We start from the raw sequence: 57671 nt of genomic DNA, 5'->3' as shown, positions 1-57671 counted from the left end.
ATCTGGGCAACAACCTAAAGGCCTTCGTTTCCCAACGTCTGGTGCACACCCTCGATGGCCAGCGCCGGGCGGCGGTGGAGGTCATGCTGGGCACGCCAACCATTGGCGATCTGATCCGGCGCAATGAGTTGGGTGAACTCAAGAACATCATTGAGAAGTCTGCGGAGCAGGGCATGCAGACGTTCGATGGCGAACTTTACAAGTTGGTTATGGAGGGAGTGGTCAGTGAGAACGAGGCGTTGAAACATGCGGACTCCGTTAATAATTTGAGGCTGCGGCTGAAACTAAATGCCGAGTCGACAGTGCCTCGGGAACTACCGGCTGGGGGGTGGGGGTTGGTTGAGTGATAATGTTTTTAATGTATTAAGGGTGTGGGTTTAGTGTGGTCTTGATGTTTTTTGTAATGCTGGCTAATAAGTTGCTGGTTGATGGTTTTCTATTTTTGATTAGAGTTCCGTTTTGTTCAAAACAATATCGGAGCTTGAACGGGGTCATAATATGAAAATCAGAAATACTTTGGATAAATCTGCTGCTTCCGCTGCTGGAAATTACTTGTTGTGTACGGCAGCTGATGAAGTAGATCGCCGGGAATTAATTGGTGAGCTTAAGGCTATCATTGGTAGCCGGAGAGGCCGGCCCGATAATGAGGTCATTGATTTCAGCAACCGTATTTTCCCGCTGATGGCGGAATCATCGCTTGGTTATGTACACGAGCCTGTCTGTAAAATGCTGAACGACATGCTTCGTTTGGAACAGGTTAAAGCTGTATTTGCCCGGGAGAAAGTACGTTTATCCTACCCGCCATTTGTCACCAGCAGTGGCTGTTTGGAGGTCATGGGACCTCATGGCAGGTTGGATGTTGCTCAACACTTCCACTCCGATCCGGTTGTCGGGCCCCAGTTGCGCAACCTGGTCGCCGCTGCAAAAGAGACAGGCGGAGAAGTGAGGTCGGGTGGTGGTTATGCAGTCCCGTCTCAATGGATGCGCTTTCACGGACTAAAAGTACCAGAGAATGTGGAAGAGGTTGAAAATCTGCTGACCTTTCTGGAGTGGCAATGGCCCGCGTCTGATCGCCTCGGTAATTACTGGGAGCAACTCACGGGTCATGACGGTGAGTCAGTTGTACTGACTACCTCCCAGTACGCGGAGATTCGCGCACTGACCGCCCAATTTGTGCCCAAGGGTCAGAGCTTGCTCGACACGTTATATAACAATGTCCAGCCAACGCTTTCCGGTCATGTTGACTGGCAGAATGCGAATGAAACAATAGCGAAATTAGTGAGCCATACTTTTTCTCAAGAGCTGGCAAAAAAATACCTTGGTGCTTTGGGTTGGTATGGTTCGGGCGACGGCGAAACTATAAACGAGAACGATCTGGCGCAACTGCTCGTCACGGCGATTCTTCTTGAACTCAATCCCCTTTTTGGTGTGAATGAGGAACGAAATAGTTTCGGCACATATGATGTTTATGAGCCGATGAGCTCTGTTGATAGACCACTGTTTATTGTTCGTGAGGATGTGGAACGACACCTCGTGAGTAACCAGCGAGTTTCCAGCGGGGTGGCACCCTTGGCGTCGCATTTGCTGTTGGCCGGTATTGCTCCCGGTTTTTTGGTCAAGAGCCTGCCTAGGGGACTCCTCGCAGGTTCGATAGGCTGGGTGACTTTTTGTCAGGCGGTGGCGTTAGTCGAGCGGAACTCCACAGGGGCTTCACGCTTCATGACTTATGAGCAAGTCATGTGGTTCGCCAGTATGGATTCGATCAGTTCGTCACTGGCACAGTTGCAGGGCGTGTTAGCTATCGAATCAATTATTGACTGGGCTTTAATCAACGAGGTCATTACGCATGAGGCGCTGACGGCATCTGCCGAGGAGGCTGCTGAAAGTGCCATGTCCGCTTATCAACTCTATGTGAAGGACTTGGCTGAGGGGGTCAAGGTATTCTCTACTCCACTGCCGAGCCGAAAAGAGATTGCATTGACGGCACTGAAAGAGGCAGCGCCCGGGTGTGATTTTTTAGAGCAGCGGGTGCTCAGACACTACAGTGATAGGCTCTCGCACTCCTACAAGATGTCCATGCTCGATCTGCATGTGGAAGGTGAACTGACAAGTGCAGAATGGGACTGGCGCGAAGACGGGAGACTTTATGATCGCTATCCGTTGCTGCAGGGGGTGAGCCCTAATCAGCCCAGGTTTGAAGCGCAGGTACTCGAGCATCACGGCAACCTCCATCGGGTAATGGCAGCCAGTATCAAATTGGCAATGTCGCATATGCTGAGCGCAGATCTTGAAATTTTCGAGACTCATGCAGTCACCTTTTTCACCGTTCGATCATCGGTCAGTGAGCTTGTCGGTCAATCTTCAGGCCAGACCGGCCTCGTGGGAGTCAATACTACTGCGCCTAAACCCAAGGAGAGCCAAGCGAAAAAAGATGAGGCAACCGGGCGATATGGCATTGTTATGTGTGTCTCCCACGGTAATAACCAAATTCTTTGCTATGAAATGTTCACCTTGCAAGGTATCTGCCGGGTCAATACTCACTTGGGTAATATAATTCAACAAACCGGGATAATGAGCATGCCTTCCCGACTGGAATTCAAGGGAAGCATGACGGATCTTTCGCCGGCACTTCCTGTGTTTCATCCTCGGATCGACCTCAGGAGCTATACCCATGGGACCGAGCCTGGCACGGGAATCATAAGCGACGCGGTTATAGAAAAACTGGGCACTCTTGCGGCGCCGACCTCCAGACCCGAGCAAAAACGCAGCGCTTATCAACACTTCGCTAACTCGCACATCACCAATATTGCGCAGTTCATTGTCACTAATCGTCCTTTAGCGACGGTTAATGAACTCACCGAGGCAGCGACCGTACTCACTGAGCGAGAACAAAATATCGTTACCAGGGATAAGGTGGCGACCTCTGTTGTTGATCTGGTCGTACCGTTCAAGAAATGCATCGAGGATATTGCCTCCGGAGAAAGAAACCGGGTAGTCGACGGGGTGTTTGGTTGCATTATGGACGGTATCGGCATTTTCTTTACCGCATTGGGTGTTACGACCAAAATCTTGAGCATTGCGTCCAGGACTGTTTCCCTAACGTCAAAAGTCGTCAGTTTTGCAAGGTTCGGTTTGAAACTGACGGTGTCGGTTTTTAATCCGATCGATGGTTTGCCTACCGCAGCGTACCGAAGCTCGAAAGCGGTTTTAAAAAGTGGGTTGCAGTTGGGACGTGAGGGTGCCCAATTGGTAGAGGCGGCAACATCCCAGTTGCGTAGACTGACAGGCAAAGCCAAGTCTGTGGATCTGCTCCAGTCGGCGAACTTGCCCCATCTTGGACAAGGTACGTGGCGCCCTCGCGGCAGTACGGTCGACGTGTTAAGCGTGTGTGCTGTCAGTCAAAAAAACCACTGGTATGCCGTCAATCGATACGGTAAACCTTGGGGCAAACGACTGGCCGACTTCGATTTCAAGCAAGCGTTTTCTCTACCCGACTTCAGCAGGGCACTGCCTGCTGGTTATAGCCGCCAGATTATTCAACAGAGCTTGCCAATTGCGCGCCAGAAGATCGATAACGCACTCTCGGTACTGACGACGCCGTCCCTCAATCATGAAACCGACCTCGCAATCGGCCTGTTTCTGGGAAGCACGCCTCAGGCTCGTGACGACTTGCTCAACTTCTTGGAAATCCTCAGAACAGACTTCAACGGCACCTCCGCAAGTAATTTTATTTTGGACAGTGCAAAAGATAACGTGAATATCGTTCAGGTAAATCCATTTGACTACAGTAAATGGAAACAGGAAATCATGACGGGGACGGCAGATCATCAGTTCCTGACCATCAATACTCAAAACTTGAATGATCGTTTTAGATTGGCAGGTTTTAAATACAGTGAGATTGCCGATGATCTGATTCACGAAATGTTCCGCGCCGGGTCTACCACGACCGACGTGGTCTCCGCCAAAGCGGCGAAACAGGGTCGCCGAGGGTTAGACGTGGCGCCCTTGTTGAACCTTGCTGCAGGTCGTCTTCCAAGACCGACCAGCGGCGCGACTGTTCACTATCATCAACGCGGAAAAGCACTTATCAATGCTGACTCTTTTGCGCTGACAACAGCATTGCTCAGCCAGCGGGAAACTGACAAGCCTGAGTACTTGAAGAACATCGGCATTATAAATGCGGCCATTGAAGACAGTGCAGGCGGCCCGATTCATGGTGAGGTGTTGGTGAATTTTAATACCCACTGAAGTTTGTGCCGATGCCTCAGGTCGTCCTGTGGCATCGGCAGTCAATGCTCTGTCTGGAGCGTTCAATCGTTCAGCTCTGGCCGATCCCGAAACTGCTCCAGCGCCTCGGGATTGGCCAGTGCATCGGTGTTTTTCACCGGTAATCCATGCACTACATTCCTCACCGCCAGCTCAACTACTTTGCCGCTGATGGTTCGCGGTATATCCGTCACTGCAACAATCTTCGCCGGCACGTGCCGAGGCGTGGTGTTGGCGCGGATGACCTGGCGAATCTCCTGCTCAAGGTTGTCGTCCAGCATCACGCTGTCACGCAGGCGCACGAACAACACCACGCGCACGTCATCCTGCCATTGCTGACCGATGGCGACCGAGTCCAGTACCTGATGGACTTTTTCCACCTGACGGTAGATTTCTGCTGTGCCGATGCGCACGCCGCCGGGGTTGAGTACCGCGTCAGAGCGCCCGTGGATCAACCAACTGCCGTTGGGCCGTTGTTCGGCATAGTCGCCCTGAGCCCAGACGTCAGGAAACTGGCTGAAATACGATGCGCGGAGTTTTTCCTGGTGTGGGTCATTCCACAGGCCGATCGGCATGGCCGGGAAGTGCCGGGTGCAAACCAGTTCACCTTTTTCGCCGATCACCGGTTGCCCGGACTCATTCCAGACTTCAACGGCCATGCCCAGACCCTTGCCCTGCATCTCGCCACGACGGACCGGCAGGACCGGATTGCCGGCGATGAAGCAGGAAACGATGTCGGTGCCGCCGGACATCGACGACAGGCACAGTTCGCTTTTGATCTCGCGGTAAACATACTCGTAGCTTTGCGGTGACAGTGCCGAACCGGTCGACAGCAGGGCTTTCAGACTGCTCAAGTCATGGCTGAGGCGTGGCTGGATCTCATTGCTTTCAAGGGTCGCGAGGTATTTGGGGCTGGTGCCGAAGACGCTGATGGCTTCGCTGTCGATCAGGTCGATCAAGCGTTGCGGACCGGGATGGAAAGGCGAGCCGTCGTACAGCACCACGCTGCTGCCGACCGCCAATGCCGAGACCAGCCAGTTCCACATCATCCAGCCACAGGTGGTGTAGTAGAACAGTCGGTCGTCAGGTCCGAGGTCGACGTGCAAACCGTGTTCCTTGACGTGTTGCAGCAGCACACCGCCGACGCTGTGGATGATGCATTTCGGCACGCCGGTCGTGCCGCTGGAGTAGAGAATGTACAGCGGATGAGCGAAGGGCACCGCGACGAACTCGGGCTCGCCGCCCGGACGGTAAAAACTGTCCCACAACGCGACCCTAGCTTGAGTTTTGTAGTCTTCAATGCGGGCTTGTGGTCGGGCGTATGGGACGATGATCAGTTGCTGCAGCGATGGCAGGCGCTCAAGAATTTCGTTGACCTTGGTGGTCTGATCGATCTCTTTGCCGGCATAGCGATAGCCAGCGCAGGTGATCAGCACTTTCGGTTCGATCTGACCGAAGCGGTCAACCACCCCGTGTGTGCCGAAATCGGGTGACGAACAGGACCAGATCGCGCCCAGGCTGGTGGTCGCGAGCATGCCCACCAGTGTTTGCCAGGTGTTCGGCATGCATGCCGCGACTCGATCACCCAGGCCGACGCCCGCGGCTCTCAGGCTTTTTTGCAGACCGGCGACGTGCTCGGCCAGCTCAAAGTAGCTCAGGGTTTCGCGCTGGCCGTTTTCGGCGATGGCAATCACGGCGGTTGCGTCATCGCGACGACGCAGCAGGTGTTCGGCAAAGTTCAGCGTGGCGTCGGGAAACCATTCGGCGCTGGGCATCTGCGGGCCTTCACGCAGCACCGTGCTCGGTGGCTGGTGAAACGTGATCTCGAAAAAATCGACGATGGTCTGCCAGAAATCTTCGCGCTGATCGATGCTCCATTGATGCAACGCCGGGTAGTCGGCGAGTGCAAGGTTGTGCCGCTGATTGCTGAAGCGCCGGAAGGCATCCATGCGGGTTTTGCCGATGCGCTCGGCGCTGGGTTTCCACAATACTTCTGACATGGTTCGCCTCTTGTTTTTCTTATTACACGCTCACTGCCTCTTGTGGCGAGGGAGCTTGCTCCCGCTGGTCCGCGAAGCGGGCCCAAACTGGCTGGCGCGTTCCTCCAATGGCAACGCGTTCATCATTTTACGACTGCTGCGCAGCCGAGCGGGAGCAAGCTCCCTCGCCACAGATGCTAACTAGCCTTCTACTGTGCCAACCACCCACCATCAATATTCCACGCCGCGCCACGCACCTGGCTGCCGGCTTCACTGCATAGAAACAGCACCAGTTCGCCCAGTTGCGAAGGGGTCACAAATTCCAGCGACGGTTGCTTCTCGGCCAGTAAATCATGTTGCGCCTGCTGTGGGTCGACCCCGGCGGCGGCGCGGTCGTCGATCTGCTTCTGCACCAGGGGAGTCAACACCCAGCCTGGGCAAATGGCGTTGCAGGTGACGTTGCTGGTAGCGGTTTCCAGGCCGACCACTTTGGTCAGGCCGATCACCCCGTGCTTGGCGGCGACGTAGGCGGCTTTGCCGACCGAACCGACCTGGCCGTGCACCGAGGCGATGTTGACGATCCGCCCCCAACCTTTGGTGCGCATGCCTGGCAGGCTCAAACGGGTGCTGTGAAACACCGAGGACAGGTTGATCGCAATGATCGAATCCCAGCGTTCCACGGGGAAGTCTTCCACCGCAGACACGTGCTGGATGCCAGCGTTGTTCACCAGAATATCGACGCCGCCGAACTCGCGTTCGGCGTAGGCGATCATCTCGGCAATTTGTGCGGGGTCGCTGACGTCGGCCGGGTGATGGCCGACCTTGCCGCCGAACTGTTGCACCTCGGTGATGACCTTGGAAGCATCGCCGAAACCATTGAGGATCAGGTTGGCGCCGGCCTTGGCCAGGCTCAGTGCGATGCCCAGACCGATGCCGCTGGTGGAGCCGGTGACCAGTGCGGTTTTGCCCGAAAGAGTTGTCATGAATGCCTCACACAATGCCGGTGGCGTAGAAAGTACCGATGACTACGAAGACCGCCAGGGTCTTGATCAGCGTAATACAGAAAATGTCTTTATAGGCTTCACGGTGGGTCAAGCCCGTCACCGCGAGCAAGGTAATGACCGCGCCGTTGTGCGGCAGGGTGTCCATGCCGCCACTGGCCATGGCGGCGACCCGGTGCAGCACTTCCAGCGGAATGTTCGCCGCGTGGGCCGCCGCGATGAAGTCATTGGCCATCGCCGCCAGGGCGATGCTCATGCCGCCCGAGGCCGAGCCGGTGATGCCGGCCAGCAGGGTCACGGTGATCGCTTCATTGATCAGCGGGTTAGGGATGCTTCTGAGCCAGTCGGCCAGTACCAGGAAGCCGGGCAAGGACGCGATGACCGCGCCAAAGCCGTATTCCGACGCGGTGTTCATGGCCGCCAGCAAGGCGCCACTGACTGCGCTTCTGCTGCCCTCGGCGAGCTTGCCGCGGATCGCCTGAAAGCCGAACACCAGCACCATGATGATGCCCACCAGCAACGCGGCCTGGACCGCCCAGATCGCGGTGAGTTTGGCGATTTCGGTGGTCACCGGCGCGGCCATGCCCGGCAGGCTCAGGCTGTGGGTCTTGCCGTACCACAGTGGAATCCAGTGGGTGAATAGCAGGTTCATGATGCCCACCAGCAACAGCGGCGAGAGGGCGATCCATGGGTTGGGTAGCTTCACGTCTGCGGCGGTTTCCGGCTCGTTGCGCAGTACCGAGCCATAGCCTTCACCGCTGCGCTGGGCCTTGTTGCGCTGGCGCTGGAGGAACAGCATGCCGGCGCAGAATACGAAAATCGCGCCGATCAAACCCAACCAGGGCGCGGCCCAGGCCGTGGTGTTGAAGAAGGTGCTGGGGATGATGTTCTGGATTTGCGGGGTGCCGGGCAGGGCGTCCATGGTGAAAGAAAACGCGCCGAGGGCGATGGTCGCCGGGATCAGCCGTTTCGGGATATTGCTCTGACGGAACATCTCCGCCGCAAACGGGTACACCGCGAACACGACGACGAACAGCGACACGCCACCGTAGGTGAGCAGGGCGCACACCAGCACGATCACCAGCATCGCCTGGCGAGTACCGAGCAGACGAATTGCTGCGGCGACGATCGAGCGCGAGAAACCCGACAACTCAATCAGCTTGCCGAACACGGCGCCGAGCAGGAACACCGGGAAGTACAGTTTGATGAAGCCGACCATCTTCTCCATGAATACGCCGGTGAAGGCGGGCGCAACGGCAGAAGGGTCAGTGAGCAGGACCGCGCCAAGGGCGGCAATCGGAGCGAAGAGAATGACGCTGTAGCCACGGTAAGCAGCCAGCATCAGCAGCGCGAGGGCTGCCAAGGCAATGATCACACTCATGGTGTGTCTCCTGAATTGTTATTTTTGTGGGGTGGAGCGGGTGTGGGAGGGGCTATAGCGAGTTTTGTGCCAAATTATTAAGTGATTGAAAAATAAGAATATTTTTATCTGTGGAGAAGAATTTCAAAATATTTGTCTCTATTTTGAGATTGTGCTGTTCGGACTGACGCCATCGCGGGCAAGCCTTGCTCCTACAGATTTCGGGTGTGCGCATCATGCGCGATCGGCACAAAACCTGTAGGAGCAAGGCTTGCCCGCGATGGCCGCGACGCGATTTCACGACGTGTCTATCAATAGAGATCAATGTCTCGTTATTGAGACTCGGCAATCCCCAACGCCACCATTTTCTTGTACAGCGTCGAACGCCCAAGCCCCAGCCGTGTCGCCGCTTCGATAACCTTGCCGCCACACTCCGCGAGTGTGCTTTCAATCAGCTGTCGGTCGAAGCGTTCGCGCGCAGCACTGAAGGTCTCATTGGCAATGGTTTCTATGGCCAAGGGAGCGGAGCGCTGTACCGGAACAAAATTGCCAATCGCCGCGCGAATCTCGGTAGCGTTCAGGATCAGGTCATCACTGAGCAGCGCGGCCCGTTCCAGCACGTTGCGCAGTTCGCGAATGTTCCCCGGCCAGGCGTGTTGGCCGAGCAACTCCAGGGCCTGACTGTCGAGTTCATGCTGACTGCGCAGTTCTTCCAGAATTGCTTCGCTCAGGGCCGGCAGGTCGTCGAGGCGCTCGCGCAGGGGCGGCACCTGGATCGGCAACACGTTGAGGCGGTAATACAGGTCAGCACGAAACTCGCCGCGTTTGATCGCCGCTTCAAGGTCGGTGGAGGTCGCGGCGATCACCCGCACGTCGCTCTGGATCACCTCGTTGGAGCCGACCGGTTCGAATTCTTTTTCCTGCAACACCCGCAGAAGTTTGCTTTGCAACGGCAGCGGCATGTCGCCGATCTCGTCAAGAAACAAGGTGCCGCCCTGAGCGATCTGCAACTTGCCGGAGCGACCCTTGCGATCTGCGCCGGTGAAGGCGCCGGGTGCGGTACCGAAAAATTCGGCTTCGAGCAGCGCTTCGGGGATCGCCGCGCTGTTGATACTGACAAAGGCTTTGTGTGCCCGTGGCGAGGCACCGTGAATCGCCTGGGCCAGCAGCTCTTTGCCGGTGCCGGTTTCACCCAGCAACAAAACCGGGGATTCGGTGCTGGCGCTGCGCCGGGCGCGGCGTTTGACTTCAAGGCTGGCAGCGCTGGTGCCAATGAAGTGCGCGAAGGTGTACTTGGCTTGACGAGCGCGCAGCAGCGAACGGGTCGAGGCCAGCTCTTCCTGCATGCTCAGGTAACGCTTGAGCATCGGTGACAGGCTGCGCAACTCATCGAACAGCGCGAACCCGATGGCACCAATCACCGCGCCGGCGTCATCGTGAATCGGTAGGCGCATGACCACCAACGGCTCTTTGGGCGTGTCCTGCATGTCCAGCAGGATCGGTCGACCCGTACGGACTACCTCGCGCAACAGGCTGCCGGGGATCACACTTTCGCAAGCCTTGCCGATCGCCACTTCGGCCGATGCCAGGCCGAAGCGTTTGGCATAGCGCTCGTTCATCCAGACAATGTTCGCGTCGCGGTCGACGATCACCGTGCCTTCGCTGGATTGCTCGATGATCTCGAACAATGAGCGGATCGCCAGCATGCGCACACGTTGGTAGTCCTTGAGGCTTTCGGTGTCGTTCATCGTTTCATATCCAGAATATGTATTGCCTGTGCAGGCCCCATCGCGAGCAAGCTCGCTCCCACAGGGTCTTGTTAACGCCGCAGATCCTATGTGGGAGCGAGCTTGCTCGCGATGGACGCGACGCGGTCCAACGACATGTGCGTGATCATACCCAGCCCGGATGCGCCGCGGCCAACAGCTCTTTGGTATAGGGGTGCTGCGGCGCGTCGAACACCTCATGGCTGGCGCCGCGCTCCACGACTTTGCCGTCCTTGATCACGATCATGTCATGGGCCAGGGCGCGAACCACGGCCAGGTCATGGCTGATGAACAGGTAGGTCAGGCCGTGTTTTTCCTGAAGCTGACGGAGCAGGGCGACTACCTGTTTTTGCACCGTGCGATCAAGCGCCGAGGTCGGTTCATCGAGCAGGATCAGTGCTGGTTTGAGTACCAGGGCGCGGGCGATGGCGATCCGTTGGCGCTGGCCTCCGGAGAATTCGTGCGGGTAACGATGGCGGCTTTGCGGGTCAAGGCCGACTTCTTTCAGTACCTGGATGACCTGCGCTTCGCATTCGGCAGCACTCAATTGGCTGTGGACTTCCAGACCTTCGCTGATGATCTGTGCCACCGACATCCGCGGGCTGAGGCTGCCAAACGGATCCTGGAACACCACCTGCATCTGCTTGCGCCATGGTCGCAGTTGTTTTTGGTTCAGGCTGTCGAGCGCCTTGCCCTGAAAGCAGATGCTGCCTTTGGAGTCGAGCAGGCGCAGGATCGCCTGACCGAGCGTGGACTTGCCGGAACCGGATTCGCCGACGATGCCCAGCGTCTTGCCGCGTTGAATGCTCAGGCTGATGCCGTCGACCGCACGCAACCAGGTTTTGCGCTGGAACAATCCGCCGCTCAACGGAAAACGCACGCTGAGGTTGTCGACTTCCAGTACTGCCTCGCGCTCGTCGCGAGGCAGGGCTTCACCTTCCGGCTCGGCGTTCAGCAACAGGCGACTGTAAGGATGTTGCGGTTGATTGAAGAGATGCTCGCACTCGGCTTGCTCGACGATCTCGCCGCCGCGCATCACGCAGACACGCTGGGCGATGCTGCGCACCAGATTGAGGTCGTGGCTGATCAGCAGCAGCGACATGCCCAGGCGTTGTTGCAGTGATTTGAGCAGCAGCAGGATCTTGCGCTGCACCGTCACGTCCAGTGCGGTGGTCGGCTCATCGGCGATCAACAATTCAGGCTCGCAGGCCAACGCCATGGCGATCATCACCCGTTGTCGCTGGCCGCCCGAGAGCTGGTGCGGGTAGGCCTTGAGGCGCTCTTTGGGCTTTTGGATGCCCACTAGTTCGAGCAGTTCAAGGGTGCGTTTTTGCGCCGCCTTGCCACCCAGTCCCTTGTGCACCAGCAGGGTTTCGCCAATCTGCTTTTCGACGCTGTGCAACGGATTGAGAGAGGTCATTGGCTCCTGGAAAATCATCGCGATGCGATTGCCGCGCAATGCTCGCAAAGTCACGACGTCCGCGCCGAGCAGTTCCTGGCCACGATAGCGAATGCTCCCGGAGGATGTGGTGCCGCCGTCGGGTAGTAATTGCAGGATCGAGTGGGCGGTCACCGATTTGCCCGAGCCGGATTCGCCGACCAGCGCCAGGCACTCGCCGGGGCGGATGTCCAGGCACAGGTTGCGCACCGCGGCCTGGCCACTGAAGGCCACGTTGAGGTCACGGATTTCGATCAGGTTGTCACTCATTTCAACAGTCCGCTTCAAGATCGAGGATCAAACGCGTCACGCAATGCTTCACCGATAAACACCAGTAAAGAAAGAATCAGCGCCAGGGTGAAAAACGCCGTCAGCCCGAGCCACGGCGCTTGCAGATTCTGTTTGCCCTGACCGATCAACTCGCCCAGCGAGGCGCTGCCGGCAGGCATGCCGAAGCCGAGGAAGTCGAGGGCGGTGAGGGTCGAGATCGCCCCGGTGAGAATGAACGGCAGGTAACTCAACGTCGCGTTCATCGCGTTTGGCAGAATGTGCCGCACGATCACTTTACGGTCGGTCAGGCCCAACGCACGTGCCGCTTTGACGTACTCCAGATTGCGTCCGCGAAGGAACTCGGCGCGCACCACGTCCACCAGTGCCAACCAGGAAAACAGCGCCATGATCCCCAGCAGCCACCAGAAATTCGGCTCGACGAAACCTGAAAGGATAATTAGCAAGTAAAGCACCGGCAGCCCCGACCAGACCTCCAGCAAGCGCTGACCAAACAAGTCGACCCAGCCGCCGTAGTAACCCTGCAAGGCGCCGGCGGCGATGCCGATCAGTGCGCTGATGAAGGTCAGCGCCAGCGCAAACAATATCGATACACGGGCGCCGAAGATCACCCGCGCCAACACATCGCGCGCCTGATCATCGGTGCCCAGCCAGTTGACCTTTGACGGCGGACTCGGCGCGGGCTGATTGAGGTCGTAGTTCGGCGTGTCGTCGCTGAACGGGATCGGCGGGAACAACATCCAGCCGCCGTCCTTGTGGATCAGCTTCTGCACGTAATCACTGCGGTAATCGGCCTGGAACGGCAGTTGACCGCCAAACTCCTGCTCCGTGTAGCGCTTGAACGCCGGGAAGTACAATGAGCCCTGATAGCTGAGCACCAGCGGCTTGTCGTTGGCGATCAGCTCGCCGCCAAGGGTCATGATGAACAGACCGATAAACAGCCACAGCGACCACCAGCCACGGCGGTTTTTCTTGAAGCGTTCCAAGCGTCGGCGGGACAGGGGCGAGAGATTGAGCATCAGGCGTTCCTCGCGGCGAAGTCGATACGCGGGTCGACCAGGGTGTAGCAAAGGTCACCGATGAGTTTTATCAGAAGCCCGAACAGGGTGAAGATGAACAGCGAACCGAACACCACCGGATAGTCCCGGGACACCGCTGCTTCGTAACTCATCCGCCCCAGGCCATCGAGGGAAAAGATCACCTCGATCAACAGGGAACCGGCGAAAAACACGCTGATAAACGCCTGCGGAATGCCCGAAACCACCAGCAACATCGCATTGCGAAACACGTGGCCATACAGCACTCGGCGCTCGCTCAGACCTTTGGCGCGGGCGGTGACCACGTATTGGCGGGTGATTTCGTTGAGGAAGGAGTTCTTGGTCAGGATGGTCAAGGTAGCGAAACCGCCGACCACCAGCGCCGTCACCGGCAGCACCAGGTGCCAGAAGTAATCGGTGACTTTGCCCAGCGTCGACAGCTGCTCGAAATTCTCCGAGACCAATCCACGTACCGGAAACCAGTTCAACGACGTACCGCCGGCAAACACCACGATCAGAAACATCGCAAACAGAAACGCCGGCATCGCGTAGCCGATGATGATCGCGGTGCTGCTCCAGATATCGAAATGGCTACCGTGATGCACGGCCTTGCGAATGCCCAGTGGGATCGACACCAGGTAAGTGATCAGGGTCGCCCAGAGCCCGAGGGAGATGGTCACCGGCATTTTTTCGAGGATCAGGTCGGTGACCGTGGCGCCGCGAAAGAAGCTTTTGCCGAAGTCCAGTCGTGCATAGCTGGTGATCATCAGCCACAGGCGTTCCGGTGCCGGTTTGTCGAAACCGTACTGTTTTTCGATGTCCTTGATCAGTTGTGGATCAAGCCCCCGACTGGCCCGCGAGCCGCGGCTGATGGCCTCACCGGAAGCGCCGATATTCGAACCGCCGCCGATGCCTTGCAGACGCGCGATGGCCTGCTCGACCGGACCACCCGGAGCGGCCTGTACGATCACGAAGTTGACCAGCAGAATGATCACCAGGGTCGGAATGATCAGCAGCAAACGTCGAAATATATAAGCCAGCATCAATGCGGCCCTCCGGGTTTGCCACGGCTGATGCGCTCGGCGGCCATCTGTTCGTTGGTCAGCGGCGTTGTGCTCATTTCCCACCAGCTCTCGATGGCTTCGTCATTGCTCGCCTGCACCGCCGGAATGCCGAAGCGGTTCCACCACACAGTCGAGGAGCCCGGCGGGTAGTAGTTGGGAATCCAGTAGTAGTTCCATTGCAGCACCCGGTCCAGTGCGTGGGCATAGCGCAGCATGTCGGCCTGGGTGGTGGCTTTGACCAGACCGGTAATCAACGTGTCGACGGCCGGATTTTTCAGCGCCATGTAGTTATTGGCACCGGGGTCGTTGGCAGCGGCCGAGCCGAAGTAGTTGTACAGCTCGGTCCCCGGCGACGTGGTCACCGGATAACCGGTGACAATCATGTCGTAGTCGCGACTCATCAAGCGGTTTACATACTGCGACGAGTCGATCCGGCGGATGTCCAGGTTGATGCCGATCTGCGCCAGGTTGCGCTTGTACGGCAGTAGCAGACGGTCCATACCGTTCTGGCTGATCAGGAAGGTGAACGCCAGCGGTTCGCCCTCGGCGTTGACCAGCCGATCGCCATCGGGTTTCCAGCCGGCCTCTTTGAGCAGCGCCAGTGCCTGCAATTGCTTGTCACGGATCAGGCCGCTGCCGTCGGTCTTCGGCGCTTCGAAAACCTGGGTGAAAACCTCGTCCGGAATCTGCCCGCGCAAGGGTTCGAGAATCGCCCGTTCGCCGGCATCGGGCAGTTGCCTGGCCGCCAATAGGCTGTTGGAAAAGAAGCTCTGCTGGCGGATGTACATATCACGCATCATCTGCCGGTTACTCCACTCGAAATCCCAGAGCATCGCCAGTGCCTGACGTACGCGGCGGTCCTGGAACATCGGTTTTTGCAGATTGAACACAAAGCCCTGGGCCGGTTGTGGTGCGTCTTTGGCCAGATGGGTCTTTTGCAAGCGGCCGTCGTTCAGCGCAGGACCGTCGTAACCGATGGAATAAGCGGTGGCCGAGAATTCGCGGTTGTAGTCATAGGCGCCACCGCGAAGGATCTGACGAGCGACATCGGTGTCGCCGAAGTACTCGATGCTGAAATGGTCGAAGTTGTACAGGCCACGGCTAACGGGCAGGTCCTTGCCCCACCAGTCGGCATTGCGCTCGAAAGTAATGCTGCGTCCCGAATCAATCTTGCCGACGCGGTACGGGCCGCTGCCCAGCGGTGCTTCGTAACCGCCGCCATTGGCGAAGTCGCGGGTTTTCCACCAGTGCTCGGGAAATACCGGCAAGGTCGCGATGTCCAGCGCCAGGGTGCGGTTTTCGTTGTTCTTGAAGTCGAAGCGGATGGTGCGCGGCGACTCGACTTCGACGCCTTTGACGTCGGCGAATTGAGTGCGGTAGCGCAGGCTGCCCTGGGTCATCAGCAGGTCGAAGGTGTAGCGCACGTCTTCGGCGGTGATGGGGGTGCCATCGGCGAAGCGAGCCTTGGGGTTCAGGTAGAACCGCAGCCACAGACCATCGTCGGCGCGCTCCATTTTCTCCGCTACCAGCCCGTACACGGTGTAAGGCTCATCCAGCGAACGCTGGGCCAGCGGCGAGTAAATCATCCCGTCCAGCTGAGTCACGCCAATGCCTTTGTCAATGTACGGCAACACGTGGTCGAAGCGGCCGATTTCCATCGCCGAGCGGCGCATGCTGCCGCCCTTGGGTGCTTGCAGGTTGGTGTAGGCAAAGTGACTGAAGCCGGCAGGGTATTTGGCCGGTTCGCCATACACGGTCAAGGCGTGTTGTGGGGCAGCGTTCACACCTGCGCTGCTCAGCAGCAAGGCCAGGGCCGTGAAGATCAATGAGGGGAAAGCCAGTCGCATTGTCAGCCTTAAGAGCCGGGTGATCGATAAGCACAATTTGTACGCTAGCGGCGCGTGACTCGCCAGCCATAATCATTCGATACAAACGCAACGGCCCACCAGAAGGCGGGCCGTTGTTTAAGCAAATCGCGGATTGATCAGTCCTGGCGGCTGGTCACTTCCAGCAGGTGGAAACCGAACTGGGTCTTGACCGGGCCTTGTACTACGTTGATCGGGGCGCTGAAGACCACGGTGTCGAATTCCTTGACCATCTGGCCTGGACCGAACGAGCCGAGGTTGCCGCCGTCACGGCTCGACGGGCAGGTGGAGTTGGCTTTGGCGATTTCAGCGAAATCAGCGCCGCCTTCGATTTGGGCTTTCAGTTCGTTGCACTTGGCTTCGCTGGCAACCAGGATGTGGCGGGCAGTGGCTTTGGCCATGAGAAAATACTCCGTTCTACGTTCAATAAAGTGTTGAGCCTACCGGATTCAGTAGTCTATTTCTCGTCAAAGTTCCGTCAATCGATTGCCGGTTTTCATCTCATCTTGCCGTCGTTCGAAAAAACCTGCTTAAAGACCGACGCTTTTCAAGCGTTCGGCATGCTGCAGATACAATTCGACGGGGTCGATACCTTTGCGTACCCGGCCGGCCGTTTGATTGATCGCGTCCAGGTGGTCCATCGGGTAGTCGGAACGCAGGACGGTGCCCAGATGCGAACTGAAGCGGCCGACCATTCCGTCGTTTTGCTCAGTCTCGTGAGTGAAAAATCTGGAAAACCCTCGACAAAAAGCGTGCAGTGGATCGAGCGCATGCAGCCCTTCATCCAGCAAGTCGTCCTGCAATGTGCCACTCCAGGAGTAATAACGAACGCCGTTGACCTGTTCTTCTCCGTTGCCACCCCACGTTTTCGGCAGGCCTTGAGGGTATTTGGTATTGAACGCACCAACGCCTTCAGTCGTTAAAGCGCCGAGCGCGGCAACGGCGTTCTGCGGGATTTTCGGGCTGCCACTGATAAACGCCAGGAGCTCGACGAACAGCGTCGAGACCGCCACCGCGACATGTTCTGGCAGGTGGCCGGGGGTCAAGGCCTTGCGCAAGCAGTCGGCCAGTTCGGAGCCATGGTTCGGCCCGCTCACGGAAGTTACTGAAGCGACATTCTGCGGCGCTATCGCTGCGGCATAGCGAGCGGCCAGTGCGCCTTGGCTATGGCCGATCAAATTGACTTTGCTCGCGCCGGTGCCTGCCAGCACCAGGTCGATTTGCGCCAGCAGTTGCTCTCCTCGGACCTCATTGCAGTGAGTGGCCGAGAGATAGGGTATGAACACTTGAGCGCCAGCGTTCCTCAGTGCCTGCTTCACGCCATGGAAGAGTTCCAGTTTGCCGATGCTTTCGAATCCGAAGAGCCCGTGGACCAGCAGGATAGGGTGTTGCGTGATTGCATTCCGTTGCATGTGCGTACCTTTATTACGTAAGTGCGAGTTGGGTTCACGTCCTCACTCTAATGCAGGCAGGCAGGCAAACGGTGTGCGAAAAAGCCGCTATAAACTGTTGAAAACGGAATAAAAACAGCGGGAGAAATCAGATATTTGCGAGGCATTACTCGGAACATTTCGACATCTTTTTACAGGGAATGAAGCTCAATCCCGGTGTACGTCCTACCCGAGTCAGATCATTAGCCTATTTGCTATTGGAGGAGGGGCTGACATCAACAGGCTGACTTTTAGTCTCCAATAGACCCATTCGACGCCGCTTCCAAAATATCGGGCAGCGTCTTTCCAAGGACAGGAGAAGATGAATGGGTACTGGTGAAGTATGTGGCGATAGCGTTTCTAAAAGGGCTGTACCTGAGTGCGCCGAGAGGCAGCGGGTCAATTCAGGTCAGCTTGCTGAGCCGATTTTGATAGCGCCTGAGAGGGAAGGGGCGTTGCTCCTTCAGCACAGTGTTCTCGACCCAGCCCAAAACCGTGCGGTGTTCAAAGTCGAACCCTACCCGGGCATGGCTTGCGGAGACAAACTGGTGTTGTCGTGGAGTGGTATCGATGGCGATGGCACCGCTTATTTGTACAAAACTCAGGGCTTTGTCAGCAACGCCCAGGTTGGCAAGGAGATCGTCTTCGTTGTTCGTGCACCGCATATTGCGGCGCTCGATGGCGGCTCACTTGAGGTGTACTACACGTTAAGCAACGCAGAGCTGAGCGGCCCCGTTGAATCCCGGCGACTGCAATTAGCGGTGGGGGATGTCCGGCAAGAGTTGTTTGCGGCGTTGGTCGATGACGCGGTAGGTGGCTGGCTTGCTCCCGGTCGGGTAGCTGAAGGGACTAGAGTCACTATCCGCCCCTACGCCAGAATGGCAGTGGGCGACACCGTATTTTTGTCGTGGGCAGGCAACGCACCGGGTCATGGTTTCAGTGATTCGTTGAGAATTGAATCATTCGCCGTCGGGAGCGATATCTCGTTCTGGATTGATCCGCGCTACATCACGCCGAATCTTGGCTCATTGGTCACTTATAGCTACTTCGTCGGACGTCCTGGGCAGGCGATCCGCTATTCAGAGCAAGCGCAGTTGATGATCGGCATCCGTGAATCCGGGCCCCTTGCACTCCCCAATGTGCTGGAGGCCGATGAGGGAGAGCTGGACCTGCGAGATGCGCTGGATGGTGTCACTGTCGTGATCGATGACCCGGGTGTTGAGCAGGGAGAACTGGTTTACCTGAAATGCGACGGTGCTAACTTCAGCCATCGAGAGAGCATCGAAGCCTCGGGTGATACAGCGACAGTCTTCATCGTGCCTTACCGCTTTTGGAGAGAACATCAAGACTCTACTGTCCGGGTGAGCTACAGCGTCGAGCGCCTCGACGACACGAGTCAGGCGTCCGGGGTGCTGGAGATGTATGTGCGCTCAGGTGACCTGCCGTTGTAGTCAAGGACGCGAACCGTGCTGCCGCTCCCTATATTCATGGGGAGCGGCAGTGCAGGGCGTTGGGGGCGAATGCTCGTGTCGAGAGGACGCTCAAACGTTCACGTTGGCTTCGTTGCCCGGCATGCGCAACCTCAGGCTGGCGTTGCGCAACAACTGCTCGGTCGCCTCCCAGCCCAGGCAGCCATCTGTCACCGACACCCCATAGCGCAGCGACTTGCTCAACGGCTGGCAGCCCTCGAACAGATGACTTTCAAGCATCATGCCGATCAGTGAGCGGTTGCCGCTCATGCGTTGCTCAAGCACTTCGTTGAACACGGCCGGCTGGCGTAACGGGTCTTTACCACTGTTGGCGTGACTGCAATCGACCATGATCCGCGACGCAATCTTCAGTTTCTGCAAGTCAGTCTGTATGTGAGCGACACTTTGAGCGTCATAGTTTGGCCCGCGATGACCGCCGCGCAGTACCAGATGTGTGTCCGGGTTGCCCTGAGTCTGAATGATTGCCGGGTGCCCCTGGCTGTCGACACCGAAATGCCGATGCGGATGCGCTGCCGAGCGCATGGCATCGGTGGCTACGCCGACGCCTCCATCAGTGCCGTTCTTGAAGCCAACCGGCATGCCAAGACCGCTTGCCATCTCCCGGTGAATCTGTGATTCGGTGGTGCGCGCTCCGATGGCTACCCAGCTCAGCAGGTCATCGAAGTAGCTGGCGGCCATGGGTTGCAGCAGTTCGGTGGCAATCGGCAAACCGAGGCGGAGCATTTCACGCATCAATTCTCGGGAAAGGGTCAAACCACCGACCATGTCGTCGCTGCCATCCAGATGCGGGTCGTAGGCCAGGCCTTTCCAGCCCACCGTGGTGCGAGGTTTTTCGATGTAGGCGCGCATCACCACGAGCATTTCATCGCTGACGTCGTCTGCGAGGCGAGCAAGCTTGCCAGCATATTCGAGGGCTGACTGTGGATCGTGAATCGAGCAAGGGCCGACGACAACCAACAGACGGGAGTCTTCACCGTTGAGAATCGCGCGGACCGCTTCACGGTGGGCAGCTACCTGTTGGGTCAGCGTGTGGGTGAGCGGCAATTGATGCTTGAGTTGCAACGAGCTGGGCAGACGCTGGGTCAGCGCTTCATTGGCAGGGCTCAGGGTGGACAGCGGCAGAGCAGAGATGGACGAGTTCATATTCGGGCTTCCTGGGCTGGCGGCGGGTTCGCTCCCGCGCGCTCGGCCCTACTGGGGTGTTCGACAATTGGCCGGATTGGCTTCGAGTGTGTGCTTGCCACCTGTGGGTGACCGATCGGAGGCGGCAGGCTGTCCCGAGCGGAGGCTGGTAAATCGCCAGGCGGAAAAACTGTCGTAGCGGTAATAAGTGGCGTAGTTCATGTCGTGATTCCTTGAAGTCAGTGATGTCGCTAAAAATGTTTGGGGCTGAAAAAACAAAACCCCCGGTCGGGAGGCCGACCGGGGGTTGAGAACTCTCTGGTAGGCGACCCCTTGAGTAGTGGGCGCCGTGTGGGTATCAGGCGCGCCAGTGGCTAAACCAATACCCAAAATAAAAGTTTACCGGTGCGCAGACGTCATTCACCCGTGCAGCCGCAATCGAGCGCTGGGCGCTGGCGATACGAAGCTGTGAAGGGCTATGGAACATGGTCTGTCTCCGATGAATGAGCCGAGCTTACTAGAGGCCGGTGCGTAGATTCAATCAGAAAATGTTATTGGTTCGGTGGCCATTTTCTATGGCTTAAGCACTGCGTATCTTTGTGACACACTTCGAAATTGCCTGCGGGCACTCATCAAGGACAATGCAGATGACGACACTGATTATCGCCGCCGCTCAATCGATCTCGATTGCCGGGGACCTTCACGCCAATATTGCTCGGCATCAACGCTTCATCCAGGTCGCTGCCGAGCAGGGTGTGCAACTGTTGGTGTTCCCTGAGTTGTCACTCACGGGGTATGAGCGCGGGTTGGCGGCGGAACTGGCAATTGCACCGGATGCGGCTGTTTTGCAGCCATTGCGGGATCAGGCTCGGGAGTTGGGAGTAACCGCTGTAGTTGGTATGCCGATTCGTCTGTCAGCCGATGCGCCGGTATTGATTGGCGCACTGGTACTGGCTGCCGATGGTTCGCTGGGGGTTTACAGCAAGCAGCATCTGCATTCGGGCGAGGAGGTGGCGTTTGCGCCCGGTTCGGGCGGTTCGTTGCTGACGATGGGTGACGATACGATCGCGTTGGCGGTGTGCGCGGACTTTTCGCATGCCAGTCATGCCGCTGCGGCCGCTGACAAGGGAGCGAACATCTACGCCGCCGGCGTGCTGATTACCGAAGGTGGCTATGCCCCGGATACCGCATTGCTGCAGGGTTATGCAGGCGAGCACTCGATGCTGGTGCTGATGGCCAATCATGGCGGTGCGACGGGCGGCTGGGAGTCGGCAGGGCGTAGCGCAATCTGGGCGTCGGACAGTTCGCTGATAGCGGCCGCCCCGGGAACTGGGGATTTACTGGTCATCGCCCGCCGAAATGCAAGCGAGTGGGGCGGGGAGGTCGTGCCGGTGGTGATTGCTTGAGAAGGCCGAATGGATTTTGAGCTACGGTTGGCCTCGTCGGAGCATTTGCCATTTGCACGAGCGTTGACTTGCCAAACCATGCTTGGTTACTACATTAGGCATGATCTGCCGTGGATCGACGAGGCTTTCGATGTTGCCTGGGCGGGTCGGGAAAACTGGCTGATTTGCCAAAATGCATCGGTGTTGGGTTTTACCAGCCTGAGTCGCGATTCGAAGGCCTTGTACATTCGCGAGTTGCATGTGGTTGAGGCCTTTCGCGGTCAGGGCGCAGGCGCCTGGACACTCGAACAGGTGTTTTCGAAGGCCTGTGCAGAGCTTCGTCCGGCACTGCGTCTGACGGTGTTCAAGGACAACCCGGCGCAAGTGCTTTATCAGCGTATGGGCTTGCAGATTGTCGGGCAGGACGATTGTTTCCTGAGGATGGAGCGTAAATGTTCCCGCTGAAACGTCTGTAAAGCGTGTAGCTCAAGCCATTCAAGACGAATTGAAACTTTTTATATAGCGCTTGCTGCTAGGTCTGCCGGATGCTTTTTGCTAAGGTGTTCGGCAACCAATAAGACTATATCGCGAGGTGTCTGCTTGATTAGGGTGCTAGTAGTCGATGACCATGATCTCGTTCGTACAGGTATTACACGAATGCTGGCTGACATCGATGGCCTGCAAGTAGTCGGCCAGGCTGAGTCGGGGGAGGAATCCCTGCTTAAAGCGCGTGAGTTGAAACCGGATGTGGTGCTGATGGATGTCAAGATGCCTGGGATCGGCGGTCTTGAAGCCACGCGCAAGTTATTGCGTAGCCATCCGGATATCAAAGTCGTCGCGGTCACCGTGTGCGAGGAAGATCCGTTTCCTACCCGGCTGTTGCAGGCGGGCGCTGCGGGCTATCTGACCAAGGGCGCCGGGCTCAATGAAATGGTGCAGGCGATTCGCCTGGTATTTGCCGGGCAACGTTACATCAGCCCGCAAATTGCTCAGCAATTGGCGATCAAATCGTTCCAGCCAAGTAATGATTCGCCCTTCGACGCGCTGTCAGAGAGGGAGATCCAGATCGCCCTGATGATTGTCGGCTGCCAGAAGGTTCAGATCATTTCCGACAAGCTATGCCTGTCGCCAAAAACCGTGAACACCTACCGTTACCGCATTTTCGAGAAGCTTTCGATCAGCAGCGATGTAGAGTTGACGCTGTTGGCGGTTCGTCACGGCATGGTCGATGCCAGCCTCTGACAATGGCCGACCCGTTTGATCCAAGCGCCTTTCTATCGACCGTCAGTGGGCGCCCCGGTGTGTATCGCATGTTCGACAGCGGTGCGCGCCTGCTGTATGTGGGCAAAGCCAAGAACCTGAAAAAGCGTCTGGCGAGTTATTTCCGCAAGACCGGCCTGGCACCCAAAACGGCTGCGCTGGTGGGGCGTATTGCCCAAATCGAAACCACCATCACCGCCAACGAAACCGAAGCACTGCTGCTTGAACAGACGCTGATCAAAGAGTGGCGGCCGCCATACAATATTCTCCTGCGAGACGATAAGTCCTATCCGTATGTGTTTCTTTCGGATGGTGATTTCCCACGCCTGAGCATCCATCGCGGCGCAAAAAAGCTGAAGGGCAAATACTTCGGTCCTTATCCTAGCGCGGGCGCGATCCGTGAAAGTCTGAGCCTGCTGCAAAAGACCTTTTTTGTTCGTCAGTGCGAAGACAGCTACTACAAAAACCGCACGCGGCCCTGCTTGCAGTACCAGATCAAACGTTGCAAGGCGCCCTGTGTCGGCCTGGTCGAGCCGCAGGTGTACGCCGAGGATGTGCGTCACTCGGTGATGTTCCTCGAAGGTCGCAGCAATGCGCTGACAGACGAACTGTCCGCGGGCATGGAACAGGCGGCGAGCACCCTCGATTTCGAGCGGGCGGCCGAGCTGCGGGATCAGATTTCTTTGCTGCGCCGGGTGCAGGATCAACAGAGCATGGAAGGCGGAACGGGGGATGTCGATGTCATTGCGGCATTTATCAATCCGGGCGGTGCCTGTGTTCATTTGATCAGTGTGCGCGGTGGACGAGTGCTGGGCAGCAAGAACTTTTTCCCGCAGGTGGGTATTGAAGAGGATGTTGCCGAGGTTATGGCGGCGTTTCTTGGCCAGTACTTCATCAGCAGTCCCGAGCGCGACTTGCCAAGCGAATTGATCGTCAATGTGGTCCACGAAGACTTCCCGACCCTGATTGCGGCCATCGAAGAGCTGCGTGGTCGCGAGTTGACCATCAGTCATCGGGTTCGCGGCACGCGAGCACGTTGGCAGCAACTGGCCGTGACCAATGCCGAGCAGGCGCTTGGGGCGCGGCTGGCCAATCGTCAGCACGTTGCCGCACGGTTTGAAGCCTTGGCGCAAGTACTTGACCTGGATGAGCCGCCGCAACGGCTGGAGTGCTATGACATCAGCCACTCCAGCGGCGAAGCGACTGTAGCGTCCTGCGTGGTGTTTGGTCCCGAAGGGCCGCTGAAGTCCGACTACCGCCGCTACAATATCGAAGGTGTCACGCCGGGCGATGACTACGCGGCGATGCATCAGGCGCTGACTCGACGCTTCAGCAAGCTGAAGGACGGCGAGGGCAAGTTGCCGGATATATTGTTGGTGGACGGCGGCAAGGGGCAGCTATCGATGGCGCGTGATGTGCTCAACGAGCTGGCCGTGCCCGACCTGATCCTTCTGGGCGTGGCCAAAGGTGCAACGCGCAAGGCCGGGTTTGAAACACTCTATCTTAATGACGCCGCGCATGAGTTCACCTTGCGCGGAGATTCTCCAGCGCTGCACTTGATCCAGCAGATCCGCGATGAAGCCCACCGTTTTGCAATTACCGGTCACCGCGCGCGACGTGGGAAAACTCGTCGCACTTCGACGCTCGAAGGCGTTGCCGGGGTAGGGCCGACACGGCGGCGTGATCTGTTGAAACATTTTGGTGGATTGCAGGAGCTGTCTCGTGCAAGCATCGAAGAGATCGCCAAAGCACCGGGGATCAGTAAAAAGCTCGCTGAGTTGATTTATGCAAACCTGCACAGCGAGTAGAATGCCCAACTCACCTCGTAGCCAGTTGTGCCGATGAATATCCCTAATCTGATTACCGTTCTACGTGTTCTGCTTATCCCGATCTTCATTTTGCTGTTCTACCTGCCATACCAATGGAGCTACCTGGCGTCCGCCTCGGTCTTCGCGTTCGCTGCGGCGACGGACTGGCTGGATGGCTATTTGGCCCGCCGCCTGGAACAAAGCACACCGTTCGGGGCGTTTCTCGATCCGGTAGCCGACAAACTGATGGTCGCAGTGGCGCTGGTGCTGCTGGTGCAAGAGCACGGTAATGTGTGGCTGACATTACCGGCAGCAGTAATCATCGGTCGTGAAATCGTGGTTTCTGCTCTCAGAGAGTGGATGGCCGAATTGGGTGCGCGTGCGCATGTTGCCGTATCGAACCTGGGCAAATGGAAAACCGCTGCGCAGATGCTGGCGCTGGTGATCCTTCTGGCCAATCCGTCTGACTTCAGCTTTTGGGTTCTGGTGGGTTATGCCTTGCTGATGATCTCCGCAGGCCTGACGTTGTGGTCGATGGTGCAGTATCTACGTGCTGCCTGGCCGCATCTGAAAACCGATGTGGAAAAAAAATAAAACTTTTTTGAATCAAGGGGTTGACGGGACTTCTAAATTCTATAAAATGCGCCACACCAAGACGCGGGAATAGCTCAGTTGGTAGAGCACGACCTTGCCAAGGTCGGGGTCGCGAGTTCGAGTCTCGTTTCCCGCTCCAAGATTCACAAAAACGCCACTCAATAGAGTGGCGTTTTTGTTTGCGCGTGATTTGTGTCTGGCATTGAGAAAAGAGGCTTTGGCCTAATACTAGTCAGTCATGAAAACCAGATGACTGCGCAAATCCTGTAGCCGCTCGACAGGCTGCGCTCGAGCGCGAAGCGGTCGTGCTTTTGGCTGCGAAAGATCCTTCGGAGCTCTCGCAAGAAGGTCCTTCGGACCTTGGCGCAGCCTTCGGCAGCGGCTACAAGACACTTGCAAGCCGCAAATCAGCCTCAAAGAAGCGCGTATCCGTCGTGATGAGGCACGTGCCTTGGTTGCCCAAGGCATCAATCCCTATGAGCACCGTAAACAGCAACACCGTGCTGTTCGTAGCGCGGCAGAGCATACCTTCGAAGCGGTGTTCAATCAGTGGGTCGAGTTCCGCAGGCTGAGCTTGCCGGGGCTGACGACCCAGGCGACCTAGTAGCGTGGGAGCCAGATCAAGTCCGATCAAGGCGACCAGCATGAGTGGACGCGTGACTTCATGATTGGGTATGCATTCCAGAGCCCGATGTTGCGTGGCTTCGGTGTGCAATGGCGCAACGCGATGCTGCGCAGTAGCGTGGTGAGCCAGCGGAACCTGGACGAAAATCGGGTGTACCTGACGTACACCGTGGATCTGTTCTGATCCTCGCTTGTTTTTGCCTTACCTGATGTTATGAAGAGCCAGATGCTCATTTTGGAAAAATCTGTCTGAGCATTTGATGACACTGTCAGGTTCACCTGAAGAGAACGGCGTGGCCGGGTTGCGTGCGGCGTTGCGGTGTCGAGGCTTGCGGGGCAGGGGGCTAGTACGTAAATCAATAGCGACCACTGTCTCCAGAGGTCGCTATCTGGCTGCAGATTCAAGGGTTCAATCCGTTCGCTTGAATCTGCAGTTGCGGCGGCTGCCGATGTCTGCGGTCAAAGCCAGGCTTTGATCTGAGCGCTGACAGCCTGAGTCGAAATTCCGTAGCGATCATGCAGCGTCGGTAAGGCGCCAGCATCCAGAAACGCATCAGGCAATGCGATTTGCCTGAAGGTCGGTGTCACCCCATTGCGCAGTAACACCCCGGCAACGGCTTCACCCAGTCCGCCGATAATGGAGTGGTTCTCTGCAGTCACCACCAATCGACCGGACTTCTTCGCTTCAGCGAGAATGGTCTGTTCATCCAGGGGCTTGATCGTCGGCACGTGCAGCACGGCGACATCAACCCCGTCGGCCTGCAGCTGCTTGGCAGCTTCCAGTGCGCGCATCGTCATCAAGCCCGTGGAGATGATCAAAACATCGTTGCCGGTGCGAAGAGTCTTGGCCTTGCCGATCTCGAATTTGTAGCCGTATTCATCCAGCACCAGCGGCACATTCCCGCGTAACAAACGCATGTAGACGGGCCCTTGATGCGCGGCAATGGCCGGCACTGCCTGTTCGATTTCCAGCGCGTCGCACGGATCGACGATCATCAGGTTCGGCATGGCGCGGAAAATCGCCAGGTCGTCTGTGGCCTGGTGGCTTGGGCCATAGCCGGTCGTGAGGCCAGGCAATCCACAGACGATTTTGACGTTGAGATTTTCCTCGGCAATCGCCATGCAGATAAAGTCATAAGCTCGGCGAGAGGCAAACACGGCGTAGGTCGTGGCGAAAGGTACGAAGCCTTCGCGTGCCATCCCCGCTGCCGCACTCATAAGGAGCTGCTCAGCCATCCCCATTTGATAGAAACGATCCGGATGGGCCTTGGCGAAAATGTGAAGATCGGTGTACTTGGACAAATCTGCGGACATACCAACGATATCTGAACGCTGATCCGCCAGCGCGGCTAACGCATGTCCAAAAGGCGCGGATTTCGTGGCTTGGCCTTCAGAGGCAATCGACGCGATCATCGCCGAGGTGGTCAGGCGCTTTTTTGCCGGTTCGCCAGTAGAAGTCGACGTGCTAGCTGCGTTACTCATTGTTTTTTCCTTCTTCAAGGTTGTTCAGTGCCAGATCCCATTCGTGTTCTTCCACGCGGATGAAATGTGTCTTTTCGCGGGTTTCCAGAAACGGCACGCCCTTGCCCATGCGGGTATCGCAGATGATGACGCGTGGTTGGGTTCCAGGATGGCTGCGGGCGGCGTCGAATGCGCTGACCAATGTATCAAGATCATTGCCATCGACTCGCTGGGTGAACCAACCAAACGCCTGCCAGCGATCGACGATCGGCTCGAACGAGAGGATTTCACTCGAGTAGCCATCGGCTTGCTGGTTGTTGACGTCGACAATCGCGATCAGGTTGTCGAGTTTCCAATGCGAAGCCGACATCACCGCTTCCCAGGTCGAACCTTCATTCAGTTCGCCGTCCGATAGCAGGTTGTAGACGAAGGAGGGCGATCCTTTGCGCTTCAGGCCCAGGCAGGCACCTACCGCGATGCCCAGGCCCTGGCCGAGTGACCCTCCGGTGATTTCCATTCCCGGGGTGTAGGTGGCCATGCCCGACATGGGCAGGCGGCTGTCGTCCGATCCGTAGGTTTCAAGCTCATCGAGCGGGATGATTTGCGCTTCGATCAATGCCGCATACAGTGCAATCGCGTAGTGGCCGATCGAGAGGTAGAAGCGATCGCGCTCTTCCCATTCGGGGTCTTCGGGCCGATAGCTCAGCGCGTGGAAGTAGGACACTGCCAGCAGGTCGGCGGCCCCCAGGGCTTGGCCGACATAGCCTTGTCCCTGGACTTGACCCATTCGCAGCGCGTGGCGGCGAATATTGTGGACGCGGTCCACCAGGGTTTTGGATGAAACGTATGAAGGACTAGTAGTCATGGTGAAAGCTCCGTTAACTCAACGATTGACCAGGGCGGCGGGAACGCGCAGCACCAACAAGGCGCCGCCGACCAGTACGCCGGTGATCAGATACATGCCAATGGCGCTGGAGCCGGTCACGGTGGTGACCCAGCCGATCAGATAAGGCGAGCAGAAACCCGCAAGGTTGGCAAAGCTGTTGACGGCCGCGATGCCCGCGGCAGCGGATACGCCACCGAGCAGCGTGGTGGGTAACATCCAGAACAGCGACGTCGCGGACAGAATTCCGGAGGCGGCGAGGCAAAGACTGAGAATGGAGAGCGTCACACTTCCCCCATCAAAGCCGCCAGGCTCAGCCCGATGGCCCCCGCGATCATCGGCACAATGAGATGCCAGCGGCGCTCGCGATTATTGTCGCTACTGCGCCCGGCAAGCAGCATGGCCACAATCGCGCAGAGGTAGGGCAGGCTGGTCAGCAGGCCGATTTTCAGTGGATCGGAAACCCCCGCATTACGCACCAGGGTGGGCAGCCAGAAGGTGATCGCGTATTGCCCCATCACGACACAGAAGTAGATGGCCGCCAGCAACCAGAGACGCCGGTCGCGAATGAACGCAGCGGGTGAGGCGTGCGTGACTTTCTTTTGTTCGTCCTCGGCCAGCTCCCGGCTGATGAGCGCTTTCTCTTCGTCGTCGAGCCAGGTGGCCTGATGCACGCCGTCTTTGAGGTAACTCAGCACCAGCAATCCGACAACAATGGTGGGAACCGCCTCCAGAGCGAACATCCATTGCCAGCCGGCCCAGCCGTGCATACCTGCGAAGTGGTTCATGATCCAGCCGGAGAGAGGGCCGCCCACCATCCCGGAGAGCGGAATGGCAATAAACCACAGCACGGTCATACGGGCGCGACGATAGGACGGAAACCAATAGGTCAAATACAGCAACAGACCAGGCGCCAGGCCGGCCTCGGCGATGCCGAGCAGAAAGCGCAGCGCATAGAGTTGCCAGGCCGTTTCGACGAAGGCGAACAGGGCCGAGACAATGCCCCAGGTGATCATGATGCGCGCGATCCAGATACGCGCACCGACCCGATGCAAAACGATGTTGCTCGGGACTTCGCAAAGGAAATACCCAATGAAGAACATGCCTGCGCCCAGTCCGTAGACTGTTTCGCTGAGGGCCAGATCGTTCATCATCTGCAGCTTGGCAAAGCCGACGTTGACTCGATCAAGGTAAGCGCACAGATAGCACAGCATCAGAAAAGGCATCAGGCGCCATGCGGTTTTACGGTAGGCGTTGGAGCGCACGGTCGAAACCGCTTCGAGCGACAGGGTTGTCATGATGGTCTGATCTCTTGTTTTTATTGACCGCCAGGCCATGAGACCCGGCTGCATCGTCGATCCAGAACCGCACGGGCCGTGAGGCCCGACAGGTGTACTCAGTGAATCAGCATGCCGCCGTTCACATCTAAAGTAATGCCAGTCAGGTAGGAGGACAGGTCGCTCGCGAGGAACAGCGCGGCATTCGCCACATCCTGGGCTTCACCCAGACGGCCCAGAGGAATACCGTCGATGATTGCGTGGCGGCGCTCGTCCTGCATCAGGCCGCCGGTGATGTCGGTGTGAATCAAACCGGGGGCGATGGAGTTGACGCGTACCTTATCTGGTCCCAGTTCCCGCGCCATGGCTTTGGCTAGGCCCAACACGCCCGCTTTGGCGGCACTGTAATGGGGGCCACCGAAAATGCCGCCCCCCCGTTGAGCGGACACTGACGACATGCACACGATGCTGCCGGACGACTGTTGACGCATGGTTGGAATCACTGCCTGCGACATGAGCAAGGTGCCGCGCAGGCTGACGTCCAGCACCTTGTCGTAATCGGAGGGGCGAATGTCCAGGGTCTTGAGGGGTTGGGTGATGCCGGCGTTGTTGACGAGAATGTCGATGCGGCCAAAGTGCTCGATGATTTTGGCGACGGCTTGATGAACTTGCGATTCGTCAGCGACGTTGGCCGCAAGACCCAGATGACCTTCGCCGAGGGAAGCAGCGGCATCACGAGCGGCGGACTCATCCAGATCGAGTATCACGACGCGAGCGCCTTGTTGCGCGAAAGTGATCGCTGTTGCGCGGCCAATGCCACGTACTGAAGCTGCGCCGGTGATGATCGCGACCTTGCCTTGAAGAAGCATGGGAGGGTACCTCTGATTGTTGTTATTGGGTCGACCCGAAACGAATCGATGGCTCAGCTTGTTCTCCGGCCCCGCCTTGAGCAATAACGCGAATCTCACTGGGTGCTGAAAAAAATTCAGCACTCGCCAACGAGGTAGCTGGATGCTTGAATAGCTGAAACGCCCGGCCTATACCTTTTTCAGCGGAATAACAATAATCATGCGTTCACCTGGCGATGTATCTCCGATACTTCCACCCCTGAAAGCCATTCAGGCCTTCGAACAGACGGCTCGCTTCGGCAATGTCGCTCGCGCTGCTGAACTGCTCGATCTGACCCCCTCGGCGGTCAGTCATCAGTTGGCCAAACTGGAGGCAATGATCGGTCGACAGTTGTTTTTCAGAACGGCCCGGGGCGTGACCTTGACGCCGGTCGGCGAGCAATACCTCACGGAGGTTTCCGGAATCCTGCACAGCCTCGCCGTGGCGACCGAGCGCGCCAGCAGCGATGTCAGTCTTGATTGTCTGCGTCTGCATTCCTCGCCCAGCTTTGGCCTGCTGTGGCTGATGCCCCGTCTGGAGCAGTTTCGCCAGAGCCATCCCGATATCCAGCTCAACCTTTCGTGTTCCTACGAATCACTGCACTTCAGTCGAGACAAGATCGATGTCGACATTCGTCATGGGATGCCCAATTGGCCGAGCTTCGAAGTTCGTACCGTGGGTAATGAAAAAATTGCGGTCATGGCTTCGCCAAAACTATTGGAAAAACGCCCGATCCGGGCGGTCGCGGATCTGCTGGACAGCAATCTGATCCTGTCGGAGGCAACGCTGATCAAGTGGCCACAGTTGTTTGCACAACATGGCTTGTCACGTCCCGAAAAACCCTACTCGCTGAGCTTCGACCGTTCTTACATGACGCTGGAGGCGGCCAGTCACGGGCTTGGTTTTGCGCTGGAAAGTACGCTGCTGGCGCAGGATTATCTGGCAACGGGCGCTTTGGTCGAGGTGATGCCGAACCTGAGCGCTCCGATTACCGCCCATCACCTGGTCTTTCCCAGGGCTCACTCGAACTTCCCCCGTGTGAGGCGTTTTCTGGAGTGGATGCAGAACGAGCTGGGGCATGATTTTACTTATTAACGGTCATTCTCGATCGGTGAGGGTGGGAAAGAGTCGATGCTTCACTGACTTAAAGCTTGAACCGTCTGAGCATCTGGTTAAGGCCCGATGCGAGTCTGGACAGGTCGCTGCCGGCGGCGATGATCGGATTGGGGCTGAATGCGGCGGCTTATCTGTCGGAGATTTACCGTTCGGGCCTGGAGGCGGTGCCCAAGGGACAGGTGGAAGCGGCGAAGGCGATTGGTATGCCTCATCTCAAGGTGTTGCGCTGGGTCGTGTTGCCCCAGGCCATTCGTATCGTGCTGGCGCCAATCGGCAACGTGGCGATCTCCTTGTTGAAAGACACGTCAGTGGCATCGCTGATCGCGGCGCCGGATTTGATGCTGCGGGCTCAGGACTTGAGTAGCGTGTACTTCATGTCGCTGGAGATCTACATCCTCGTCGGCGTCATTTACTTTGCTCTGTGTTATCCGCTGTCACTTGGCGTGCGTTTGCTGGAGCGTAAAACGAGGCATTGAGCCAATGGCTCGTCCGGTTTTTATCCGGACGAGCAGCGCTGGATGCGGATGCGCCCTGCGCAATATTCAATTTGACGCAAACGGTAGTCGTTCCGCGAACCAGGCCACCGCTTGCATTTTGAACACCTCGGCAGGTGGTGTTAACGGGTAGCGCTGATCATAGGCCAGAACAATGCGCTGGGCGGGCAGCTCTTCCCGTATGGGGCGACAGACCAAGGGCTGACCATCGTAGCTACGGTCGCCATAGGGGCGGGTATAGGTCAGCGCCACACCGAACCCGTTGGCAACCAGGCTGCGTTGAAATTCGAAGCTGTGTGTCCGTTGTACGCTGGCGGGGGAGAGTCCATGGAAGCTGAATAGATCCAGCACATGCTGCCAGCTATGGATCTGATCCGTCACCACCAGGTTGCATTCGCTCAGTGCCGCCAGACTGACACGGGCCTCGTTTGCCAGCGGGTGATCGGCCGGTAACAGGGCATGGGCGGTCAACTGGCACAGCTCTACGCATTCCATGTTGGCCGGCAACCCGAGATCGTACGTCAGCGCCAACTCCAGGGCGCCTTCGGCAAGGCGCTTGCCCAGGTATTCGAAGCTGCCTTCGCGCATATCGACAGTGACCTGAGGATAGTCGCGTTGGAGGTGTCTCAGGATCTGCGGCAGGCAGTACGGCGCCAGGTCCGCGTAACAGCCCAGCACCAGTTCCCCGGCAAAGTCGCTGCAATTGCTGCCGATATCCGCAAAGCTTCGCGCTTCGGCCAGGACGCGTTTTGCCTGGGCCATCACCGTGCGGCCGAAGGGGGTGACGGACACGCCGAGCCCGCGTTGGCGAACAAACAGCGGTTGGCCGAATAGCACCTCCAGTTCGGTAATAGCCGTGGAGATCGAGGGCTGGGAAACGTGCAACTCCTCGGCCGCCAGCGTGAGATTGCCGTGCTTGGCCGCAGCGAGTGCGTAACGGAGTTGTCGTAGGGTGAACTTCATAAGTTTTTCTTTGGTGATACATCAATACTTATTATTTTATCATTGTTGTGTGCCGTGAAATATTTGTCCAGCGCCCACATTTATTTCCTCCTTCAAGGAGTTTCAGGTTATGGCACACAGCGCATTCACCCTTGACGAAAAAGATATCGAAGCGTTCCAGCGCGATGGCGCGGTTTGCCTGCGCGGTATTTTCACTGATTGGATCGAGACGATTGCCGCCGGCATTGAACGCAACCTGACGGAGCCTGGCGTTTACGCCAGCCGCTACGTGGAGAAGGATGACAAACCGGGCGGTTTTTTTGATGACTATTGCAACTGGCAGCGGATTCCAGAGTTTCGTGCAACGGTGCAACAGTCACCTGCCGCCGCCGTTGCTGCGGCCGTCATGCGTTCACGTTCGGCGCAGTTTTTCCATGATCATGTGCTGGTCAAGGAACCAGGGGCGCAGAAAGCCACGCCCTGGCACCAAGACATCCCCTATTACTTTGTCGAAGGACACCAGAGCGTCAGTTTCTGGATCCCCGTGGACCCGGTACGCGAGTCGACACTGCGCCTGCTTGCCGGCTCACACCGTTGGGAGAAAGGGATAAAACCCGTCCACTGGGCCGATCAAAGCGATTTTTACCGGGATGCGGACGGATACCGCGATGCGCCCGATCCAGATAAGGAAGAGGGCCTGCAGGTCCTCGAGTGGGAGATGCAGCCCGGCGATGCGGTGTTGTTCGATTTCCGTACGGTACATGGCGCCAGGGGCAATGCCTCGGCGCAGCGTCGAAGGGTGCTGTCGCTGCGCTGGCTCGGCGACGATATTCGTTACTTCGAGCGTCCAGGACGGACCTCTCCACCGTATCCAGGGCATGCGATGCAGACCGGTCAGAGACTGCGCGAAGATTGGTTCCCGACGATACATCAAGGAGTTTGAGCTTCACGTTGATAACAGATGTTCGCCACTGAGGTGGCGAACACTTGCACTGCCATAATCCTGTTCACTGTGTTGGAGCGTGCGATTGTGAAAATCAAAAAAAACCTTACCGCCACACTGATTTCCCTCGGTCTGTTGGCCGGTAGTGCCACGAGCCAGGCGGCCAGTTGGTGCGACTCGGGTAAACCGGTGAAATTCGCCGGGCTCAATTGGGAAAGCGGCATGTTGCTCACCGAGGTGTTGCAGATCGTGCTCAAGGACGGTTACGGCTGTGCAATCGACACCTTGCCGGGTAACTCCATTACCATGGAGAACGCCTTGAGCAGCAACGATATTCAAGTGTTGGCCGAAGAATGGATCGGTCGCAGCGACGTCTGGAACAAAGCGGCGAAAAGCGGCAAGGTCCTGGGTGTCGGCGCGCCGATCATTGGCGCCACCGAAGGCTGGTACGTGCCGCGTTATGTGGTCGAAGGGGATGCCAAGCGCAACCTCAAGTCCAAGGCGCCCGAGCTGAAGAACATCGCCGATCTGAGCCGCTACGCCGGTCTGTTCAAGGATCCGGAGGAGCCGAGCAAGGGCCGTTTCTACAACTGCCCGGCCGGCTGGACCTGCGAGCTGGAGAACAGCGAGATGCTGAAAAGTTACGGGCTTGAAGCGAGCTACACGAACTTCCGCCCGGGTACCGGCCCGGCCCTGGATGCCGCCGTACTGTCGAGCTACAAACGTGGCGAGCCGATCCTCTTCTACTACTGGTCGCCGACGCCGTTGATGGGTCAAGTCGATCTGGTCAAGCTGGAAGAGAAGCCAGGTATCGACAAGAAGATCAGCATCCAGGTCGGGCTGTCCAAGGCCTTCCATGAGCAGGCGCCAGAGCTGGTCGCGGTGCTGGAGAAGGTCAATCTGCCGATCGACCTGCTGAACCAGAATCTGGCCCGAATGAGCAAGGAGCATATCGACTCGCCCAAACTGGCGAAGATCTTCTTCAAGGAGCACCCGGAGGTCTGGCAGGCTTGGGTCAGCGCTGACGCGGTCAAGAAAATCAACGCGGCTCTGTAGGTCGACAACCTCCCGGCTAACCGAGAGGCTGGCCGGGAAGTTTGCCTCAACCACTTGATCGAGGGTTCCAATGTTTCCCGAGCGTTTCACATTTTCCATCTCCGACTGGGTCAACAGTTGGGTTGATGCACTGGTGACCAACTACGGCGATGTGTTCCGGCAGATCTCCGACACCCTGCTGTGGGCCATCGTCAACCTCGAGGGCCTGCTCCGCGCAACGCCCTGGTGGTTGATGCTGGTGATCGTCGGCGGTATTGCCTGGCACGCCACCCGCAAGCTGGTCACCACAACCGTTATCGTCGGCCTGCTGTTTTTGGTGGGGGCCGTGGGCCTGTGGGACAAACTGATGCAAACCCTCGCCCTGATGCTGGTGGCGACGCTTATTTCGGTACTGATCGGCATTCCGCTGGGCATTCTCTCGGCGCGCAGCGATCGCCTGCGTTCGGTACTGATGCCACTGCTGGACATCATGCAGACCATGCCCAGCTTCGTGTACCTGATTCCGGTGCTGATGCTGTTCGGCCTGGGCAAGGTGCCGGCGATCTTCGCCACGGTCATCTACGCCGCTCCGCCGCTGATCCGTCTGACCGACCTGGGTATCCGCCAGGTGGATGGAGAGGTCATGGAGGCGATCAATGCCTTTGGCGCCAACCGTTGGCAGCAGCTGTTCGGCGTGCAACTGCCGCTGGCCCTGCCGAGCATCATGGCCGGGATCAACCAGACCACCATGATGGCCTTGTCGATGGTGGTGATCGCCTCGATGATCGGTGCCCGTGGTTTGGGTGAGGATGTGCTTGTTGGGATTCAAACCCTCAACGTCGGACGCGGCCTGGAAGCGGGCCTGGCGATCGTGATTCTCGCGGTGGTGATTGACCGCATTACCCAGGCCTATGGTCGGCCACGGCATGAGGTGAGCAAATGAGCATGGCACGGATGAACAAGATCGAAGTCAAAAACGTCTTCAAGATCTACGGTGCCCGCACTGAAGATGCACTGAACATGACTCGCCAGAAGAAGACCAAGGATCAGGTCCTGGCCGAAACCGGCTGCGTGGTCGGGGTCAACGACCTGTCGCTGTCCATTGGCAGCGGCGAGATCTTTGTGATCATGGGGCTGTCCGGTTCGGGGAAGTCGACCCTGGTGCGGCACTTCAACCGCCTGATCGACCCAACCAGCGGCGCGATCCTGGTGGACGGCGTGGACATTCTCCAGCACGACATGGAGGCGTTGCGCGAGTTTCGTCGGCACAAGATCAGTATGGTGTTCCAGAGCTTCGGCCTGTTGCCCCACAAGAGCGTGCAGGAAAACGTCGCCTACGGCCTCAAGGTCCGTGGCGAGAGCAAGGAGGTCTGCGCCGAGCGCGCCTTGCACTGGATCAATACCGTGGGCCTGAAGGGCTATGAGAACAAGTATCCGCACCAGCTGTCGGGCGGTATGCGCCAGCGTGTGGGTCTGGCCCGGGCCTTGGCGGCGGACACCGACATCATTCTGATGGACGAGGCGTTCAGTGCCCTGGACCCGTTGATCCGGGCCGAGATGCAGGATCAGTTGCTGGAGCTGCAGAAGACGCTGCACAAGACCATCGTGTTTATCACCCATGACTTGGATGAGGCGGTGCGGATCGGCAATCGCATCGCGATTCTCAAGGACGGCAAGTTGATTCAGGTCGGGACGCCGAAGGAGATCCTACATTCGCCCGCCGACGAATATGTCGATCGTTTCGTCCAGCGGCGCGTGGTCGCTTTGTAAGGGCTGGCCAGGCGCAGCGACTCTTCGCGCTCCTTGGCGGGGGGCCGTCAACTCCAGGCTTGTTGAACTAGCTTGCCTCACTCGGCACCGGTGATCGGGCCTTCGCTCTCCATGTTGAAAGCAGACGAACACAGGCTGCTTTCGGAGTGACATTCAGACGTCTACTCACAACATGCGACTTTTCATCACTGTGTCCCGTCCTGAATAAGGTTTACACCTGTTTCAGGACGGGACAAATGGTGAATTCCACTCGAAACTACCGCCAACCACGGTTTATTAGTGCATAAATCCGGGGCTTGGTAGACCGCAGTTTGGTGGTACCCACCTTACTGGACGCCGTTAAAATCTCATCCATCCAAACGAGCCTGACCTGCCGCTGGCTAGCCCTGTTTTTACCAGCGTCAGAGTGTTGTCCCCTCCGTTGCCAGCCCGGAAAACTCCTGCATTGCATCCAGCAAGGCCTCACGAAAGTAGGTCTTCGATGCCCGATCACAGAGGATGTGCAAGCTCGGTAGTTGAGCGGTGCTGGAATTGATCACTATCACATTGATTCGCGCCGCCGAGGTTTGTGCCACCGCACCCGGGCCGAAAACTTGGGCGCTGAGGTCGACACCGCAGAGTTTGGCCATAACTTGCGTGAGGTGTTCGCCACTGAGCTGAAAGCAGGTATGACTGTCCTGGCGCGGCAGCAGATAGTTGGCCTGCTGGTCCAGCTCCCAGCGGGCTTCTTCGTCGGCGATGCGTTGGCCCTGGTCCAGGGGGCTGCCCAGCAGCAGGTACTCGGTTTGGGACAGGCGCGCCACCTGACTGCCGTCGGCCTGGAGCACGGCGCGGTTGGGGGCGTGCGGAAGGACGAAGTCCCGACCTTGCAGGTACACCGCGCTATGGCGGCCGCGAAAGCCGACCCGGGGCAGGTCGAGGAGGTCGGTGAGTGTGCAGCTCGGCAACGGGGCAGGGGCATGCTGCCCGATGGGGCGTTGTTCTCTCAGGCTGGTCATGGCTTAAAGTTCCTGCCGTTGGTTGTCGGGATCGAAGAAAGGCAATGGCACCACCTCGGCCTGGAGCAGGATGCCGCCTTCGACGCGGATCGGAATCCGCTGGCCGGGGTTGCTCTGGTCGATGCCGGCGTAGGCCAGGCCGATGATCGTGCCAAGGGTTGTGGAATACTCGCAGGAGGTGACGCTGCCGCTGATGTCCGGGCCATTGAGCACCAGGTGCCCCTCAAGGGGTTGCAGGCTGCCCTTGGGTAGGGTGAAACCCACGAGTTTGCGTTTCAGTGGCTGGGCTTCGAGGATGTCTACCGAGCGCCGGCCGACGAAGAACGGCTTGCTGCGACTGACTGCCCAGCCCATGTCAATTTCTGCCGGGTGGGTCATGCCGTCGGTGTCCTGACTGATGATCACATGGCCTTTTTCCAGGCGCAGCAGACGCTGGGTTTCGACGCCAAAGGGGCGGATCTCATGGGCCTTGCCGGCGTCCATCAGGGCGTCCCAAAGCTTGAGGCCATGGCGCGCCGGCACGTGGATTTCATACCCCAATTCGCCGACGAAACCCACCCGCAACAAACGTGCCTTGATCCCGGCGACTGTGCCCTGGCGTACACCCAGGTAGGGGAAGCCTTCCGCGCTCAGATCGAGGTCGGTGCAGACTTTCTCCAGCACTTTGCGCGAGTCGGGGCCGGCGACGTTGACCGCGCAAATGGCTGCGGTGACGTTGGCGACATCCACGTCCAGGCGCCATTGCGCGTTCCACTTGAGCATTTGCTGATAGATCCGATCGACGCCGCTGGTGGTGGCAGTGACGTAAAAGTGGTTCTCGGCAAACCGCGCGCAGACCCCGTCGTCGATCACCACCCCGTGTTCGTTGGTCATCAGCGCATATCGGGAACGGCCGATCGGTTGCTTGAGGAAGGCAAAGGTGTACATCCGGTTGAGCAGCTCGGCGGCATCCGGGCCGCGTACATCCAGGCCGCCCAGGGTCGAGACGTCGATGATGCCGACCTTGTTGCGCACGTGCAGGGCTTCGGCCTGCATGCACTGTTCGCGATCCTTGGCGCTACCGTAGTAGGCCGGGCGCTGCCAGATGCCGGCGGGCATCATCTTCGCCCCGACTTGCAGATGGCGGGCATGCATCGGCGTCTGCCGGTACGGGTCGAAGGCGCGGCCGGCGACATGGGCCAGTTTCTCCGCGACGAAGGGCGGTCGCGCCGTGGTGACCCCGGTTTCGCTGATGTTGCGTTGGGTCGCCCAGGCCACCAGGCGCGCGGTCGGCAAAGCCGAGTGGCGGCCCTGAGATGGGCCCATGCCGACGGTGGAGTAGCGCTTGACCAGTTGCACGTCGCGGTAGCCGATTTTCGTCGCGTTGACGATATCGGCGACTTGGAGGTCCTCGTCGAAGTCAACGAAATCCTTGCCCTTGGGGTGGGGGAAGATTGGCCAGTTGAAGTTGACCCGAGCCTCGTTGCTGGACGGGGCGCGTTGGGTTCCGACCAACAGGCCCAGCGCGAGCGCGGCGTCGGCACCAGCATTTACTCCGTCGGCGATCACATTGTCCAGATGGTGACGACCATTGACGGAGCCTGAGACCGTGAGGTTTTTCGGCAGGCCACTCAAGGTGAACTCGGCACGCTGGTCGTCGTAGGCCAGTTTGCCGCCCGCCTGACACAGCAATTGATAGACCGGCATGTAACCGGCGGACATACACAGCAAGTCGCAGTCCAGGCGTTGCCCGCTGGTGGCAACCTGACCTTGGGCGGTGATCTTGCGCACGTCGACGCCGTTGATATGACGCATACCCTTCTCGTGCAGGGCTTCATATACCGTGCTGTTGCTCTGGCAAGGGATCTTGCGTTGTGCCAGCGCCCGCAACAGGGATTCATCTCCAGGCGCATTACGCAGATCGACCAGGGCAAGCACTTCCACGCCCTGGTCATGCAGGTCGAGGGCGGCGAGATAACCGTCATCGTTGCCGGTCAGTACCACCGCGCGTTTACCGGGTTTTACCGCATACAGCTTCATCAGCCGTTGCGCGGCGCTGGTCAGCATCACGCCGGGCAGGTCATTGTTGCGAAAGATCACCGGCTGATCGAAGGAGCCGCTGCACACCAGGCATTGGAGGGCGCGCACCTTGTACATACGTTTGCCCTGAATCACTGGCAGGTAGTTGTCGGTGAACCAGGCGTTGCAGGTGGCCTGGGTCAGGATCTGGATATTGGTGTGTTGTTCCACCGCAGCCAACAGCTCGCGACGCAAGGTTTCAGCCCTTTTGCCCGCGATGTCAAAGCGGGCGTAGGTCAGCGAACCGCCGAGAATTGGCTGCTGCTCGATCAGCAGGACTTTGGCCCCGGCATTGGCCGCGGTCAGGGCCGCGTGAAGGCCGGCGGGTCCCGCGCCGATCACTGCCAGATCGGTGAACAGGTAGGCCTTATCGTAGTACTCGGGCTGGAACTTCAGGTCGAGCACACCGAGGCCGGCCTTCTTGCGAATGATCGGTTCCCAGACCTTCCACATGCCCTTGGGCTTGTAGAACGAGCGGTAGTAGAAGCCCACTGGCATGAATTTGGAGAACTTGCCCAAGTAGGCATCGCGGTCGTTATCCAGCGAGCCGTTGACGTTCTGTGCGCTGACCTGCAAGCCTGCGGACAATGCGTGGGCGTCGGCCAGAACGTTGGGTTCCTCGGGCAGTTGCACCAGGCTGTTGGCATCCTGGCCGGCCATGGTCAGCGGGCCGCGCGGGCGATGATATTTGAACGAACGGGAGATCAGGAAACGCCCGTTGGCCAACAGGGCGCTGGCGATGCTGTCGCCTTGCAAGCCCTGATAGCGCTGGCCGTCGAAACTGAAATCGAGAGGCTGATTACGGTCGATCAGCAGGCCCATGGGGGCGGGTAGACGGTTCATCCTGCGATCTCCTTGGCGGCTGCGCTGAATTCGACACGGGTGGTGAAGAGTTCCTTGGGGCCGAAGGTGCGCAGGATTTCATCGCTGACGGTGTGGCGCTCCGCCAGAAACCAGTAACTGGACGGCGTGTGCATCCACCACTCGCGCACCACGCCGGCGAGGTTGTCGGTGTTGAACACGTAGTCGGCCCATTCGGCGTCGCTGCACGTCACCGGATCGGGCATGGGCTTGAACTCACCGCCATAGGTGAACTCGCTGATATTGCGTGGCCCGTTGAGCGGGCAATTCATGATTTTCATAGTCCGCTCTCCGTCAGTGACTGGCCGCTGTGGCGCCCATTTCGTTGACTTGCTGGAAGGTCGAGAAGCGCTCGAGGCCGAATGGCTTGATCAGCTCCGGCACCTTGCCGCCGCTGGCGACCAGCTCAGCCATGGTCTTGCCGCAGATCGGCGTGGCCTTGAAGCCCCAGGTGCCCCAGCCAGCGTCGAGGTAGTAATTTTTCACCGGCGACAGGCCCATGATCGGGCTGTAGTCCGGGGTCATGTCGGTGATGCCGGCCCATTGGCGCATCAGTTTGGCGTTGGCCAGGAACGGGAACATCTCGATGGCGTGGGCCAGCAGGCTTTCCTTCAAATCGAGCGTGGAGCGCGTATTGAACAGCGGATAGGGGTCGGAGCCACCGCCGAACACCACTTCGCCCCGGCTGGTCTGCTGCACGTAGCAGTGCAGGGCCGAGGAGCTCACCAGCGGATCGAGAAAAGGTTTGAACGGCTGGGTGACCATCGCTTGCAGGGGGAAGGTCTGGATCGGCGAACGGATCCCGGCCTTGGCCATCAGCAAGGAGCTGTGCCCGGCAATCGCCTGTACTGCGCAACCGCATTTTATGGTGCCGCGATTGGTCTTGACCGCGGTGATGGCGCCGTTCTCGATCACCAGGTCCTGGACTTCGGTGAGCTGGTGGATTTCCACGCCGCGTTTGGCCGCCTGCTTGGCGTAGCCCCAAGCCACCGCGTCGTGGCGTGCGGTGGCACCGTCGATATGCCAGAGACCAGCGAGCACCGGCAAGTGCCCGGGGTCGAGATTGAGGCTGGGCACCAGCTCACGGATCTGCTGGCGGTCGATCATCTCGGTGCGTCCGCCGAAGTGTTTGTTGACCTCGGCGCGTTGGCGGAACGAACGCACGGTGGCATCGGTGTGGGCCAGGGTCAGTTGGCCGCGCTCGGAGTACATGATGTTGAAGTCGAATTCGTTGGACAGCGCCTGGAACATCCGCACCGACTCGGCATAAAAGCGCACGCCTTCGCTGGTCAGGTAGTTGGAGCGGATCACCGCAGTGTTGCGCGCGGTATTGCCGCCGCCCAGGTAGGATTTCTCCAGCACTGCGATATTGCTGATGCCGTGGTACTTGGCCAGGTAATAAGCGGTGGCCAGGCCATGGCCGCCGGCACCGATGATCACCACGTCATAGCTCGGTTTGAGTTCCCGGGGCGGCGGCAAGTCCACCTCGACCGGGTATTCCGAACTCAGCCCGTACTTCAATAGATTGAATGGCATACGGCCTCCGATTGGCTGCGTTGGGCCTGGTGTTGCATAAGGGCCGCGGTCACGGTGTTTTTCATCAGAAAGGCGATGGTCATCGGCCCGACACCGCCGGGTACCGGAGTGATGGCTGCGACTTGGGTCAGAGCGCTGTCGAAGTCGACGTCGCCCACCAGCCGGCTGCGACCCTGATCGTCGATGCGGTTAATACCGACGTCGATCACCACCGCGCCGGGCTTGAGCCAGTTGGCGTCGATCAGCCGTGGTCGGCCCACGGCGGCGATGACGATATCCGCCTGGCGGCACAAGGCTTGCGCATCGAGGCTGCGCGAGTGCAGCACGGTCACTGAGCAGTCGGCCTGCAACAACAATGCCGCCATGGGTTTACCGACGATGTTCGAGCGGCCGATGACCACCGCGTGCTTGCCCCGCAGATCGCCGCAGGTTTGCTCCAGCAAGTACAGGCAGCCGCTGGGGGTGCAGGGCGCGAGTACCTCGCGACCCTGGCTGAGGCCACCGACGTTTTCACTGTGAAAACCGTCGACGTCCTTGCCCGGATCGATGGCCTGCAAGGCGCGTAATTCGTCGATATGGGCTGGCAACGGCAGTTGCAAGAGAATGCCGTTGATCGAGTGGTCGGCATTCAGGCCGGCAATCAGGTTGAGCAGTTGTTCAGTACTTGTATCGCTCGTCAGGCGATGTTCCAGGGAACGGATGCCCACCTCTTTGGCGCGCAGGATTTTGTTGCGCACGTAGACCTGGCTGGCCGGGTCGCTGCCCACCAGAATCACCGCCAGGGCCGGTTGGATGTCACGCTCGCGCAGGTTCGCCACGTCCTCGCGGACCTGTTCCAGCACGCGGGCAGCGGCGGCTTTGCCGTCAATCAGTCTGGGCGCGTTCACCGGAAGATCACCGTTCTGTCCTGGTTGAGGAAAACCCGGTGTTCCAGGTGGTACTTGACCGCCTTGGACAGGGCCACGGTTTCGGTGTCGCGACCGGTGGCCACCAGGTCGTCGGGCAGGTAGACGTGGTCGACGCGCTGCACTTCCTGCTCGATGATCGGCCCTTCGTCGAGATCGCTTGTGACGTAGTGGGCGGTGGCGCCAATCAGCTTCACGCCGCGCTGGTAGGCCTGGTGATAAGGCTTGGCGCCCTTGAAGCCTGGGAGGAAAGAGTGGTGAATGTTGATCGCCCGGCCCGAGAGTTGCTTGCACAGGTCATCGGAGAGGATCTGCATGTAGCGCGCCAGGACCACCAGTTCGGTGCCGGTGTCGTCGACGATCTTCATCAACTCGGCTTCCTGCCGGGCCTTGGTGTCTTTGTTCACGGGGAGGTAGATGAAGCGGATGCCCTCGCGTTCGGCCATGGGGCGCAGGTCAAGGTGGTTGGAAACGATGGCGGTGATGGTCATGTCCATCTCGCCCTTGTGATAGCGGTACAGCAGGTCGGTCAGGCAGTGGTCGAACTTGCTGACCATCAGCAACACGCGCATCGGCTCGCGGGTATCGTGCAGCTCCCAGCTCATGTCGAAAGCGCTGGCGACGTCACTGAAGCCGTCCTTGATCTGTTGCATATCACCCTGAAAACCGTCGTTGAAACGGAATACCGCGCGCATGAAAAACCGGCCGCTGAAATCGTCGTCGAATTGCGCCATCTCCCCGATGTAGCATCCGTTGTCCGCCAGGTACGTGGTGACGGCGGCGACAATGCCGGACACCGCGGGGCAGGTGATCTTGATAATGAAATGGTTTTTTTCGTGTTGCATGACACGTCCTCGGGAAGATGGCGGCAGCTCATCGCAGGGCGAAAAAAAACATCAGCGGACAGCGGTCTCATCCATGAGCGAGTTTTCTTATGGGGAATAAAATATTCCTGAAGTTGGCTTTATAGGGGAATGCCCGCGCCGCGTCCAGATATTTTGTGAAAGTTTTTTAATTGGCAGGAAATAACTTGAGGCCGACGGGGTCGGCCTCAAGGCAGGGGCAAAGCGGGAGGAGGCGGGGCGTTATTCTTTGTCGTTGCCGTAATTCATGATCGACAGCAGACGGATCGGCACTTGCACCAGTTGTTCGGGGCCGTGGGGGATTTCCCCTTCGAACGTCAGGCTGTCACCGGCCTCCATGCGGTACAGCTGGTTGCCGTGGCGATAGATCAATTCACCTTCGAGCAGGTGGAGGAATTCGGTGCCTGGGTGGGAGAAGGTCGGAAACTCCTCGCTGGCATCATCCATGCTGACCATGTAGGCCTCGAAGCTCTTCTTCGGCCCACGGGTGTGGTTGAGCAAATGGTAGGTATGACCTTTCTCGGTCCCGCGGCGCACCACTTCCATGCCCTGGTCGGCCTTGACCAGCAGCGCACTGCCGCCTTGCTGGTCGTATTCGCTGAACAACTTGGACAGCGGCAAGCCGAGCACGTCGCACAGACGGCTCAGGGTATCGAGGCTGGTGGAGACCTGGGCGTTTTCGATCTTGCTCAACATGCCCTGGCTGATATCGGCAATTTTGGCCACGTCGGACAGTTTCAGATCCTGGGCCTGGCGCTGACGCTTGATCTGCATTCCCAGGTATTGCTCAAGCTTGAGGCGCGGGGCGGTTTCGGTCGACATAGTCATCAGGTCCTGCACGATTTCCGTTCAGTAATATTAGTTTCGCACTGAGAAAGTGCAAATCGCGGGTCTTGGCTCGCGGGTATTCGGCGGTATTCCCACAGGGAAAAGAATTTTCCCATATATACAGCACAAAAGCGCCTTTTGCGGCGCATCGACGTTTCACTCGCGAATCTGGCAAGGGCTTTGCATTCCTATTGGGAAACTAACTTTCTTTTTAGGAATAAAAAGAACTTAAGGCCCACCCACAATTGTTTTGCCTTTCGCGAGGAGTGACGAGCAATGTTGCCAGCAGAAACCCAGCGCATCATCGACAAGCACGGGATCAAGTACGTGCTTGCGCAGTTTGTCGATATTCACGGTGCGGCAAAAACCAAGTCGGTGCCGATCTGTGGGCTCAAGGCGGTGGCCGAGGAAGGGGCAGGTTTTGCCGGGTTCGCGATCAGCGGCATGGGGATGGAGCCCCACGGACCGGACTTCATGGCCCGCGGCGACTTGTCGACCCTGACTCCGGTGCCCTGGCAGCCGGGATATGGGCGGGTGGTGTGCATCGGTCACGTCGACGGCAAACCCCATCCGTATGACAGCCGCTATGTGCTGCAACAGCAGGTGCGGCGCCTGGAGGAGAAGGGCTGGACCCTCAACACCGGTCTGGAGCCCGAGTTCAACCTGATGCGCCGCGATGAGAGCGGCAAGCTGCAACTGGTCGACCCAAGCGACAACCTCGACAAGCCTTGCTACGACTACAAAGGCCTGTCCCGTTCCCGGGTGTTTCTCGAACGGCTGACCGAAGCCTTGCAGCAGGTGGATTTCGAGGTCTATCAAATCGACCACGAGGACGCCAACGGCCAGTTCGAGATCAACTACACCTACAGCGACGCCATGACCTCGGCGGATCGCTTCACCTTCTTCCGCATGGCCGCCGGCGAGATCGCCAATGACCTGGGGATGATCTGTTCGTTCATGCCCAAGCCGGATCCCAAGCGCGCTGGCAACGGCATGCACTTTCACCTGTCGATCAGCAGCGCCGACAACAAGAATCTGTTCCATGACGCCAGCGACCCGAGCGGCATGGGCCTGTCGAAAATGGCTTATCACTTCGCTGCCGGTTTGCTCGCCCATGGCCCGGCGCTCTGTGCCTTCGCCGCGCCGACGGTCAACTCCTACAAGCGTCTGGTGGTCGGCAACTCGTTGTCCGGCGCGACCTGGGCGCCAGCCTTTATTGCCTTCGGCGCCAACAACCGCTCAGCAATGGTTCGGGTGCCTTACGGCCGCCTCGAATTCCGCCTACCGGACGCCGGTTGCAATCCCTACCTGGTCAGCGCCGCGATCATCGCCGCCGGCCTGGACGGCATCGACCGTCAGCTGGAAATCGACCACGTCTGCAACGAAAACCTCTACAGCCTGAGCCTTGAACAGATCGCTGCGCGGGGCATCAAGACCCTGCCGCAATCCCTCAAGGAAGCCTGCGACGCCCTGGAAGCCGACCCGCTGTTCGCCGAGGTGCTGGGCCCGCAGATCGTTGGCGAGTTCATCAAGCTCAAGCGCATGGAATGGGTGGAATACAGCCGTCACGTCTCCGATTGGGAGATCCAGCGCTACACCGAATTTTTCTGACTGTGCACTTTGACAACCATTCGGGCACTCGGCACGGCGTCGGGCGTTCACTGCCTCCGAAGGAGACTTGATATGTGTGGAATCGTAGGTCTGTACCTGAAAAATCCGCAGCTGGAATCCCGGCTCGGCAAGCTCTTCGAACCGATGTTGCAGGCCATGACCGATCGTGGCCCGGACAGTGCCGGCTTCGCCATATATGGTGATGAAGTGGCGGATGGCTGGGTCAAGCTGACCCTGCAGGCGACCACCGAAGGCTTCGATTGGAAAGCCCTGATGAGCGAACTGGAAGGGCGCCTTGGCTGTTCGCTGGACTGGTTCCAGAACGCCAGCGCCGCAGTGCTCAAAGTCAACGCCGAGGAAGCCCTGGTACGTCTGGCCCTCGCCGAACTGGCGCCGAGCGTGCGCATCATGAGCGCCGGCCAGAGCATCGAAATTCTCAAGGGCATGGGCTTGCCTCAGGAAATTTCCCAACGTTTCGGCCTGGCCGGTATGAAGGGCAGCCACATCATCGGGCACACCCGGATGGCCACTGAAAGCGCAGTGACCATGGAAGGCAGCCACCCGTTTTCCACCGGCGCCGACCTGTGCCTGGTGCACAACGGCTCGCTGTCCAATCACTTCCGCCTGCGTCAGGAACTCAAGCGCGAAGGTATCCACTTCGAAACCGACAACGACACCGAAGTGGCCGCCGGCTATCTGACCTGGCGCCTGCAGCAGGGCGACTCGCTGAAAGAGGCGCTGGATCATTCGCTGGAGGATCTGGACGGTTTCTTCACCTTCGCCATCGGCACCCGCAACGGTTTCGCGGTGATCCGCGACCCGGTCGCCTGCAAGCCGGCGATCCTCGCCGAGACCGATGACTACGTCGCCATGGCTTCCGAATACCAGGCCCTGTCGAGTTTGCCGGGGATTGAACACGCCAGGATTTGGGAGCCGGCACCAGCCACCCTGTACATCTGGGAACGCGAGTCAGCTTAAGGAGCGCACACATGAAAACCATCGATCTTTCCACTGCCTCGGTGCGCGACCTCAATCAGGCGCTGCACGACCAGGTCAACAACGTTCAGGACCGCGAGTGGGTGGTGACCCATTCCAATGGCAAGCACAACCTCGCGGTCGGGGTGAATGAAGCGGTGTCCATCGATATTCAGGGCCACGCCGGTTACTACTGCGCGGGGATGAATCAAAAGGCCTCGATCACTGTCCACGGCAACGTCGGTGTTGGTTGCGCCGAGAACATGATGTCCGGCTACGTCCGGGTCAAAGGCAGCGCCTCTCAGGCGGCCGGTGCCACGGCCCATGGCGGCTTGCTGGTGATTGAAGGCGACGCCGGGGCGCGTTGCGGGATTTCCATGAAGGGTATCGACATTGTGGTCGGCGGCAGCATTGGTCACATGAGCTGTTTCATGGGGCAGGCCGGTCGTCTGGTGGTCTGCGGCGACGCCGGCGATGCGCTGGGCGATTCGTTGTACGAGACCCATATCTACGTGAGGGGCACCGTCGAGTCCCTGGGCTCGGACTGCATCGAGAAAGAGATGCGCTCCGAGCATCTGGAAGAGCTGCAAGGGCTGCTGAACCGTGCCGGTTTTGACTACAAGGCGGCTGACTTCAAGCGCTACGGCTCGGCCCGTCAGCTGTACAACTTCAAAGTCGATAACGCGTCCGCGTACTGATCCGCGCGAGGAGAACAGATATGAGCGACCCTATTAGCCAAAAAGCAGCCCCTCCAGTGCTGCGCGAGTCAGCCACCTTCGACCGCCTGACTATCCAGGAAATCCAGCGTGCTGCCGAGACCGGCATCTACGACATTCGCGGCGGCGGCACTAAACGCAAGTTGCCGCATTTCGATGACTTGTTGCTGCTCGGCGCCAGCGTTTCGCGCTACCCGCTCGAAGGCTATCGGGAAAAGTGCGGCACCGATGTGATCCTCGGCAACCGCTTCGCCAAAAAGCCGATCCACCTGAAGATTCCGGTGACCATCGCCGGCATGAGTTTCGGCGCCTTGTCGGCCAATGCCAAGGAAGCCCTGGGCCGTGGCGCGACCATCGCCGGCACCAGCACCACCACCGGTGACGGCGGCATGACCCCGGAAGAGCGCGGTCAGTCACAGCATCTGGTCTATCAGTACCTACCGTCGCGCTACGGAATGAACCCGGATGACCTGCGCAAGGCCGATGCCATTGAAATTGTCTTGGGGCAGGGCGCCAAACCCGGTGGCGGCGGTATGTTGCTGGGTATGAAAGTCACCGAGCGGGTGGCCGGTATGCGCACCTTGCCGATCGGTGTCGACCAGCGCAGCGCTTGCCGTCACCCGGACTGGACCGGGCCGGATGATCTGGCAATCAAGATTGCCGAGCTGCGGGAAATCACCGATTGGGAAAAACCCATCTACGTGAAAATCGGCGCCAGTCGGCCGTACTACGACGTCAAGTTGGCGGTAAAGGCCGGGGCCGATGTGATTGTGCTCGACGGCATGCAAGGCGGCACTGCGGCGACCCAGGAAGTATTTATCGAACACGTGGGAATCCCGATTCTGTCGGCCATCCCACAGGCGGTACAAGCTTTGCAAGAGATGGGCATGCATCGCAAGGTGCAGCTGATTGTCTCCGGCGGGATTCGTAATGGTGCCGACGTGGCCAAGGCGATGGCATTGGGTGCGGATGCGGTGGCTATCGGTACGGCGGCGCTGATCGCGCTGGGCGACAACCATCCACGCCTGGACGAGGAACTGAAAAAAATCGGCTCGGCCGCCGGGTTTTACGACGACTGGCAGAATGGCCGAGACCCGGCTGGGATCACCACTCAGGACCCGGAGCTGTCCAAGCGCCTCGACCCGGTGGAAGGCGGTCGGCGTCTGGCCAACTACCTGCGGGTGCTGGTGCTGGAAGCCCAGACCATGGCCCGGGCCTGCGGCAAGTCGCACCTGCACAACCTCGACCCCGAGGATCTGGTGGCACTGACAGTGGAGTCGGCCGCCATGGCCCGGGTACCGCTGGCGGGGACCAACTGGGTTCCCGGTTCAGGTTCCGGTTACTGAGATGACGTTCGTTCCCACGCAGGGGCGTGGGAACGATCAGTTAGAGGGGCCCGCCAAGAGGCCCATGAAATAACAATTGCTCACTGCCAGGCACTTTCCATTCATTTGCAGGAGCTTTGAACATGGTCAATCGTCTTCTCGGCAAATCCCTTCTTGTCTTATTGGCTGCCAGCACGCTCGCGCCGCTGGCACAGGCGGCCGACACGCCGACCTTGAACACCGGCAGCACTGCCTGGATGGTGACGGCGGCGGTGCTGGTGCTGTTCATGTGTCTGCCGGGCCTCGCGTTGTTTTACGGTGGTCTGGTCCGCGCAAAAAACATGCTCTCGCTGTTTACCCAGTGCTTCGGCGTCGCCGGCCTGGTGGGCGTTCTGTGGGTGATCTATGGCTACAGCATGGTGGTCGACAGCACCGGTATGGTCGAGGGGCAGGTGACGTTCAACAGTTTTGTCGGCGGGCTGAGCCGGGCCTTTCTGGCGGGCATGACCCCCGCCAGCCTGGTGGGCGATATTCCGGAAGGGGTGTTCGTGACCTTCCAGATGACCTTCGCCATCATCACCCCGGCGCTGATCGCCGGGGCGTTCGCCGAACGCATGAAGTTCTCGGCGGCGCTGTGGTTCATGGCGTTGTGGTTCACTCTGGTGTATGCCCCCGTGGCCCACATGGTCTGGGGCGGTTCGGGCGCCTTGATGCATAACTGGGGCGTGCTGGATTTTGCCGGCGGCACTGCGGTGCATATCAATGCCGGTGTCGCTGCGCTGGCTGCTTGCCTGATGCTCGGCAAGCGCAAGGGCTACCAGAATACTCCGATGCCAGCCCATAACCTGAGCCTGACCATGGCTGGCGCGGCGATGCTCTGGGTCGGCTGGTTCGGCTTCAATATCGGTTCCGGCGGCGGTCTCAATGGCACCTCCGGTATCGTCATGCTCAACACCCAACTGGGGGCTTGCGCCGGGATTCTCGGCTGGATGTTCACCGAGTGGTTCAAGGTCGGCAAACCCAGCGCTCTGGGCCTGGCCAGCGGTGCCTTGGCCGGTCTGGTCGGTATCACTCCAGCATGTGCGTATGTCGGCGTTGGTGGGGCACTGGCCATTGGTCTGTTGTGCGGGGTGTTCTGCTACCTGAGCGTCACTGTGCTCAAGCGTCGCTTCGGTTATGACGACAGCCTCGATGTGTTCGGCTTGCACGGCATCGGCGGGATGATCGGTGCGGTGCTGACGGGGGTGTTCTGCGTACCGTCCCTGGGCGGGTTGGTCGAAGGCGTGACCATGGGCGCTCAGGTCGTGGCGCAAATCAAGGGCGTGCTGCTGACGACGGTTTACTGCTTTGCCATCAGCTGGGTCATTCTCAAGGTGATCAACGCCGTGATCGGCTTGCGCGCCGATGAGTCGGTGGAGGACATGGGGCTGGATCTGGCCGAGCATAATGAGCGTGCTTACAACCACTAATCGCTGTTGTTGATCGACACGGCCCACCTTCGAGTGGGCCGTTTTCGTTGTACTCAGCGCAACGCGGCATCACTGATCGACTTTCCCTTGCGCGCCGCGGCGACGCGCTGCAACTGGCTGGCGATCAGGGTGTTCTTCAGCAGATAGGCAATGGTCATCGGGCCGACGCCACCGGGGACCGGCGTGATCGCGCTGGCGACAGTGCGCGCACTGGCGTAGTCGACATCGCCCACCAGATGGCTGCCGGACTCGTCAGTGATGCGATTGATCCCGACATCGATCACCACCGCCCCAGGCTTGAGCCAACTGGCGTCGATCAGCTTTGGACGACCCGCCGCCGCAACGACGATATCCGCCAGTCGGCACAGCGCCGGGGCATCGACGCTGCGCGAGTGCACCACGCTGACTGAACAGTGGGCCTGTAGCAGCAAGGTTGCCATCGGTTTGCCGACAATGTTCGAACGGCCAATGACCACCGCATGCAAGCCGCTCAAATCACCGCAGGTCTCCTGTAACAAGCGCATGCAGCCGCTAGGCGTACACGGGGTCAGTACCTCCATGCCTTGCACCAGCCCGCCAACGTTTTCGCGATGAAAACCGTCTACGTCCTTGATCGGGTCGATGGCATGGATCACTGCCGCCTCGTCGATATGGGCCGGCAAGGGCAGTTGCACCAGAATGCCGTTCACCGTGGCGTCGGCGTTCAGTTGCGCAATCACCTCCAGCACTTGCGCCTGGCTGGCGGTGTCCGGCAAACGGTGTTCGAGGGAGCGAATCCCGACTTCCTTGGCCCGCAACAGTTTATTGCGCACGTAGACATGGCTGGCCGGGTCGTCGCCGATCAACAGGACCGCTAATGCGGGATAAATCTGCTGGCCGGCCAGGACCAGAAGATCTTGGCGGACTTCTTCCAGGACCCGGGCGGCAATGGCTTTGCCGTCGATATCACGGGCCAGTGATGGGGTACTGCTGTTCAAATGCGTCACCGTCATTGAAAGAGCATCGAGGTGATCATCGAGACGCCGTAGCGCCTCGATGGTCCATTAGAAACATGAAACCAAGGGCTCAGGTTACCAGTCGGTGGCAAGCGTACACCACCAGTACACCTGCGATCAGGGTGGCATAGGGTAACCAGCCGGCGCGTTTCAGCTCTGCACCGGACTCCACGTACAGGTCACTTAGCATGGCCTCGGGGAAGCGGCCCTTGTCCTGTACGTAATGGCGGTAGCAGAACACCGGGATGATCAACAGTGCCAGCAACAGACCGGTCACCAGAGTCCCTGCGCCCCAGATATCGGCCCCCAGACCCATGCACGCCAGATTGACGAAGCTCAGTACACCACCGGCCGCCAGGAGGATGGTCGGAGCCTTGTACGGGCGCACCCAGTCGGGGCGGTCCAGTCGATGGATCCAGCCGGCATTGAGGTTGAGGAAGTTGAAGATGATGTAGCTGACGTTGGACGCGGCGAGCACGAATACATAGTCGGACATCAGCAACAGCAGCAGGTTGAATGACAGGTCGGTCCACATGGCTGCAGTGGGCGCGCCGTGTTCGTTGGTGCGGCCCAGATATTTCGGCAACCAGCCATCCACGGACGCCTGATACAGGGTGCGCGACGAGCCGGACATCGAGGTCATGATCGCCAGCAGCGTAGCCAGGATCAGCATGATCAGCACGATGTTGGCCACCAGCTTGCCGCCGCCGATGCTGTCCGCCATGACCTGGCCGACGCCCATGCCACTGTAGATTGCCGGTGACAACAGACCGCTGTAGACCGCCGGCGAAACCACCACGCCGCTGGCGTCCAGCACCGCCGGTGTCACCAACTGACCGAGGCCCAGGCTGCCCTGAAATGCCAGCGGTACGAGCGTGAATACCAGAATACATAGCAGGCCGGCATAGAAGATCGCCTTGAAGGTGTCACGCTTGGGGTCCTTGAATTCCCGGGTGTAACACACTGCGGTTTCGAAACCGTAGGTCGACCACGCAGCCATGAACAGGCCGCCGGCCATCAGTGACCAGCCGGAAATGTCCCAAGGGCCGTCGATCACTTGCCCGGCTGCGTCATGGGCCAAGGGATACAGCGGCAGAAAGTTGGCCTGGGCTGCATCCCCAGTCAACAAGGGCACCACGCCAACCAGCAGCAAGGGAATCAGCGAGGTCACACCGAGCACCAGGGTCAGGCGTGCCGAGCGCAGGATGCCGCCATGCTGCACGGCGAATACCGCCAGCAGGATCAACAGGCCGATGGCAAACGTCGCGTTGATGCGCAACGACAGGCCACTCTTGATCCAGCCCAGGTCAAGCAGGGTCAGTTGCCAGGTGTTGATCACGGCGTCGGCGGGGAAGAGTGCGGTGAGGATGTAACCGGCCGCCAGCCCCGAGCCGATGGACAGCACCGGTGACCACGCCAGCCAGTTGCACCACACAGAGACCGGTGCGATCAGCTTGCTGTAGCGCACCCAGGCGACTGCGCCGTAGACCGAGGCGCCGCCGGACTTGTGGGGAAACAGACCGGCGATTTCGGCGTAGGTGAAGGCCTGGATAAACCCGAACAGGATCGACACGATCCAGACGATCCACGCCGGTTTGCCCACGGTGGCGGCAATCGCGCCGATAGAAAACAGCACCAGGGCGGGCACGCCACTGGCGACCCAGAAAGCCCCGCGCCAATCGATCTTGCGGTGCAGGCTGCCGACTGAGCTGGCGGCCTGCGGTACGGTCTCGAACGTAGTCGCTTCCATCTTCGTAATCCCATGTCTGAGTAGAGTTGTAGTGGGGCAGTCAAAGTCAGGTGGCGCACGTGCTCATGAGGTCGATCAACTGCGGACCCGGCTCTTGTCCGGGTCGTAGAAAATCGCCGCGGTGACCCTGGCGCTGATGCGCTTCTGCAGGCCATCGACTTTGCCGATCTCCAACTCCGTGCCGACGTCGGCGCAGGCCACGTCCACCCGGCACAGCGCGATGTTGCTGGCCAGCAGGGGCGAGCGGCAGGCACTGGTAATCACCCCGACCTGGGCCCGGCCGCGGTACACCGGGTCACCGTGGTGTGCGCCTTCGTTACCGCTCAATTGCAGGCCCACCAGCTTGTGACCGGGATGGGCGCTGCGGCGCAGCAGGGCCTCGCGACCGATGAAGTCATCGGTTTTATTTTTCAGCGGCACGGAAAAACCGATGCCGGCTTCGAAGGGATCGGTCTGGTCGTTGAATTCGTAACCGGCGAAAATCAGCCCGGCTTCGATGCGCAACATGTCCAGGGCTTCCAGGCCCAGAGGCACCAGGCCCAAGGGTTGGCCGAGCTGCCAGATCCGGTCCCAGACCTGCCCGGCATCCTCGGGCTGGCACCAGACTTCATAGCCCAGTTCGCCGGTGTAGCCGGTGCGGGAAATCATCAGCGGGCAGCCGTCGTAACCGTCCAGTCGGCCCACCAGAAAACGGAACCAGCCCAGGGTTTCCAGACTTGGTTGGGTAGGCGGGGTCCAGACCATCTGCTTGAGTAGCTCACGGCTCAGGGGACCCTGGAGCGCCAGGTTGTGGATTTGTTCGCTGGCGGACTTGACCCAGACCTTCATGCCGAGCTTTTGCGCCTGTTCGCGCAGCCAGACCCCGGCGTAGTCCTCGCCGCAGATCCAGCGGAAATTGTCTGGCCCCAGGCGCAGCAGGGTGCCGTCGTCGAGCATGCCGCCGTGTTCGTGGCACATCGCCGAGTACACCACTTGACCGACCGCCAGGCGTCGCACGTCGCGAGTCAGGCAGTACTGCAGCAAGGCTTCGGCATCGGGGCCGATGATTTCGAATTTGCGCAGGGCGGTCAGGTCCATCACAGCGACGCGTTCGCGGCAACCGAGGTATTCCTCGACCGCGCCATAGCCGTCGTAACGCAGGGGTAGCCACCAGTTGCGGTAGTCCGTAAAGCTGCCGGTCAAGCGGCTGGTGCGTGAGTGGAACGCTGACTCACGGGTGAGGATCGGGTCGGCATCGGCCGTGGTTCGAGTGCTCATGGCGATGGAAAAACGCTCCTTTTCGCTGTAGACGCGGATATGGATATCGGTCGGATTCCAGCCGTTGGCCGGGTCGATGTCGTCCGGGCACGAGGTGCTGCCACACAGGAGATCGGTCATGGCCCGCAGCAGCACGTAATCGCCGGGACGCGACCAGGGCTCGTCCAGCGTCAGCTGCTGGTGGGCGTCGATCCCGGTGTTGAAGAACAAATTAATCGCCGGCCAGCCGCTGCGAGCCTCGACCCCGTGGGGCGCCAAGGCCCGGCTCAGGTTGTCGCTGCAGTTGTCGTGCCCAAAGTAGCCATGGCTTTCGTAGTAGCGCGCAGCGCAGGCCAGGGCGAAGGAATCGTGGCGGCCGACGGTGTCGCGCACCACCTCGAGCATCGGCTGCATCTGCCGGTCGAAGAACTTCGAGAACAGCCCCGGTGCGGGGTAGGCGCTGCCGTTCAGGGTGCGGGTGACGGTTTGGTCCAGATCCAGTTCCAGACCGCGATCCAGCGCCCGCCGATCGAGGGCGACGAAGTCCGAGCATTGTCGGCCGGCGACGTCCAGCACCTGCACATACTGCCCTTTGCCGACGGTGTAACTGCGGGCGGTGCCGGCGCCTATGGTGAATTCGTCGAGCAACTCGCCCAGCGGTTCGGGCAGGGCGGGGAGCAACAAGGGCGAGGAGTTGGCCCGTGTCACCAGTAGCCGCAGTTCGCTGGGCCGGTACTGCCGGTCGATGGCGGTTGGCCCGGCGGGCGCGGCGACGATCACCAGCAGCTCATCGCTGGCGACGAAGCGGCGGCTGTAGTCGGCGGGGCTGTCCTCGTCCCAGAGTGAGGCGGCGCTGGGCAGGTGTTGTGGATCAATCCCGCGTCGGCGCAAGGCCTGGCTGATGTTGCGAGCCTGCAAGGTTGATTCGACGAGCCGTGCAGCGATAAAGCCGCAGGCCGTCGAACCGCTCAGCGACCAGGCCGCCAGGGCGCTACGACCGCTTGTGTCCACGGCCAGCAGATCGCAGGGTTGCCGGCCTTCGATGTCGATCACTTGCAGGCTGTCGCCGGGCTGCAAGGCAACCAGAGTCAGGCCACCGACGGCCACCCGATAGCGCTCCAGGGCCGGGGCTCGGGCAAACAGTCCGGGTTCCCAAGGGCGGGAAACACGAGGTGCATTCATGATGAGGCTCCCGGGTCAGCCGACCGACTTGATGGCAGCCGGCGGTTCACCGAGGTACGCCGCCATGGAGTCGTCCAGGGCATTCAGCCACGGCGTGTGGTGGGGCGGCGATTGGGTCCCGGTCATCAGCGATCGGTAGGATTTGTCGCGATAACCCATGATGTTTTCCGCCTTGTCGTGCTTCCAGTGCAGGAAGGTCTCGTTGACTGCGGCGATGTCGAAATTCGGGTAGTCGGTCGCATCCACCAACTGCTGGATGTAGGCGCCCTGGTATTCGAACATCTGCTGGTTGGTTTCCAGCGTTTGCTCCCGCTCATGCCATTGCAGACTGTCGGCGACCATTTCGGTCTGGTTCGGCAGCGGGATGCGCCCGAGGATCACATCGCGGGCATACCAGGCCTGGGCGTCGAACATGTTGAAGGAGTACCACTGGTCCTGCATGCCGAGGTAGATCAGCCGCGGGTTCGGTTCCCAGAACACGCCTTTGTACAGGTTCATCGGCCACAGGCGGTTGTCGGTCTTGAGGCTCAGTTCGTCCGGCAGGAAGGGGAAGTGATGCTTGTAACCGGTGCACAGGATCACCGCATCGATGTGTTTGCTGCTGCCATCGATAAAGTAGGCGCGGTTGTTTTCCAGGCGCTGCAGCAGCGGTTTCTCTTCCCAGTTGGCTGGCCAGGCATAGCCCATGGGCGCGGTGCGGTAGCAACTGGTGATACTGCGGGCGCCGTACTTGTAGCATTGCGAACCGATGTCTTCGGCGGAATAGCTGCTGCCGACGATCAACAGGTCCTTGCCCTTGAACTCCAGCGCTTCGCGGAAATCATGGGCGTGCAGAATACGCCCGGCGAACTGTTCGAAGCCTTTGAAGTACGGCACCTTCGGCGTGGAGAAGTGGCCGCAGGCGTTGATCACGTAGTCGAATTCTTCGCAGGTGAGGGTGTCGCTGTTGTAGTCATGGGCGCACAGGGTGAAGCGCTGGCTGCGCTCATCGAAGGTCACCTGGCGCACCACGTTGTTGAAGCGGATGTAGTCGCGGACGCCGGCTTTTTCCACCCGGCCCTTGATGTAATCCCAGAGTACTTCTCGTGGCGGGTATGAGCCGATGGGGCGGCCGAAATGCTCCTCGAAGGTGTAGTCGGCGAACTCCAGACATTCCTTCGGTCCGTTCGACCACAGGTAGCGGTACATGCTGCCGTGCACCGCTTCGCCGTTTTCGTCCAGACCGGTGCGCCAGGTGTAATTCCACATGCCACCCCAGTCGCTCTGCTTCTCGAAGCACACCAGCTCCGGGATGTCGGCGCCCTGGTCACGGGCCGACTGGAAGGCTCGAAGTTGCGCCATGCCGCAAGGGCCGGCGCCGATGATTGCCACGCGTAAGGTCATGATCGTGCCTCGTAATGTACGCATCAGATAAAAACAGCAGCGGCGCTTCAGATAAAAACAGCAGCCGCGCTCAGTGAAAGATCACTGTCTTGTCCTGGTTGATGAACACCCGGTGTTCCAGGTGGTATTTCAGGGCTTTGGAAAGGGCGACGGTTTCGGTGTCGCGGCCGATGGCGACCAGGGAGTCGGGCAGGTGGGTATGGTCGACCCGCTGGATTTCCTGCTCGATGATCGGCCCCTCGTCGAGGTCGCTGGTGACGTAGTGGGCAGTGGCGCCGATCAGCTTCACGCCCCGGTCGTAGGCTTGGTGATAGGGTTTGGCGCCCTTGAAACCGGGCAGGAACGAGTGGTGGATATTGATGGCGCGCCCTGACAGCTGCTGGCACAGACCGTC

Annotated in this window: 47 protein-coding genes, 1 tRNA gene and 2 pseudogenes (2 of these 50 cut by a window edge); 22 read left to right on the top strand and 28 right to left on the bottom strand. The window is 59.2% G+C overall.

The features are described from left to right. Both ACIPIN_RS10390 and ACIPIN_RS10385 read left to right on the top strand, forming a co-directional pair. Positions 1-347 carry the 3' end of a PilT/PilU family type 4a pilus ATPase gene (locus ACIPIN_RS10390; RefSeq protein WP_401118085.1) on the top strand. Its footprint begins 763 nt before the window's first position, so the window shows 347 of its 1110 coding nt (coding positions 764-1110); its start codon lies beyond the left edge, outside the window; the stop codon is at positions 345-347. Positions 348-498: 151 nt separating this feature from the next. Beyond that, on the top strand, positions 499-4248 hold the full coding sequence (locus ACIPIN_RS10385) for a hypothetical protein (protein ID WP_401118084.1): 3750 nt from the start codon (positions 499-501) through the stop codon (positions 4246-4248). Between the two features lie 62 nt (positions 4249-4310). Here ACIPIN_RS10385 and ACIPIN_RS10380 read toward each other — a convergent pair whose 3' ends face one another. From ACIPIN_RS10380 to ACIPIN_RS10335, 10 genes are all read right to left on the bottom strand, one after another. Further along, a complete protein-coding gene (locus ACIPIN_RS10380; protein ID WP_401118082.1) occupies positions 4311-6266 on the bottom strand; it encodes an acetoacetate--CoA ligase in 1956 nt (651 codons plus the stop codon). Positions 6267-6454: 188 nt separating this feature from the next. After that, complete coding sequence (hbdH, locus tag ACIPIN_RS10375) at positions 6455-7228, bottom strand: 3-hydroxybutyrate dehydrogenase (RefSeq protein ID WP_401118080.1); 774 nt, start codon at positions 7226-7228, stop codon at positions 6455-6457. Between the two features lie 7 nt (positions 7229-7235). Beyond that, complete coding sequence (locus ACIPIN_RS10370) at positions 7236-8627, bottom strand: GntP family permease (protein ID WP_401118078.1); 1392 nt, start codon at positions 8625-8627, stop codon at positions 7236-7238. 311 nt (positions 8628-8938) lie between these two features. Beyond that, entirely contained in the window at positions 8939-10354 is a 1416-nt protein-coding gene (locus ACIPIN_RS10365; protein WP_401118077.1) for a sigma-54 interaction domain-containing protein, read from the bottom strand. A gap of 145 nt (positions 10355-10499) precedes the next feature. Next, positions 10500-12080, bottom strand: coding sequence for an ABC transporter ATP-binding protein (locus ACIPIN_RS10360; protein WP_401118075.1), 1581 nt, complete (start codon positions 12078-12080; stop codon positions 10500-10502). A gap of 14 nt (positions 12081-12094) precedes the next feature. Beyond that, on the bottom strand, positions 12095-13117 hold the full coding sequence (locus ACIPIN_RS10355; RefSeq protein WP_401118073.1) for an ABC transporter permease: 1023 nt from the start codon (positions 13115-13117) through the stop codon (positions 12095-12097). Continuing rightward, on the bottom strand, positions 13117-14178 hold the full coding sequence (locus tag ACIPIN_RS10350) for a microcin C ABC transporter permease YejB (protein ID WP_401118071.1): 1062 nt from the start codon (positions 14176-14178) through the stop codon (positions 13117-13119). The genes ACIPIN_RS10355 and ACIPIN_RS10350 overlap by 1 nt, the downstream gene beginning before the upstream one ends. Next, positions 14178-16046, bottom strand: a complete 1869-nt coding sequence (locus ACIPIN_RS10345; RefSeq protein WP_401118069.1) for an extracellular solute-binding protein — start codon at positions 16044-16046, stop codon at positions 14178-14180. The genes ACIPIN_RS10350 and ACIPIN_RS10345 overlap by 1 nt, the downstream gene beginning before the upstream one ends. Positions 16047-16183: 137 nt before the next feature. Then, positions 16184-16465, bottom strand: coding sequence for a peptidylprolyl isomerase (locus tag ACIPIN_RS10340; protein WP_401118067.1), 282 nt, complete (start codon positions 16463-16465; stop codon positions 16184-16186). A 129-nt stretch (positions 16466-16594) separates the two neighbouring features. Then, positions 16595-17476: a lipase family alpha/beta hydrolase gene (locus ACIPIN_RS10335; protein WP_401118065.1), complete on the bottom strand. Its 882-nt coding sequence runs from the start codon at positions 17474-17476 to the stop codon at positions 16595-16597. 344 nt (positions 17477-17820) lie between these two features. Here ACIPIN_RS10335 and ACIPIN_RS10330 point away from each other — a divergent pair, with 344 nt between their 5' ends. Then, positions 17821-18945 (top strand): hypothetical protein, encoded by a 1125-nt coding sequence (locus tag ACIPIN_RS10330; RefSeq protein ID WP_401118063.1) that lies wholly within the window; start codon positions 17821-17823, stop codon positions 18943-18945. A 90-nt stretch (positions 18946-19035) separates the two neighbouring features. On the opposite strand, the gene ACIPIN_RS10325 is transcribed toward ACIPIN_RS10330, so the two are convergent. After that, positions 19036-20127 carry a 3-deoxy-7-phosphoheptulonate synthase gene (locus ACIPIN_RS10325; RefSeq protein ID WP_401118061.1) on the bottom strand — a complete coding sequence of 364 codons (1092 nt, stop codon included), beginning with the start codon at positions 20125-20127 and terminating at the stop codon, positions 19036-19038. Between the two features lie 626 nt (positions 20128-20753). Between ACIPIN_RS10325 and ACIPIN_RS10320 the strand changes: the two genes are divergently transcribed. The 8 genes and pseudogenes from ACIPIN_RS10320 to ACIPIN_RS10285 all read left to right on the top strand — a co-directional run bounded on the left by ACIPIN_RS10320 (position 20754) and on the right by ACIPIN_RS10285 (position 25961). Continuing rightward, complete coding sequence (locus tag ACIPIN_RS10320; RefSeq protein WP_401118059.1) at positions 20754-21512, top strand: carbon-nitrogen hydrolase family protein; 759 nt, start codon at positions 20754-20756, stop codon at positions 21510-21512. Positions 21513-21521: 9 nt separating this feature from the next. Continuing rightward, on the top strand, positions 21522-21956 hold the full coding sequence (locus ACIPIN_RS10315; RefSeq protein ID WP_401118057.1) for a GNAT family N-acetyltransferase: 435 nt from the start codon (positions 21522-21524) through the stop codon (positions 21954-21956). A gap of 135 nt (positions 21957-22091) precedes the next feature. Then, positions 22092-22733, top strand: a complete 642-nt coding sequence (gene uvrY / locus ACIPIN_RS10310) for a UvrY/SirA/GacA family response regulator transcription factor (RefSeq protein ID WP_071555134.1) — start codon at positions 22092-22094, stop codon at positions 22731-22733. A 2-nt stretch (positions 22734-22735) separates the two neighbouring features. Beyond that, positions 22736-24559, top strand: a complete 1824-nt coding sequence (uvrC, locus tag ACIPIN_RS10305; RefSeq protein WP_401118055.1) for an excinuclease ABC subunit UvrC — start codon at positions 22736-22738, stop codon at positions 24557-24559. Positions 24560-24592: 33 nt separating this feature from the next. Further along, positions 24593-25153, top strand: a complete 561-nt coding sequence (gene pgsA / locus ACIPIN_RS10300; protein ID WP_401118053.1) for a CDP-diacylglycerol--glycerol-3-phosphate 3-phosphatidyltransferase — start codon at positions 24593-24595, stop codon at positions 25151-25153. 63 nt (positions 25154-25216) lie between these two features. Further along, a tRNA-Gly gene (locus ACIPIN_RS10295) sits at positions 25217-25292 on the top strand. A gap of 258 nt (positions 25293-25550) precedes the next feature. Further along, a pseudogene (locus tag ACIPIN_RS10290) lies at positions 25551-25730 on the top strand (integrase arm-type DNA-binding domain-containing protein); the annotation flags it as partial. Between the two features lie 42 nt (positions 25731-25772). After that, a complete protein-coding gene (locus ACIPIN_RS10285; protein WP_401118155.1) occupies positions 25773-25961 on the top strand; it encodes an OprD family outer membrane porin in 189 nt (62 codons plus the stop codon). Positions 25962-26236: 275 nt separating this feature from the next. Here the strand turns inward: ACIPIN_RS10285 and ACIPIN_RS10280 are convergent, their stop codons facing one another. The 4 genes and pseudogenes from ACIPIN_RS10280 to ACIPIN_RS10265 form a co-directional block, all read right to left on the bottom strand. Then, positions 26237-27259, bottom strand: a complete 1023-nt coding sequence (locus ACIPIN_RS10280) for a transketolase family protein (protein ID WP_401118153.1) — start codon at positions 27257-27259, stop codon at positions 26237-26239. Further along, a complete protein-coding gene (locus ACIPIN_RS10275; protein ID WP_401118052.1) occupies positions 27252-28103 on the bottom strand; it encodes a transketolase in 852 nt (283 codons plus the stop codon). The genes ACIPIN_RS10280 and ACIPIN_RS10275 overlap by 8 nt, the downstream gene beginning before the upstream one ends. An 18-nt stretch (positions 28104-28121) precedes the next feature. Beyond that, positions 28122-29419: pseudogene (locus tag ACIPIN_RS10270) on the bottom strand (MFS transporter). Positions 29420-29517: 98 nt separating this feature from the next. Next, positions 29518-30267 carry an SDR family NAD(P)-dependent oxidoreductase gene (locus tag ACIPIN_RS10265; RefSeq protein ID WP_401118050.1) on the bottom strand — a complete coding sequence of 250 codons (750 nt, stop codon included), beginning with the start codon at positions 30265-30267 and terminating at the stop codon, positions 29518-29520. 199 nt (positions 30268-30466) lie between these two features. Here ACIPIN_RS10265 and ACIPIN_RS10260 point away from each other — a divergent pair, with 199 nt between their 5' ends. Together ACIPIN_RS10260 and ACIPIN_RS10255 are read left to right on the top strand one after the other, a co-directional pair. Beyond that, positions 30467-31381, top strand: a complete 915-nt coding sequence (locus ACIPIN_RS10260) for a LysR substrate-binding domain-containing protein (RefSeq protein WP_401118048.1) — start codon at positions 30467-30469, stop codon at positions 31379-31381. A 56-nt stretch (positions 31382-31437) separates the two neighbouring features. Beyond that, positions 31438-31878: an amino acid ABC transporter permease gene (locus ACIPIN_RS10255; RefSeq protein ID WP_401118046.1), complete on the top strand. Its 441-nt coding sequence runs from the start codon at positions 31438-31440 to the stop codon at positions 31876-31878. A 66-nt stretch (positions 31879-31944) separates the two neighbouring features. Here ACIPIN_RS10255 and ACIPIN_RS10250 read toward each other — a convergent pair whose 3' ends face one another. Further along, on the bottom strand, positions 31945-32859 hold the full coding sequence (locus ACIPIN_RS10250) for a LysR substrate-binding domain-containing protein (RefSeq protein ID WP_401118044.1): 915 nt from the start codon (positions 32857-32859) through the stop codon (positions 31945-31947). A gap of 109 nt (positions 32860-32968) precedes the next feature. Between ACIPIN_RS10250 and ACIPIN_RS10245 the strand changes: the two genes are divergently transcribed. From ACIPIN_RS10245 to ACIPIN_RS10230, 4 genes are all read left to right on the top strand, one after another. Then, entirely contained in the window at positions 32969-33781 is an 813-nt protein-coding gene (locus ACIPIN_RS10245) for a phytanoyl-CoA dioxygenase family protein (RefSeq protein WP_401118042.1), read from the top strand. A gap of 87 nt (positions 33782-33868) precedes the next feature. Next, positions 33869-34837, top strand: coding sequence for an ABC transporter substrate-binding protein (locus tag ACIPIN_RS10240; protein ID WP_401118040.1), 969 nt, complete (start codon positions 33869-33871; stop codon positions 34835-34837). A 70-nt stretch (positions 34838-34907) separates the two neighbouring features. Next, positions 34908-35759 carry an ABC transporter permease gene (locus ACIPIN_RS10235; RefSeq protein WP_401118038.1) on the top strand — a complete coding sequence of 284 codons (852 nt, stop codon included), beginning with the start codon at positions 34908-34910 and terminating at the stop codon, positions 35757-35759. Next, positions 35756-36586 carry a glycine betaine/L-proline ABC transporter ATP-binding protein gene (locus ACIPIN_RS10230; RefSeq protein ID WP_401118036.1) on the top strand — a complete coding sequence of 277 codons (831 nt, stop codon included), beginning with the start codon at positions 35756-35758 and terminating at the stop codon, positions 36584-36586. The genes ACIPIN_RS10235 and ACIPIN_RS10230 overlap by 4 nt, the downstream gene beginning before the upstream one ends. 401 nt (positions 36587-36987) lie before the next feature. On the opposite strand, the gene ACIPIN_RS10225 is transcribed toward ACIPIN_RS10230, so the two are convergent. The 7 genes from ACIPIN_RS10225 to ACIPIN_RS10195 all read right to left on the bottom strand — a co-directional run bounded on the left by ACIPIN_RS10225 (position 36988) and on the right by ACIPIN_RS10195 (position 44629). Continuing rightward, on the bottom strand, positions 36988-37584 hold the full coding sequence (locus ACIPIN_RS10225; protein WP_401118035.1) for a sarcosine oxidase subunit gamma: 597 nt from the start codon (positions 37582-37584) through the stop codon (positions 36988-36990). A gap of 3 nt (positions 37585-37587) precedes the next feature. Further along, the gene (locus ACIPIN_RS10220; RefSeq protein WP_401118033.1) at positions 37588-40485 is read right to left on the bottom strand and encodes a 2Fe-2S iron-sulfur cluster-binding protein; all 2898 of its coding nucleotides are present in this window, start codon (positions 40483-40485) and stop codon (positions 37588-37590) included. Then, entirely contained in the window at positions 40482-40784 is a 303-nt protein-coding gene (locus ACIPIN_RS10215) for a sarcosine oxidase subunit delta (protein ID WP_401118031.1), read from the bottom strand. Before ACIPIN_RS10215 ends, ACIPIN_RS10220 begins: the two co-directional genes overlap by 4 nt. Positions 40785-40797: 13 nt before the next feature. Continuing rightward, positions 40798-42039 carry an FAD-dependent oxidoreductase gene (locus tag ACIPIN_RS10210; protein ID WP_401118030.1) on the bottom strand — a complete coding sequence of 414 codons (1242 nt, stop codon included), beginning with the start codon at positions 42037-42039 and terminating at the stop codon, positions 40798-40800. Next, positions 42021-42926, bottom strand: coding sequence for a bifunctional methylenetetrahydrofolate dehydrogenase/methenyltetrahydrofolate cyclohydrolase FolD (gene folD, locus ACIPIN_RS10205; protein WP_401118028.1), 906 nt, complete (start codon positions 42924-42926; stop codon positions 42021-42023). The genes ACIPIN_RS10210 and folD (ACIPIN_RS10205) overlap by 19 nt, the downstream gene beginning before the upstream one ends. Beyond that, complete coding sequence (gene purU, locus ACIPIN_RS10200) at positions 42923-43789, bottom strand: formyltetrahydrofolate deformylase (protein WP_401118026.1); 867 nt, start codon at positions 43787-43789, stop codon at positions 42923-42925. The genes folD (ACIPIN_RS10205) and purU (ACIPIN_RS10200) overlap by 4 nt, the downstream gene beginning before the upstream one ends. A 240-nt stretch (positions 43790-44029) precedes the next feature. Beyond that, entirely contained in the window at positions 44030-44629 is a 600-nt protein-coding gene (locus tag ACIPIN_RS10195; protein ID WP_401118024.1) for a helix-turn-helix domain-containing protein, read from the bottom strand. A 282-nt stretch (positions 44630-44911) separates the two neighbouring features. Here ACIPIN_RS10195 and glnT point away from each other — a divergent pair, with 282 nt between their 5' ends. The 5 genes from glnT to ACIPIN_RS10170 all read left to right on the top strand — a co-directional run bounded on the left by glnT (position 44912) and on the right by ACIPIN_RS10170 (position 50731). After that, entirely contained in the window at positions 44912-46246 is a 1335-nt protein-coding gene (gene glnT, locus ACIPIN_RS10190; RefSeq protein ID WP_401118022.1) for a type III glutamate--ammonia ligase, read from the top strand. A gap of 72 nt (positions 46247-46318) precedes the next feature. Next, on the top strand, positions 46319-47224 hold the full coding sequence (locus tag ACIPIN_RS10185) for a glutamine amidotransferase family protein (protein WP_401118020.1): 906 nt from the start codon (positions 46319-46321) through the stop codon (positions 47222-47224). Positions 47225-47235: 11 nt separating this feature from the next. Further along, a complete protein-coding gene (locus ACIPIN_RS10180; protein WP_401118018.1) occupies positions 47236-47919 on the top strand; it encodes a protein glxC in 684 nt (227 codons plus the stop codon). 20 nt (positions 47920-47939) lie between these two features. Continuing rightward, positions 47940-49283, top strand: a complete 1344-nt coding sequence (locus ACIPIN_RS10175; protein ID WP_401118016.1) for an FMN-binding glutamate synthase family protein — start codon at positions 47940-47942, stop codon at positions 49281-49283. A gap of 122 nt (positions 49284-49405) precedes the next feature. After that, on the top strand, positions 49406-50731 hold the full coding sequence (locus tag ACIPIN_RS10170; RefSeq protein WP_401118014.1) for an ammonium transporter: 1326 nt from the start codon (positions 49406-49408) through the stop codon (positions 50729-50731). Positions 50732-50784: 53 nt separating this feature from the next. Here the strand turns inward: ACIPIN_RS10170 and folD (ACIPIN_RS10165) are convergent, their stop codons facing one another. From folD (ACIPIN_RS10165) to purU (ACIPIN_RS10145), 5 genes are all read right to left on the bottom strand, one after another. Then, complete coding sequence (gene folD / locus ACIPIN_RS10165) at positions 50785-51723, bottom strand: bifunctional methylenetetrahydrofolate dehydrogenase/methenyltetrahydrofolate cyclohydrolase FolD (RefSeq protein ID WP_401118013.1); 939 nt, start codon at positions 51721-51723, stop codon at positions 50785-50787. Between the two features lie 73 nt (positions 51724-51796). Continuing rightward, positions 51797-53476, bottom strand: coding sequence for an APC family permease (locus ACIPIN_RS10160; protein WP_401118011.1), 1680 nt, complete (start codon positions 53474-53476; stop codon positions 51797-51799). 75 nt (positions 53477-53551) lie between these two features. Beyond that, positions 53552-55894, bottom strand: coding sequence for a DUF1989 domain-containing protein (locus tag ACIPIN_RS10155; protein ID WP_401118009.1), 2343 nt, complete (start codon positions 55892-55894; stop codon positions 53552-53554). 15 nt (positions 55895-55909) lie between these two features. Then, positions 55910-57277, bottom strand: coding sequence for an NAD(P)-binding domain-containing protein (locus ACIPIN_RS10150; RefSeq protein ID WP_401118007.1), 1368 nt, complete (start codon positions 57275-57277; stop codon positions 55910-55912). A 70-nt stretch (positions 57278-57347) separates the two neighbouring features. After that, positions 57348-57671: the final stretch of a formyltetrahydrofolate deformylase gene (gene purU, locus ACIPIN_RS10145; protein ID WP_401118006.1), read on the bottom strand. It continues 543 nt past the right edge of the window; 324 of the gene's 867 nt are visible here — the last part of the coding sequence; its start codon lies beyond the right edge, outside the window; its stop codon occupies positions 57348-57350.

Source organism: Pseudomonas sp. NPDC087697 (genome assembly GCF_044743155.1).
Taxonomy (GTDB): Bacteria; Pseudomonadota; Gammaproteobacteria; order Pseudomonadales; family Pseudomonadaceae; genus Aquipseudomonas.
The sequence above is the reverse complement of the archived record's forward strand: the minus strand, read 5'-3'. Positions and strand labels throughout refer to the sequence as shown.

Bases quoted from the DNA above. Each gene is read 5' to 3' on its own strand.
- ACIPIN_RS10235 (WP_401118038.1), top strand. From the start codon at position 34,908: ATGTTTCCCGAGCGTTTCACATTTTCCATCTCCGACTGGGTCAACAGT.
- ACIPIN_RS10370 (WP_401118078.1), bottom strand. From the start codon at position 8,627: ATGAGTGTGATCATTGCCTTGGCAGCCCTCGCGCTGCTGATGCTGGCT.
- ACIPIN_RS10150 (WP_401118007.1), bottom strand. From the start codon at position 57,277: ATGACCTTACGCGTGGCAATCATCGGCGCCGGCCCTTGCGGCATGGCG.
- ACIPIN_RS10340 (WP_401118067.1), bottom strand. From the start codon at position 16,465: ATGGCCAAAGCCACTGCCCGCCACATCCTGGTTGCCAGCGAAGCCAAG.
- ACIPIN_RS10225 (WP_401118035.1), bottom strand. From the start codon at position 37,584: ATGACCAGCCTGAGAGAACAACGCCCCATCGGGCAGCATGCCCCTGCC.
- ACIPIN_RS10160 (WP_401118011.1), bottom strand. From the start codon at position 53,476: ATGGAAGCGACTACGTTCGAGACCGTACCGCAGGCCGCCAGCTCAGTC.
- glnT (WP_401118022.1), top strand. From the start codon at position 44,912: ATGTTGCCAGCAGAAACCCAGCGCATCATCGACAAGCACGGGATCAAG.
- ACIPIN_RS10365 (WP_401118077.1), bottom strand. From the start codon at position 10,354: ATGAACGACACCGAAAGCCTCAAGGACTACCAACGTGTGCGCATGCTG.
- ACIPIN_RS10335 (WP_401118065.1), bottom strand. From the start codon at position 17,476: ATGCAACGGAATGCAATCACGCAACACCCTATCCTGCTGGTCCACGGG.
- ACIPIN_RS10315 (WP_401118057.1), top strand. From the start codon at position 21,522: ATGGATTTTGAGCTACGGTTGGCCTCGTCGGAGCATTTGCCATTTGCA.
- ACIPIN_RS10330 (WP_401118063.1), top strand. From the start codon at position 17,821: ATGGGTACTGGTGAAGTATGTGGCGATAGCGTTTCTAAAAGGGCTGTA.
- ACIPIN_RS10325 (WP_401118061.1), bottom strand. From the start codon at position 20,127: ATGAACTCGTCCATCTCTGCTCTGCCGCTGTCCACCCTGAGCCCTGCC.
- uvrC (WP_401118055.1), top strand. From the start codon at position 22,736: ATGGCCGACCCGTTTGATCCAAGCGCCTTTCTATCGACCGTCAGTGGG.
- ACIPIN_RS10175 (WP_401118016.1), top strand. From the start codon at position 47,940: ATGAGCGACCCTATTAGCCAAAAAGCAGCCCCTCCAGTGCTGCGCGAG.
- ACIPIN_RS10170 (WP_401118014.1), top strand. From the start codon at position 49,406: ATGGTCAATCGTCTTCTCGGCAAATCCCTTCTTGTCTTATTGGCTGCC.
- ACIPIN_RS10180 (WP_401118018.1), top strand. From the start codon at position 47,236: ATGAAAACCATCGATCTTTCCACTGCCTCGGTGCGCGACCTCAATCAG.
- folD (WP_401118013.1), bottom strand. From the start codon at position 51,723: ATGACGGTGACGCATTTGAACAGCAGTACCCCATCACTGGCCCGTGAT.
- ACIPIN_RS10385 (WP_401118084.1), top strand. From the start codon at position 499: ATGAAAATCAGAAATACTTTGGATAAATCTGCTGCTTCCGCTGCTGGA.
- pgsA (WP_401118053.1), top strand. From the start codon at position 24,593: ATGAATATCCCTAATCTGATTACCGTTCTACGTGTTCTGCTTATCCCG.
- ACIPIN_RS10250 (WP_401118044.1), bottom strand. From the start codon at position 32,859: ATGAAGTTCACCCTACGACAACTCCGTTACGCACTCGCTGCGGCCAAG.
- ACIPIN_RS10230 (WP_401118036.1), top strand. From the start codon at position 35,756: ATGAGCATGGCACGGATGAACAAGATCGAAGTCAAAAACGTCTTCAAG.
- ACIPIN_RS10320 (WP_401118059.1), top strand. From the start codon at position 20,754: ATGACGACACTGATTATCGCCGCCGCTCAATCGATCTCGATTGCCGGG.
- ACIPIN_RS10275 (WP_401118052.1), bottom strand. From the start codon at position 28,103: ATGACTACTAGTCCTTCATACGTTTCATCCAAAACCCTGGTGGACCGC.
- ACIPIN_RS10265 (WP_401118050.1), bottom strand. From the start codon at position 30,267: ATGCTTCTTCAAGGCAAGGTCGCGATCATCACCGGCGCAGCTTCAGTA.
- ACIPIN_RS10210 (WP_401118030.1), bottom strand. From the start codon at position 42,039: ATGCCATTCAATCTATTGAAGTACGGGCTGAGTTCGGAATACCCGGTC.
- ACIPIN_RS10215 (WP_401118031.1), bottom strand. From the start codon at position 40,784: ATGAAAATCATGAATTGCCCGCTCAACGGGCCACGCAATATCAGCGAG.
- ACIPIN_RS10360 (WP_401118075.1), bottom strand. From the start codon at position 12,080: ATGAGTGACAACCTGATCGAAATCCGTGACCTCAACGTGGCCTTCAGT.
- ACIPIN_RS10350 (WP_401118071.1), bottom strand. From the start codon at position 14,178: ATGCTGGCTTATATATTTCGACGTTTGCTGCTGATCATTCCGACCCTG.
- ACIPIN_RS10355 (WP_401118073.1), bottom strand. From the start codon at position 13,117: ATGCTCAATCTCTCGCCCCTGTCCCGCCGACGCTTGGAACGCTTCAAG.
- ACIPIN_RS10345 (WP_401118069.1), bottom strand. From the start codon at position 16,046: ATGCGACTGGCTTTCCCCTCATTGATCTTCACGGCCCTGGCCTTGCTG.
- ACIPIN_RS10280 (WP_401118153.1), bottom strand. From the start codon at position 27,259: ATGAGTAACGCAGCTAGCACGTCGACTTCTACTGGCGAACCGGCAAAA.
- ACIPIN_RS10380 (WP_401118082.1), bottom strand. From the start codon at position 6,266: ATGTCAGAAGTATTGTGGAAACCCAGCGCCGAGCGCATCGGCAAAACC.
- ACIPIN_RS10220 (WP_401118033.1), bottom strand. From the start codon at position 40,485: ATGAACCGTCTACCCGCCCCCATGGGCCTGCTGATCGACCGTAATCAG.
- ACIPIN_RS10155 (WP_401118009.1), bottom strand. From the start codon at position 55,894: ATGAATGCACCTCGTGTTTCCCGCCCTTGGGAACCCGGACTGTTTGCC.
- purU (WP_401118026.1), bottom strand. From the start codon at position 43,789: ATGCAACACGAAAAAAACCATTTCATTATCAAGATCACCTGCCCCGCG.
- ACIPIN_RS10185 (WP_401118020.1), top strand. From the start codon at position 46,319: ATGTGTGGAATCGTAGGTCTGTACCTGAAAAATCCGCAGCTGGAATCC.
- ACIPIN_RS10260 (WP_401118048.1), top strand. From the start codon at position 30,467: ATGCGTTCACCTGGCGATGTATCTCCGATACTTCCACCCCTGAAAGCC.
- hbdH (WP_401118080.1), bottom strand. From the start codon at position 7,228: ATGACAACTCTTTCGGGCAAAACCGCACTGGTCACCGGCTCCACCAGC.
- ACIPIN_RS10195 (WP_401118024.1), bottom strand. From the start codon at position 44,629: ATGTCGACCGAAACCGCCCCGCGCCTCAAGCTTGAGCAATACCTGGGA.
- ACIPIN_RS10245 (WP_401118042.1), top strand. From the start codon at position 32,969: ATGGCACACAGCGCATTCACCCTTGACGAAAAAGATATCGAAGCGTTC.